The 55,433-nt window shown below is 60.3% G+C and carries 51 protein-coding genes; 22 read left to right on the top strand and 29 right to left on the bottom strand.

Annotated elements, in window-relative coordinates; genetic code table 11:
• Positions 1-80 precede the first annotated feature (80 nt).
• Positions 81-1,001, bottom strand: a complete 921-nt coding sequence (locus tag AC1DIS_RS27180; RefSeq protein WP_086946431.1) for a LysR family transcriptional regulator — start codon at positions 999-1,001, stop codon at positions 81-83.
• 178 nt (positions 1,002-1,179) lie between these two features.
• Between AC1DIS_RS27180 and choX the strand changes: the two genes are divergently transcribed.
• From choX to AC1DIS_RS27165, 3 genes are all read left to right on the top strand, one after another.
• Positions 1,180-2,124: a choline ABC transporter substrate-binding protein gene (gene choX / locus AC1DIS_RS27175; protein ID WP_086946432.1), complete on the top strand. Its 945-nt coding sequence runs from the start codon at positions 1,180-1,182 to the stop codon at positions 2,122-2,124.
• Positions 2,125-2,231: 107 nt separating this feature from the next.
• Positions 2,232-3,359, top strand: a complete 1,128-nt coding sequence (locus AC1DIS_RS27170) for a TauD/TfdA family dioxygenase (RefSeq protein ID WP_245846328.1) — start codon at positions 2,232-2,234, stop codon at positions 3,357-3,359.
• Position 3,360: 1 nt separating this feature from the next.
• A complete protein-coding gene (locus AC1DIS_RS27165; protein WP_086946248.1) occupies positions 3,361-3,945 on the top strand; it encodes an HD domain-containing protein in 585 nt (194 codons plus the stop codon).
• A 195-nt stretch (positions 3,946-4,140) separates the two neighbouring features.
• On the opposite strand, the gene tnpC is transcribed toward AC1DIS_RS27165, so the two are convergent.
• From tnpC to AC1DIS_RS27145, 4 genes are all read right to left on the bottom strand, one after another.
• Positions 4,141-5,676, bottom strand: a complete 1,536-nt coding sequence (gene tnpC, locus AC1DIS_RS27160) for an IS66 family transposase (protein ID WP_086946247.1) — start codon at positions 5,674-5,676, stop codon at positions 4,141-4,143.
• Positions 5,677-5,737: 61 nt separating this feature from the next.
• On the bottom strand, positions 5,738-6,073 hold the full coding sequence (tnpB, locus tag AC1DIS_RS27155; protein ID WP_140393644.1) for an IS66 family insertion sequence element accessory protein TnpB: 336 nt from the start codon (positions 6,071-6,073) through the stop codon (positions 5,738-5,740).
• Positions 6,070-6,402, bottom strand: a complete 333-nt coding sequence (gene tnpA / locus AC1DIS_RS27150) for an IS66-like element accessory protein TnpA (protein WP_086944210.1) — start codon at positions 6,400-6,402, stop codon at positions 6,070-6,072. The genes tnpB and tnpA overlap by 4 nt, the downstream gene beginning before the upstream one ends.
• Positions 6,403-6,711: 309 nt before the next feature.
• The gene (locus AC1DIS_RS27145) at positions 6,712-7,356 is read right to left on the bottom strand and encodes a DUF2268 domain-containing putative Zn-dependent protease (RefSeq protein ID WP_477742968.1); all 645 of its coding nucleotides are present in this window, start codon (positions 7,354-7,356) and stop codon (positions 6,712-6,714) included.
• Between the two features lie 542 nt (positions 7,357-7,898).
• On the opposite strand from AC1DIS_RS27145, the gene AC1DIS_RS27140 reads away from it, so the two are divergent.
• Positions 7,899-9,014 carry a Gfo/Idh/MocA family protein gene (locus tag AC1DIS_RS27140; protein ID WP_477742967.1) on the top strand — a complete coding sequence of 372 codons (1,116 nt, stop codon included), beginning with the start codon at positions 7,899-7,901 and terminating at the stop codon, positions 9,012-9,014.
• A 454-nt stretch (positions 9,015-9,468) separates the two neighbouring features.
• Here AC1DIS_RS27140 and AC1DIS_RS27135 read toward each other — a convergent pair whose 3' ends face one another.
• On the bottom strand, positions 9,469-9,717 hold the full coding sequence (locus AC1DIS_RS27135) for a DUF1652 domain-containing protein (RefSeq protein WP_064618276.1): 249 nt from the start codon (positions 9,715-9,717) through the stop codon (positions 9,469-9,471).
• A gap of 193 nt (positions 9,718-9,910) precedes the next feature.
• A complete protein-coding gene (locus AC1DIS_RS27130; RefSeq protein ID WP_111453506.1) occupies positions 9,911-11,407 on the bottom strand; it encodes a helix-turn-helix transcriptional regulator in 1,497 nt (498 codons plus the stop codon).
• 171 nt (positions 11,408-11,578) lie between these two features.
• Between AC1DIS_RS27130 and AC1DIS_RS27125 the strand changes: the two genes are divergently transcribed.
• Both AC1DIS_RS27125 and AC1DIS_RS27120 read left to right on the top strand, forming a co-directional pair.
• Positions 11,579-12,013 carry a YeeE/YedE family protein gene (locus AC1DIS_RS27125; RefSeq protein WP_477742966.1) on the top strand — a complete coding sequence of 145 codons (435 nt, stop codon included), beginning with the start codon at positions 11,579-11,581 and terminating at the stop codon, positions 12,011-12,013.
• A 2-nt stretch (positions 12,014-12,015) separates the two neighbouring features.
• Complete coding sequence (locus tag AC1DIS_RS27120) at positions 12,016-12,429, top strand: DUF6691 family protein (protein ID WP_018929681.1); 414 nt, start codon at positions 12,016-12,018, stop codon at positions 12,427-12,429.
• Between the two features lie 21 nt (positions 12,430-12,450).
• Here AC1DIS_RS27120 and AC1DIS_RS27115 read toward each other — a convergent pair whose 3' ends face one another.
• Complete coding sequence (locus AC1DIS_RS27115) at positions 12,451-13,734, bottom strand: Zn-dependent hydrolase (protein WP_477781200.1); 1,284 nt, start codon at positions 13,732-13,734, stop codon at positions 12,451-12,453.
• Between the two features lie 147 nt (positions 13,735-13,881).
• The gene (locus AC1DIS_RS27110; protein ID WP_018929683.1) at positions 13,882-15,366 is read right to left on the bottom strand and encodes an NCS1 family nucleobase:cation symporter-1; all 1,485 of its coding nucleotides are present in this window, start codon (positions 15,364-15,366) and stop codon (positions 13,882-13,884) included.
• Positions 15,367-15,988: 622 nt separating this feature from the next.
• Between AC1DIS_RS27110 and hydA the strand changes: the two genes are divergently transcribed.
• From hydA to preA, 3 genes are all read left to right on the top strand, one after another.
• The gene (gene hydA, locus AC1DIS_RS27105) at positions 15,989-17,428 is read left to right on the top strand and encodes a dihydropyrimidinase (RefSeq protein ID WP_018929684.1); all 1,440 of its coding nucleotides are present in this window, start codon (positions 15,989-15,991) and stop codon (positions 17,426-17,428) included.
• Between the two features lie 207 nt (positions 17,429-17,635).
• The gene (locus tag AC1DIS_RS27100) at positions 17,636-19,003 is read left to right on the top strand and encodes an NAD(P)-dependent oxidoreductase (RefSeq protein WP_477781199.1); all 1,368 of its coding nucleotides are present in this window, start codon (positions 17,636-17,638) and stop codon (positions 19,001-19,003) included.
• Positions 19,004-20,278: an NAD-dependent dihydropyrimidine dehydrogenase subunit PreA gene (preA, locus tag AC1DIS_RS27095; RefSeq protein WP_258612237.1), complete on the top strand. Its 1,275-nt coding sequence runs from the start codon at positions 19,004-19,006 to the stop codon at positions 20,276-20,278.
• 139 nt (positions 20,279-20,417) lie between these two features.
• Here the strand turns inward: preA and AC1DIS_RS27090 are convergent, their stop codons facing one another.
• On the bottom strand, positions 20,418-21,038 hold the full coding sequence (locus AC1DIS_RS27090; protein ID WP_007937670.1) for a TetR/AcrR family transcriptional regulator: 621 nt from the start codon (positions 21,036-21,038) through the stop codon (positions 20,418-20,420).
• A gap of 139 nt (positions 21,039-21,177) precedes the next feature.
• On the opposite strand from AC1DIS_RS27090, the gene copC reads away from it, so the two are divergent.
• Complete coding sequence (copC, locus tag AC1DIS_RS27085; protein WP_477742964.1) at positions 21,178-21,543, top strand: copper homeostasis periplasmic binding protein CopC; 366 nt, start codon at positions 21,178-21,180, stop codon at positions 21,541-21,543.
• Between the two features lie 3 nt (positions 21,544-21,546).
• The gene (gene copD, locus AC1DIS_RS27080) at positions 21,547-22,407 is read left to right on the top strand and encodes a copper homeostasis membrane protein CopD (protein ID WP_477742963.1); all 861 of its coding nucleotides are present in this window, start codon (positions 21,547-21,549) and stop codon (positions 22,405-22,407) included.
• 145 nt (positions 22,408-22,552) lie between these two features.
• On the opposite strand, the gene AC1DIS_RS27075 is transcribed toward copD, so the two are convergent.
• Positions 22,553-23,701, bottom strand: coding sequence for an HlyD family secretion protein (locus AC1DIS_RS27075; protein WP_477742962.1), 1,149 nt, complete (start codon positions 23,699-23,701; stop codon positions 22,553-22,555).
• Positions 23,698-25,362 carry an MFS transporter gene (locus AC1DIS_RS27070; RefSeq protein ID WP_477742961.1) on the bottom strand — a complete coding sequence of 555 codons (1,665 nt, stop codon included), beginning with the start codon at positions 25,360-25,362 and terminating at the stop codon, positions 23,698-23,700. Before AC1DIS_RS27070 ends, AC1DIS_RS27075 begins: the two co-directional genes overlap by 4 nt.
• A 202-nt stretch (positions 25,363-25,564) precedes the next feature.
• On the opposite strand from AC1DIS_RS27070, the gene AC1DIS_RS27065 reads away from it, so the two are divergent.
• Positions 25,565-26,515, top strand: coding sequence for a polysaccharide deacetylase family protein (locus tag AC1DIS_RS27065; protein ID WP_477742960.1), 951 nt, complete (start codon positions 25,565-25,567; stop codon positions 26,513-26,515).
• Positions 26,516-26,576: 61 nt separating this feature from the next.
• Here AC1DIS_RS27065 and AC1DIS_RS27060 read toward each other — a convergent pair whose 3' ends face one another.
• The 12 genes from AC1DIS_RS27060 to pedF form a co-directional block, all read right to left on the bottom strand.
• A complete protein-coding gene (locus AC1DIS_RS27060; RefSeq protein ID WP_477781198.1) occupies positions 26,577-28,304 on the bottom strand; it encodes a hybrid sensor histidine kinase/response regulator in 1,728 nt (575 codons plus the stop codon).
• Positions 28,288-29,451 (bottom strand): alcohol dehydrogenase-like regulatory protein ErcA, encoded by a 1,164-nt coding sequence (gene ercA / locus AC1DIS_RS27055; protein WP_477781197.1) that lies wholly within the window; start codon positions 29,449-29,451, stop codon positions 28,288-28,290. The genes AC1DIS_RS27060 and ercA overlap by 17 nt, the downstream gene beginning before the upstream one ends.
• Before the next feature lie 116 nt (positions 29,452-29,567).
• Positions 29,568-30,701 carry a pyrroloquinoline quinone biosynthesis protein PqqE gene (gene pqqE, locus AC1DIS_RS27050; RefSeq protein WP_064618299.1) on the bottom strand — a complete coding sequence of 378 codons (1,134 nt, stop codon included), beginning with the start codon at positions 30,699-30,701 and terminating at the stop codon, positions 29,568-29,570.
• Positions 30,698-31,450 carry a pyrroloquinoline-quinone synthase PqqC gene (gene pqqC / locus AC1DIS_RS27045; protein WP_018929700.1) on the bottom strand — a complete coding sequence of 251 codons (753 nt, stop codon included), beginning with the start codon at positions 31,448-31,450 and terminating at the stop codon, positions 30,698-30,700. Before pqqC ends, pqqE begins: the two co-directional genes overlap by 4 nt.
• Before the next feature lie 48 nt (positions 31,451-31,498).
• Entirely contained in the window at positions 31,499-32,413 is a 915-nt protein-coding gene (pqqB, locus tag AC1DIS_RS27040; protein ID WP_477781196.1) for a pyrroloquinoline quinone biosynthesis protein PqqB, read from the bottom strand.
• Positions 32,414-32,466: 53 nt separating this feature from the next.
• On the bottom strand, positions 32,467-32,538 hold the full coding sequence (gene pqqA, locus AC1DIS_RS27035; RefSeq protein WP_081499480.1) for a pyrroloquinoline quinone precursor peptide PqqA: 72 nt from the start codon (positions 32,536-32,538) through the stop codon (positions 32,467-32,469).
• Between the two features lie 316 nt (positions 32,539-32,854).
• Entirely contained in the window at positions 32,855-34,438 is a 1,584-nt protein-coding gene (gene exaC / locus AC1DIS_RS27030) for an acetaldehyde dehydrogenase ExaC (RefSeq protein ID WP_477781195.1), read from the bottom strand.
• Positions 34,439-34,468: 30 nt separating this feature from the next.
• Entirely contained in the window at positions 34,469-36,244 is a 1,776-nt protein-coding gene (locus AC1DIS_RS27025) for a PQQ-dependent methanol/ethanol family dehydrogenase (protein ID WP_018929703.1), read from the bottom strand.
• Positions 36,245-36,427: 183 nt separating this feature from the next.
• Positions 36,428-37,366 carry a quinoprotein relay system zinc metallohydrolase 1 gene (locus AC1DIS_RS27020; RefSeq protein ID WP_477742957.1) on the bottom strand — a complete coding sequence of 313 codons (939 nt, stop codon included), beginning with the start codon at positions 37,364-37,366 and terminating at the stop codon, positions 36,428-36,430.
• 15 nt (positions 37,367-37,381) lie between these two features.
• A complete protein-coding gene (locus AC1DIS_RS27015; protein ID WP_064618306.1) occupies positions 37,382-38,131 on the bottom strand; it encodes a quinoprotein dehydrogenase-associated SoxYZ-like carrier in 750 nt (249 codons plus the stop codon).
• Positions 38,128-39,006, bottom strand: coding sequence for a substrate-binding periplasmic protein (locus AC1DIS_RS27010; protein WP_204123800.1), 879 nt, complete (start codon positions 39,004-39,006; stop codon positions 38,128-38,130). The genes AC1DIS_RS27015 and AC1DIS_RS27010 overlap by 4 nt, the downstream gene beginning before the upstream one ends.
• Positions 39,007-39,009: 3 nt before the next feature.
• Positions 39,010-39,471, bottom strand: coding sequence for a cytochrome c-550 PedF (gene pedF / locus AC1DIS_RS27005; protein WP_018929707.1), 462 nt, complete (start codon positions 39,469-39,471; stop codon positions 39,010-39,012).
• A gap of 251 nt (positions 39,472-39,722) precedes the next feature.
• Between pedF and AC1DIS_RS27000 the strand changes: the two genes are divergently transcribed.
• From AC1DIS_RS27000 to AC1DIS_RS26975, 6 genes are all read left to right on the top strand, one after another.
• Positions 39,723-40,907 carry an ABC transporter substrate-binding protein gene (locus AC1DIS_RS27000; RefSeq protein ID WP_477781194.1) on the top strand — a complete coding sequence of 395 codons (1,185 nt, stop codon included), beginning with the start codon at positions 39,723-39,725 and terminating at the stop codon, positions 40,905-40,907.
• A gap of 33 nt (positions 40,908-40,940) precedes the next feature.
• Positions 40,941-41,900 (top strand): YVTN family beta-propeller repeat protein, encoded by a 960-nt coding sequence (locus AC1DIS_RS26995; protein ID WP_086946230.1) that lies wholly within the window; start codon positions 40,941-40,943, stop codon positions 41,898-41,900.
• The gene (locus tag AC1DIS_RS26990; RefSeq protein WP_477742955.1) at positions 41,897-42,640 is read left to right on the top strand and encodes an ABC transporter ATP-binding protein; all 744 of its coding nucleotides are present in this window, start codon (positions 41,897-41,899) and stop codon (positions 42,638-42,640) included. The genes AC1DIS_RS26995 and AC1DIS_RS26990 overlap by 4 nt, the downstream gene beginning before the upstream one ends.
• Positions 42,637-43,428, top strand: a complete 792-nt coding sequence (locus tag AC1DIS_RS26985) for an ABC transporter permease (RefSeq protein WP_064618314.1) — start codon at positions 42,637-42,639, stop codon at positions 43,426-43,428. Before AC1DIS_RS26990 ends, AC1DIS_RS26985 begins: the two co-directional genes overlap by 4 nt.
• Before the next feature lie 125 nt (positions 43,429-43,553).
• Positions 43,554-44,111 carry a PQQ-dependent catabolism-associated CXXCW motif protein gene (locus AC1DIS_RS26980; protein ID WP_477742954.1) on the top strand — a complete coding sequence of 186 codons (558 nt, stop codon included), beginning with the start codon at positions 43,554-43,556 and terminating at the stop codon, positions 44,109-44,111.
• A gap of 58 nt (positions 44,112-44,169) precedes the next feature.
• Positions 44,170-44,835 (top strand): response regulator transcription factor, encoded by a 666-nt coding sequence (locus AC1DIS_RS26975; RefSeq protein WP_111453489.1) that lies wholly within the window; start codon positions 44,170-44,172, stop codon positions 44,833-44,835.
• A 144-nt stretch (positions 44,836-44,979) separates the two neighbouring features.
• Here the strand turns inward: AC1DIS_RS26975 and nahK are convergent, their stop codons facing one another.
• The 4 genes from nahK to AC1DIS_RS26955 form a co-directional block, all read right to left on the bottom strand.
• A complete protein-coding gene (gene nahK, locus AC1DIS_RS26970) occupies positions 44,980-47,616 on the bottom strand; it encodes a hybrid sensor histidine kinase/response regulator NahK/ErcS' (protein WP_372240827.1) in 2,637 nt (878 codons plus the stop codon).
• A complete protein-coding gene (gene nosP, locus AC1DIS_RS26965) occupies positions 47,546-48,709 on the bottom strand; it encodes a nitric oxide-sensing protein NosP (protein ID WP_477781193.1) in 1,164 nt (387 codons plus the stop codon). Before nosP ends, nahK begins: the two co-directional genes overlap by 71 nt.
• 264 nt (positions 48,710-48,973) lie before the next feature.
• A complete protein-coding gene (locus AC1DIS_RS26960) occupies positions 48,974-50,158 on the bottom strand; it encodes a porin (protein ID WP_477781192.1) in 1,185 nt (394 codons plus the stop codon).
• Between the two features lie 208 nt (positions 50,159-50,366).
• Positions 50,367-51,173, bottom strand: a complete 807-nt coding sequence (locus tag AC1DIS_RS26955) for a sulfite exporter TauE/SafE family protein (RefSeq protein ID WP_477742952.1) — start codon at positions 51,171-51,173, stop codon at positions 50,367-50,369.
• 163 nt (positions 51,174-51,336) lie between these two features.
• On the opposite strand from AC1DIS_RS26955, the gene AC1DIS_RS26950 reads away from it, so the two are divergent.
• Positions 51,337-52,200 (top strand): MBL fold metallo-hydrolase, encoded by an 864-nt coding sequence (locus AC1DIS_RS26950; RefSeq protein ID WP_477742951.1) that lies wholly within the window; start codon positions 51,337-51,339, stop codon positions 52,198-52,200.
• A gap of 57 nt (positions 52,201-52,257) precedes the next feature.
• Here AC1DIS_RS26950 and bkdR read toward each other — a convergent pair whose 3' ends face one another.
• Positions 52,258-52,746, bottom strand: a complete 489-nt coding sequence (gene bkdR / locus AC1DIS_RS26945) for a Bkd operon transcriptional regulator BkdR (RefSeq protein ID WP_017339472.1) — start codon at positions 52,744-52,746, stop codon at positions 52,258-52,260.
• Positions 52,747-52,931: 185 nt separating this feature from the next.
• On the opposite strand from bkdR, the gene AC1DIS_RS26940 reads away from it, so the two are divergent.
• The 3 genes from AC1DIS_RS26940 to AC1DIS_RS26930 all read left to right on the top strand — a co-directional run.
• Positions 52,932-54,167, top strand: coding sequence for a 3-methyl-2-oxobutanoate dehydrogenase (2-methylpropanoyl-transferring) subunit alpha (locus AC1DIS_RS26940; RefSeq protein ID WP_018929723.1), 1,236 nt, complete (start codon positions 52,932-52,934; stop codon positions 54,165-54,167).
• Between the two features lies 1 nt (position 54,168).
• Positions 54,169-55,227 carry an alpha-ketoacid dehydrogenase subunit beta gene (locus tag AC1DIS_RS26935; RefSeq protein WP_019648882.1) on the top strand — a complete coding sequence of 353 codons (1,059 nt, stop codon included), beginning with the start codon at positions 54,169-54,171 and terminating at the stop codon, positions 55,225-55,227.
• On the top strand, positions 55,228-55,433 hold a 206-nt coding region (locus AC1DIS_RS26930), incomplete at its 3' end, for a biotin/lipoyl-containing protein (protein WP_477781191.1). It abuts the gene before it with no gap.

Below are 55,433 nucleotides of genomic sequence, written 5' to 3'. Positions count from 1 at the left end.
GTAAGCGTCCGGCTAACGCACCTTACGTACGCCTAGCACTGCGCGCGTTTAGGTATCTGTAAGCACGAAACCCATAAAAATCAGGAGTTCGCATGAGCCATAGACGACCTAAACCACTCAATTACAGGGGTGATCAGTGAGTTGTTACGATGCCGAGTGCGCAGTAGGTAACCGTGGTCATCACGAATTACTGTAGGCCCTAACCGCACCAATAGGCCATCCTGGATCGCCTGATCCACAAGTGCACCCCAAGCGAGCGTGAGGCCTTTTCCCTGAATTGCAGCGTTCAAAAGCAATGGATAATTGTTAAAAGTGAAACTGGTTTTTTCATCAATTGAACCAAACCCAGCAAGGGCAGACCATCTCGCCCAATCCAACCACCTTGGATTGCGTTCATCCATATGAAGCAACGCCAGCGACTTCAAGTCGCTCTGTGTTACGTCAGTCCATAAACCGTGCTGCTGCGCAAAAGCCGGGCTGCATACTGGAAAGACCTTCTCCGGCGCGAGCATGATTTCGCTTTCCATTTTTGGATCACGTTGATCGAAGCTGATGGCCAAATCTACGTCATGCAAATTGGATGTGTCGTGCGAGTCCATAGGAAGAATTTGAAATCGTAAGCCAGGAAATTCGAGCTGGAGAAGATGCAGCCTAGGTAATAACCAAAGATGGGAAAAACCAAAATTCGCAGAAATGGTAATCAATGGTAGATGATTAGAAAGGCTTGCTTGGACTCTTTCCAACGCAGAGTCTAAGTTGGAAAGCAGGGGCGATAGGTCTTCGTAGAAGCGCTTTCCACTGGCCGTTGGCCGCAAGTGATTGCCCGAGCGATAGAGCAAGGCCCCTCCTACCGTCTCCTCAAGGCTTCTGATTTGCTGCGAGATAGCAGGCTGAGTGGTGCCTATTTCCCTGGCTGCTGCGGTCATAGACCCGAGTCTGACTGCGGCCTCAAAAGCCACCAGCGCCTTCATAGCAGGGAAAGTTTTTCTCTGGCCTTCCATAAGATTTATGCATGCCCCGTATAAGGTTTAAACGTGTATCTCATCCGCAGGGGACTGAGTAGTCTTGGCCTTGAACCGAAATCTAAAACAAAAAAGCTCGGTCATCCTCACACACAAATTTGTTCTCTGCCAAGACCTACTGACCCTAGTTGACCTAACTGGTACGCGGAGACAGCTCATGCGCAAGGCCTTGTTTTACTTAGCTTTTTCTGGATTGGCATTCACCTCTTTAAGCACCTTCGCAGCAGGTGATTCCGAACAGTGCAAGTCTATTCGATTGGCCGATCTCGGCTGGGCGGACAATGCTGCCAACAATGGAGTGACGATGGCCCTGGCTGAGTCCTTAGGCTACGCCCCAAGCAAAACGCTGGTCGCAGTGCCTATTGCTCTCGGGTCGATCCAAGCGGACAAACTGGACGCGTTTCTCGATTATTGGTCGCCTTCTCTCGATCCCACCGTCATGCCATTGGTCAAAGAAGGCAAGCTGCTCAAGCAACAGCCCCCGAACATGACTGGCGCCAAGTACACATTGGCGGTGCCCACTTATCTAGCGGATCAGGGCCTGCATTCTTTCCAAGATCTTGCAAAATTTAAAGATCAGTTGGGTGGGAAAATCTATGGCATTGAGCCTGGAAGCGGTGGTAATTCATCCCTGAAGAAGATGATCGAAAAGAATCTTTATGGTTTGGGTAACTTCACCTTGGTCGAGTCCAGCGAAGCCGCAATGCGGTTGGAGGTCTCGCGCGCCATAGCACGCAAAAGGCCAATCGTGTTCTTGGGCTGGGCGCCTCATCCGATGAACCTAGAATTCAAAATGACCTACCTTTCAGGTGGAGACGAGGTATTTGGCCCCGATTATGGTGCAGCCACTGTGTACACCGTTACGGCGCCCGATTACGCCGCGCGTTGCCCCAATGCTGCGAAACTGATCAGCAATATGCGCTTCGACACCGATATGGAAAGCGAAATCATGGTAGGTGTCCTAGACAAAAAAGACCCCGTCATGCTCGCGAAAGAATGGATCAAGAGGAATCCCGCATGGCTGGAAAAATGGCTCGGCGGCGTTACGACGTTTGATGGGAAAGATGCCATGAGCGCTTCCCGCGCCTACTTTGGCATCTGACGTTAACCATTAGAAAAATGCATGGCAGAGATGCTGATTTCCCGCGTTTTCATTACGCACACTTCTCTAAAGAATGGGTTCACCTCCACTCTCAGGATCTGCAAAAAATGCAAGTCACCGAATTGAAAATTCAACAGACTCCTCCCGCGCTCAAATTTTCCACCGGCAAGGATGAGTACGAGATTCCTGCGTTATGGCTCCGTGAAAAAACCCAGGATCCAGAGTCGACAGACGCTAATACGCAGCAGCGCCTGTTCGATTCCCACCTCATCGATCCAGACGTTCAATTGACAGAGGTTGAGCCCCTTTCACAAGGGCGGGTTCGAATTGCTTTCAGCGACGGTCATAGTGCCCACTACACAACAGACTATCTGCTGGCTGAAATTGTTGACGCCGATCACAGCCCAGCGCCCATTGCTTGGGATAGCAGTTTAGATCAGCGGTTGATTCGTCATGACTGGCGAGCGCTGGGCGATAGCAAAGCATTCGAAGCAGCGCTTATGGCCTACCTGCAATATGGCTACATCGTCCTTGCGAACGTCCCAAATACTCCTGAGCAGGTACTCGAAGTAGGTCGAAAATTTGGGTACATCAAGGAAACCAATTTTGGCACTTATTTCGAAGTTCGTTCAAAACCGAAGGCGAACGACTTAGCTTATAGCACCGTGGCCTTGGGCCCACATACCGATAATCCCTACCGAGACCCAGTGCCGGGCATTCAGCTCTTGCACTGCTTGGTCAACGAAACCTCCGGTGGGCTCTCGACGATGGTGGATAGCGTTAAGGTGGTGGATGCGCTTATGCAAGAAGACCTTGCAGGCTACATGCTCCTCAAAAACACTCCGGTTCGCTTTCGGTTCGTAGATAAAGGTGTAGAGCTGACCACCCGGCGTCCGATGATCAAGACCGATGAAACTGGGCAGACCCTTGGCGTGCACTACAGTCCACGTCTGGACAGCTTACCGCTGCTGAGGGCCGACGAAGTACGGGCATTCCATAAAGCACGTAAGCGTTTGGCCGAATTGTTCAATCATCCAGACTATGAGGTGAGGTTCCGGTTAGCCGCCGGAGAGCTGATGTTTTTCGACAACAGCCGAGTCCTTCATGGCCGCACAAGCTTCAACCCTTCCGAAGGGGCAAGGCATCTGCAAGGATGCTACATAGACTTAGACGGGCCGCGTGAGCGTTTGAGCGAAATTATCAAAGGATCCAAACAAACCGAAGAGGCCGCGTGATATGGAGCAGGTCGAGTTCATCCGCATGAAAGATGGAACGTCCGAGGAATACCATTTCCTTGAGCATCTGGAGAGTGAGTTCAACAAAGGGTTGGCTGATCGAATTCTGAATGCACTGCAAGGGTTGGCCACTACGCTAAGCGGTTACAAAATCAACCGTCTTGAGCATTCCTTACAAACGGCTGCTCGCGCTGAGGCAGACGGTGCAGATGAGGAGATGATCGTAGGCGCCTTGATCCATGACATCGGTGACGATCTCGCGCCGTATAACCACTCTCAGTACGCGGCATCGATTATACGACCTTATGTACGTGGCGAGGTTGCCTGGGTGCTGCATCATCATGGACTGTTCCAGAACTTCTACTATGCCCATTACTTTGGCGGGGACCGTAACGAGAGAGATCGCTACAGAGACCATCCATGCTTCCAGCTATGCGCAGATTTTTGCGAGCGTTGGGATCAGGCCTCTTTTGACCCAGCGTTCCCTACCCCAGATCTGGAGCACTTCGCACCAATGGTCAGGAAAATATTCTCTCGCAAGCCGTTTGATCCCGAAGTGATAGGTGCTGAGTACCCTCTTGGCTGACCGACTGGATATCGTCTATCCCGAGTCCGAAAGTACCTTAAGCTTTGGGCTCGGGAACTATGCATTTAGTTAATCTTTCGGGATAAGTTTTTTGCCCTTTCCGACAAGAGCGAAAGCGAGCTTGGATGGCTCTGTCGCTTTAACTCCATCCAACGGTCGAGAAAATTCAAGCTACGGCAAGCACGCCTTGCGTAGTTAAACGGACACCCACTTGTGCGGGAGCAACTCAGTAACCCCACTCGCCCGCTGCGTCGGCAGACGAGTTAGCACATCCTTCAAATACATATACGGATCATGCCCGTTCATACGCGCTGACTGAATCAAACTCATGATCGCCGCCGCTCGTTTGCCGCTGCGCAGCGACCCAGCAAACAACCAGTTGGAGCGCCCAAGTGCCCACGGCCTGATCTGGTTTTCGACTTGGTTGTTGTCAATGGGCACAGCCCCGTCGTCTAGGTAGCGCGTGAGCGCCACCCAGCGTTTCAGGCTGTAATCCAGGGCTTTGGCCGTGGCTGATCCGTTGGGCACCAGGTCGCGCTGGGCCAACATCCAGTCATGCAGTGTTTTGATGATCGGTACCGCCTTTTCCTGGCGTATTCGCCAACGATCCTCATCGCACATGTCCCGAGCTTGGCGTTCAACTTCGTACAAGCCGCCAATCGAGTACAGCGCTTGTTCAGCCAGCTGGCTTTTGTTCGCCACGTGCAGATCGAAAAACTTGCGACGGGCGTGGGCCATGCAGCCAATTTCTGTAATGCCTTTCTCGAAACCGGCTTTGTAGCCAGCGAAATCGTCGCATACAAGCTTGCCGTTCCACCGCCCAAGGAAGTTGCGCGCATGCTCGCCTGCGCGACTGGGACTGAAGTCATAAACCACAGCTTTGAGCGCCGAAAACGGCGTGGTGCAGTAGGCCCAGACGTAAGCGCGATGAGTTTTCTTCTCGCTTGGCGCAAGCATCTGAACCGGAGTCTCATCGGCGTGGATCACGCCCTGGGCCAACACTTGTTCACGTAGCGCATCGACCAGAGGCTGAAGTTGCACACCGGTCTGTCCGACCCATTGCGCCAGTGTCGAGCGGGCAATCGCCAGCCCGGCCCGACCAAAAATATTCTCCTGCCGGTACAGCGGCAAATGGTCGGCGAACTTCGCCACCATCACATGGGCCAGCAGGCCTGCGGTCGGGATCCCCTTGTCGATGACTTGGGCCGGTACAGGCGCCTGGATCAGTGTTTCGCACTTGCGGCACGTCCATTTTCCACGCACATGCTGCTCAACGGTGAACACGCCCGGGGTGTAATCGAGCTTCTCGCTGACGTCTTCGCCAATGCGCTGAAGTTGGCAGCCGCAGACGCACTGAGTGTTTTCTGGCTCGTGACGGATCACTGTACGTGGGAACTGCGGCGGCAGCGGCGCACGCTTGGGGGTCTGACGTAGCTCACCCGGTGCAGGTGGCGGATTGACCGCCTTCAGCTCGGCCTCGATGGCCGCGATATCAGTGTCGAGCAGATCGTCGAGCAAGCTACCTTGGTCAGGGCTTAGCTGTTCGCTGCGCTTGGCGAACTTGTGTCGCTTGAGGATGGCGATCTCAAGAGCTAGTTGCTCGTTGACCGTTTCAAGACGGTGGATTTTCTGGCCCATCGAGTCAACCTGAGACAGCAACTGCAAGGCCTGTTCAGCCAAGGCACGTAGCTGTTCCGGTGTCATTTGATCGAGATTGGGCGAGGAAGTCATGCCGCTGATTGTGCCAGAGCCGGAAGTCAGCAGCGATAAACCGATGGGCTAATGGCAGGCGTTATAACACTGTGATCAAGCCGCCAGCACCGACCCGTTGCCATGGCAAGCCCAGTACCAAAGCCTGAAGTTGCTCGTTATCGAGTTCGACCTCCGATCCGTGCCGAATGCCGGGCCAGTGAAACCTGCCTTGATTCAATCGTCGCGCCGCCAGCCAGATACCCACGCCGTCATGCACCAGAACTTTCATCCGATTGGCGCGGCGATTGGCGAACAGATAAGCGCAGTGCGGCTTTGCCGCACCGAACACGGCAATGACCCGGGCTAACGCCGTTTCGGTGCCGGCTCGCATGTCCATCGGTTCGGTGGCGAGCCAGATCGCATCGATTCGAATCACCGCAACAGGTCTCGCAGAAAGGAGGCACAGTCGGCTGCGCTTTCGGTCGGCCAGTTCACTTTGACGGTGCCACGCGCGTGCTGGATTTCAACGCAGATGCTCGATGACGCAGCCTGGGAATGCCCTCCGGCGAACTGCAAAGGTAGCGGAATGAAAGCAGGTTGCAGCTCCGTGACTTCGTTCGTTTGTACCCGAATCCATTTATGGACGAGGTTCGCGTTAAGGCTGTGGTGTTGCGCGACGTGGGCAATCGAGGCGCCGGGCTGAGCGCACTCTTGGACTACCTGGGCCTTGAATGATTTGGAATAGGATCGGCGTTGTGGCTGCATGGAAAGACCCGCTTAAAAGGCTAGAAATGGTGTCCACCTAAAATACGCGGACACCATCGCCCTTAATGCTCAAGTTCGGTAGGTGACTTGGCCGGACGGTTACTCCCCACCGACGAAATCCGGGCGTGAAACTGCTGAGTCTGGTGCGAAAAACTCATCGCGCTGAAGTCCGGGCATACGCTATCAGCCAGCTCTCCACGCATAGGGTCGATTACGGCGTACGCGCCCGGCAATCCCGTCTTGCGTAGTGTCATTGCCTTGGCAAGCAATGACTGGCGGGGCCATCTTGATGACCTAAGCCCGAACGTTTTAGATAACTGCGAGCACTCCACGAAACGCTTGTGCCTCTATCTCCACTAGACTAGAAGATGTACTGCCCTCATGCTCCAACAGGAATCGTTTTACGAGCTGAAATCCAAGGGAATAGCCTAACCATCTTGGAAGGTCAGATGCACCAAAGAACCACGCGTCGTGACCATAATCCTTGCGACTCCAGTAGCTTTCCGCCATTCCGATATGGCGTCGAATGTCAGACACATCGAGGCGCTCCCATGGTTCAGGTAAACCACCACAGATTTCCTGTGCAAAAGCGCCCGCCAGCCCCTCCGAAACAAGCGCTTCACCTAATGATGATCCATAACCTGGCCCATCCCATCGGGCGGCATGGTGAAGTTCATGTGCAAACATTCGTTCGAGCGACGCGTCTTGGTTTGCTCTGAAAATGTCACTTGCAGGATCTACGGTCAAAAAAATAAGACCTGGTTCCGACGCATATCCTAGATGCCCCTTTTCTGGAATGACATGAGTGCCAGCTTTCACTATCACATCAAGTGGGCGCAACGGCATCAACGCAGTTGCTTTTGCGTAGGTTTCTAACAGGCGGGTGTGAAGCCAATCACGGTGATCGATAAGCGCGCCGCGCGCGTCGATGAAATGGAAATTTATGGATGTCATTATTATGCCTCCTTGCATAAAGCCTTGCGTAACGAGATAGGTTGCCAACTATGGCCCGGTACCCGCGCGCATATCCATCGGCTCCGTGGCGAGCCAGATGGAGTCGATGCGAATCATCTCAGCAGGTCTCGGAGAAAGGTTGCGCAGACAGCAGCATTTTCAGTTGGCCAGTTCACTTTGACGCGGCCATGTGGGTGCTGGATTTCAACACAGATAGTCGGTGACGCGGCTTGCAAATTTACCATTCGTTAGCCAAACAATGCCGCCGTGCTGGAATCCTGCAGAATCACGTACAACCATTGCTTCGTGACGATCACCATCAACAAAAACATAGGCCGTTTTTTCGAGATCCTTCGAATTAGCCGACGCACAAGCCAGCAGATTCCGGCGTTGTTGTAGGCAATGACGCAAGGCGGTGTAGCCATTCTCAGCGCTTCCTGACCTCACCAAGAAAAAGAATATTTATTCCACTTTATTGCATGTTACGAATTTTTATTCCATAAATAGCCCTCCTGAAAATAAAAATCCAAAGGACCCCGGCTATGCGCGAACTCGGTATCGGACTCATCGGCACAGGTTTCATGGGCCGCGCCCACGCCCTGGCCTTTCGCAATGTCAGCGCTGTTTTTGAATTGCCGCTGAAGCTCAACCTCGCCGCCCTTGCCGACGCCGACCCGCAGCGCGCCCGCCACTGCGCCGATGCCTGGGGCTTCGATGCTGCTCACAACGACTGGCAACAGTTGATCGATGACCCCAAGGTCAACCTGATCGCCATCACCACCCCCAATCATCTGCACTACCCCATGGCCATGGCTGCCATCGCCGCCGGTAAACCGGTGTACTGCGAAAAGCCGCTGGCGGTGAGCCTCGAGCAGGCCAGTACCATGCGCCTTGCAGCCAAAGCCGCAGGCGTGGTGACGCGGGTGGGTTACAACTATCAGCACAACCCGATCATCGGCCTGGCTCGGGATTTGATTCAAAACGGCGCGCTGGGGCAGATCATCAGTTTCCAGGGCGAGTTCAGCGAAGACTTCATGGCCGATCCCGTTTCACCCTGGTCCTGGCGCTGCGACGCCAATTACGCCGGCGGCGCCCTGGCGGACCTGGGCAGTCATTTACTGGCCATGGCCCGTCATCTGCTGGGCGATGTCGAGGCGGTGTGCGCGGATACCCAGACCGTACATGCGCAACGCCCCGTGACGGCGGGTGGCCAGGAACGACGCGAGGTCGCGGTCGACGATCAGGTCCACGCGTTGCTGCGGTTCGCCAATGGCGCGCGAGGGACTTTCAGCAGCAGCTGGCTCAAACACGGTTACAAGAATCACCTGTGTTTTGAAATCTGCGGCACCCAAGGCACCCTGGCGTTCGATCAGGAACGCTTGAATGAACTGCGGCTGTATCGTGCCGGGCAAAACGGTTTCCAACGGCTGCTGGCGGGGCCGGATTTGCCGGGTTACGCCGCCTTCAGCCCGGCGCCGGGGCACCAGTTGGGTTACAACGAACTCAAGACCCTTGAAGTGCATGAGTTGGTGATGGCGCTGGCCGGTCTCGGCCAGGACGGGACCGATTTCGAGCAGGCGTGGGAAGTCGAACGCCTGGCGACGGCGATTCGTCTGGCGGCACGGGAGTCGCGGTGGGTCAGGATCGAGGAAGTCTGAACCGACGCACAGGTCATACACCGCCAGTTGCACGTGCTACTGGCGGTACACCGGACCCGGTTTACTGAGTGACGCAACGGGTCAGGGTCGTGGTTCGGGTCACCTGCCCTTCAGCCCTCATATCACCCTGTACATCGGTACTTTCGGTGGTCGAACAGGTACGAACCGGTGTCGGTGGCGGTACGGCCGGGGGTGGAGGCGGCGGACTGGCGCAACCACCCAGAATCGCCATGCAGAGTGCGAGCGACAGTGGTGAAAAAGCACATTTCCAAAAATTGTTCATAGGCTGACCCGCGGTAAGTAATCGACATTTTCCGCGACTCGAAAACCATCCCGCGAACCCGCGGCCCTGTCACAGAAAAGAAATACCCTCGCATTCCTTATAGCTTAGCTACCCGCCAATGCCAGAAAGACAGCGACCATTCCATTACCGCAGGCCTGCGGGATATGACGCCTAAAGAGCGGAGGATCGATTCAAGCCACTGCTTTCAAGCTCATAGCGCAGCTCTTCAATCAACGCCGCCACTGCCTCCGGCGTCCGGAGCGTCGCCACGTTCAACCCGCTGACCACCAGATCCACCTGCCCTGTCGCCGGATGGTAAAGCTTCACCGTCAACGAATTATCCCCGGCAAGCGCACACTCACAGGCCAACGGCAAAAAGCTCCGCTCCAACCGCATACGCAATTGCACCAGGTAACTCATCCCGACTCACCTTGGCGACAGCGTAACGTCGACTGCCCGCCTGTTCTTTTCGCACCCATGAGGTTGTTCCTTCAGCTGCATCGAAGAGGACGCGATACCGGGCCCAAGCCACGTCTCGCACCCCGACAGCCTAGAAAAAGCCCCATCTGATCAATACATGAAATTGCACCACCCGCACTAGTGCATTTGCACCTTAACGTTGCCCCTTGGTCCGCTTCACGCCGGAGAACAGACCTCGTTCGCGAGCCCAGACAATCGCCTCGCTACGGCTATGCACATCGAGCTTGGAGTACACCGTCGACACATGATTGCGCACTGTATTGGGCGCGAGTTTCAGGCGCGCGGCGATCTCCTTGTCGGCCAGGCCTTCACAAATCAGGCCGAGCACATCGCGCTCCCGGGTGGTCAGGTCGGTGAACGACACACTGGGCAACTGCGGCGAATTGACGTTTTTCACGTTGGCGAGTTTTTCGATCAGCGTACGGCTGAACCAAGACGCATCTTTCATCACCTCTTCGATCGCCGACACCAACTCCAACTCGGTGCGCTTGCGCTCGGTGATGTCCATCAACACCAGCAGGTAACAAGAGCCATCCTGAATGTTCACGGTGTCCGCCGAGACCGCACAATCAATCAGCCCGGCATCCTTCCGGCGCACCCTGACATCGACACGATCCACGCGCCCGCTTTTCTCCAGGGTCGCAAACAGTCGCGTGCGAGCGCCCGCGTCATCGATGAAGCCGAGTTGCGCCACGGTCTTGCCGAGCACTTCATCATTGGGAAATGCGAGGGACTCGAGGAAGGCTTCGTTGACGTCCATCACCACTTGGTCGGCGGCGCGGCACACCAGGATCGGCACCGGCGTCAGACGAAACGCTTTGGCGAACCGTTCCTCGCTCTGGCGCAGGGCGATTTCGGCCTTGTGCCGAAGCTCCATGTCGACGAAGGAAAACAGCATGCAAGCTTCGTCGTTGAGCTCAAGCGGTTGCCCAGCAACGATCACCTGCTTGCTGCCACCGTCGGCCAATTGCAGCTCGGCCTGCATCTGCGGAATGGTGGCGCCGTCACGCAGACGCTGCTTGGCCAGGTCCTTGTTCTCGGCGCGCTCCAGCACATCCAGCTCATAAGCCGAAGCGCCGATCACCTGATCACGGGCATAGCCGGTCATGTCCACGAAGCCCTGGTTGACCTTGATGTAGCGCAAATCGCTGAGGCGGCAGATCACTGCCGGGGCCGGGTTGGCGTTGAAGGTCCTTTCGAAACGCTGCTCGGCGCTGGCCCAGTCGGTGACATCGTTCATGATCAGCACCAACGATTCCGGCTCACCGGCACGGTCCGCCAGCACCATGCTGCGCACGCTGTGAACCCAGGTGCGCTCTTCATTTTCCAGCTGCGTCACCTCCACCATCACATCGCTGAACGTCTCGCCATGGGCCACGCGGCTGATCGGATAGTTCTCGATCGCTACCGGATGATTGTTGCGATAACGCAAGGCAAAACGCTTGGCGTACTCCCCGGCATTGGCCCCCAACTCGCCAATCTCGCTGACACCGTGCATGGCCAGCGCGGCGTCATTGGCCCAGAGAATGGTCTGGTCGAGCTCCAGCAGAATCACCCCATCGGACAGGCCGGCGATGATCTGCTGCAACTGGCGGCGATTGGTTTCAGTGCTCAGGACGTCCTGGCTCATTGGAACTCCACAATTGCGGCGGCACTTTTGCGCGCTGCCCAGTGAAGATTACGACCGCAGACGTTTGTGATAGTGCAAAAAGCCCGGCACCCGTGGCCCTCCCAAAGTAGCCCTATGCTCAATAGGGAAAGAGTGGTTTAGTGCCGCTTTTTGTCTATACGGAGAGTTGCCATGGTGTTTGATTCTCTTCACTTCACCCCCTGGTCTGCCCTCACGGGAGGAGCGCTGATTGGCCTCGCCGCGAGCGTAATGGTGGTGGCCAACGGGCGAGTTGCCGGGATCAGCGGGCTGTTGGGCAGCCTGCTTGAGCGTAATGATTCAGGACGAGGTGAAAAAGCCCTGTTCCTGCTCGGACTGTTGGCGGCACCGTTGGTGTGGGCGCTGTTTCATGTGTGGCCGGCCATCGAATTCAAAACCGGTACGGTGGGGCTGATCATCGCCGGATTGTGCGTCGGCATCGGCACTCGTTATGGCTCCGGCTGCACCAGTGGCCACGGCGTGTGCGGTATCTCGCGCCTGTCACCACGCTCCATTGCCGCGACATTGAGTTTCATGTTCACAGGTTTCGTGACGGTGTTCGTCCTGCGTCATCTGCTGGGGTATTGAACATGCGCAAACTGACCGCTTTCCTCGCCGGCCTGCTGTTCGGCGTCGGCCTGTTGCTGGCCGGCATGGCGAACCCGGCCAAAGTGCTGGGTTTTCTGGACATTGCCGGCCTGTGGGATCCGTCACTGGCGCTGGTCATGATCGGCGCCATTGCCGTGGCTTGGGGGCCGTTTCACTGGGCCATGAAACAACCGACATCCTTGCTGGGTGCGCCTATGCAATTGCCGGTCAGCCGTGAGCTGGACCGACGCCTGATCGGTGGCAGCCTGCTCTTCGGCATCGGTTGGGGTATTGCCGGCATCTGCCCCGGCCCGGCACTGGTGTTGTTGCCGACGGGGCACTGGCAGGCCTGGGTGTTCGCCATCGCCATGCTGGCGGGGATGCTGATGTTCAAAGCGCTGCAAACCCGCCGTTGAGCATCCCCGCCAAGCCAGTGGTCAAGCCGCCTGCTTACCACTGGCAATCGCCTGCGACGCCGCCAGCATCGCCCGCAACAACACGGCGCACCCGGCGGCCAGATCATCCGGCGCGGCGTTTTCGATTTCGTTGTGGCTGATGCCGCCTTCACAAGGCACGAAAATCATCCCGGCCGGGCCGAGTTCGGCGAGGAAGATTGCGTCGTGCCCTGCTCCACTGACGATGTCCATGTGCGACAGACCGAGCCCTTGAGCCGCACCGCGTACCGCTTCGACGCAGCCCTTGTCGAAGTACAGCGGCGGGAAGTCCGCGGTGGGTGTCAATTCGAAGCTCAGGCCGTGTTGCTCGCAGGTGGTTTCGATGACCTGGCGGACTTCGGCGATCATTGAGTCGAGTCGCGCCGGTTCCAGATGACGGAAGTCCAGGGTCATGCGCACTTCGCCGGGAATCACGTTGCGCGAGCCGGGATAGGCTTGCAGGCAGCCGACGGTGCCGCAGGCATGGGGTTGATGACCGAGCGCGGCGCGATTGACCGCGCCGACGATCACCGCGGCGCCGACCAGCGCGTCCTTGCGCAGGTGCATTGGCGTCGGGCCGGCGTGGGCTTCGACGCCGCGCAGTTTCAGGTCGAACCATTTCTGCCCGAGGGCCCCCATCACCACGCCGATGGTTTTGTGTTCGTCCTCAAGAATCGGGCCTTGCTCGATGTGCGCCTCGAAGTACGCACCCACAGCATGACCGCTGACCTGGCGCGGCCCGGCGTAACCGATGGCGTTCAAGGCTTCGCCGACAGTCACGCCCTCGGCATCGACCTTGGCCAGGGTTTCCTCGAGGGTGAATTTTTCCGCGAACACGCCGGAGCCCATCATGCACGGGGCGAAGCGTGAGCCTTCCTCGTTGGTCCAGACCACCACTTCCAGCGGCGCTTCGGTTTCCACGCCGAGGTCGTTGAGGGTACGTAAGACTTCGACCCCGGCCAGCACGCCGAAGCAACCGTCGAACTTGCCGCCGGTGGGCTGAGTGTCGATGTGGCTGCCGGTCATTACCGGTGGCAGATTCGGATTGCGTCCCGGACGACGGGCGAAGATGTTGCCGACGGCGTMGATGCTGACCGTGCAACCGGCCTCCTCGCACCACTTGACGAAGATATCGCGCGCCTGGCGGTCGAGGTCGGTCAGGGCCAGCCGGCAGACACCGCCCTTGACCGTCGCGCCGAGCTTGGCCAGGTCCATGAGCGACTGCCACAGACGGTCGCGATTGATGTGCTGATGGGTGGATTGCAGAACGTCTACAGCAGCGTTCATGGTGATCTCCTCAGGCAGTTGTTATCGGTTTCTTCGCTAGTTCCCACGCCCCGCATGGGAATTCACCCCTGGACGCTCTGCGTCCGCTCCTGGAACGCGGAGCGTCCCTGGCTGCGTTCCCACGCAGAGCGTAGGAACGATCACTCATCACACCGGAGATTTCACGACAGTCGGACTCGGCCGCATCGAACTCAACCCGTAATAAATCAGCCCTCCCAAGGCCGAGCCGGTGAACCAGCCGTAGCTGTAGAACCAGCTGAAGGCATCGCTGCCCAGCGACAGCAGCGTCAACACCACCGGCACGCCGAACGCGATGAAGCCAAACCCGTTCCACGCCGGGTACACGTCATCACGATAGAGGCCGGCCAGATCCAGTTGCTGTTTCTTGATCAGGAAATAGTCCACCACCATGATCCCGGCGATCGGCCCCAGCAGGCTCGAATAGCCGAGCAACCAGTTGGAATACACCGTCTCCAGGCTCAGATCCGAGACAATCAGCCCGAGCTTTTTCAGCAGTTCATGGGCCATCAGCGCCAACCCGACCAACCCCGTGAGCATCACCGCCGTGGTGCGGTTGATGTACTTGGGCGCGACGTTCTGGAAATCGTTGGTTGGCGACACGATGTTGGCCGCAGTGTTGGTGGACAAGGTGGCGATGATGATCAGCGCCATGGCCAGTGCGACCCAGACCGGGCTCTGGATATGGCCGATCAAGGTGACCGGATCAGAGACGGTGACACCCACCAGTTTGACCGACGCGGCCGTCATCACCACGCCGAGGGAGGCGAACAGGAACATGGTCAGGGGTAAACCGATAATCTGCCCGACGATCTGGTCCTTCTGGCTTTTCGCGTAGCGGCTGAAGTCTGGAATATTCAGCGACAAAGTGGCCCAGAAGCCGACCATGGCGGTCAGCCCGGCGGCAAAATAACTGGCCACGCCGGCCCCTTCCGGACGCTTGGCCGGGATCGCCAGCAACTCGGTCATCGATACATTCGGCATAGCCCACACCAGCAGGCCCACGCCCACCAGTACCAACAACGGCGCCGAGAGGGTTTCCAGCCACTTGATCGAGTCCGCGCCGCGAATCACCACCCACAGGTTCAAGGCCCAGAACAGCATGAAGCCGATCACCTCGCCGGTACCGCCGAGGGCCTTCCAGCCATCGAACACCGAGCCGAGAAACAGGTGAATCGCCAGCCCACCGAACATGGTCTGGATGCCGAACCAGCCACACGCCACCAGGGCGCGGATCAGGCACGGGATGTTGGAACCGAGAATGCCGAAGGACGAGCGCAGCAATACCGGAAACGGAATGCCGTACTTGGTGCCGGGGAAGGCGTTCAGGGTCAGCGGGATCAGCACGATGATATTGGCGAACAGAATCGCCAGCAGCGCTTCGCCCACGGTCAGGCCGAAGTAGGCCGTGAGTACGCCGCCGAGGGTGTAAGTCGGCACGCAGATCGCCATGCCGACCCACAGCGCGGTGATGTGCCATTTGTTCCAGGTTCGTTCGCGCACCTTGGTCGGAGCCATGTCGTGGTTGTATCGGGGACTGTCGAGGACATCGCTGCCGGCTTCGAGCTCAAACAAGCCGTCGCGCTCGGTCACTTGCGATCTGATCTGTTGCATGGCCGCTCCACTGTTCTTTTGATTATTTTTGCTCATCAGAGGCTGGCGCAATGCGCGCGAGCCGGACGATGGCCGGAGAAACTGACAACTTTTACGGACCGGCCACGGTGTCAGCGGCGGCATCAATAAACGTGCCGGGTGCCCCGCTTGCGCCTCGGGCAGTGCCATAAAACTTTGCTAACCAACTGATGTTAATCAGCTTTATTTATCCAACTAGCGAGTCCCCGGTCAGTTGCCCTGTCACTCAGGCCGAATGCCAGGCAAGTTGTCCGAACAGTCAGGACTCAATCTGGTGCGTCGATCTTTTTTTGAAAGGTTGCGCATCAACCATAGACCATCCTCAACCGGCTGATTTCACATAGAAAATCTTGACCATATTTCCAACCTGTCAAGTGCGTCAAAATGGTGAGCGGTCTCACCATTTTGGTGATTTTAATTTTTTATCGTTATTTATCAAACAGTTAAAACAATAATAAGCTTATAAAAAATATTCTTGCTCAATCCACAAACTGCAGCTAGCGTCTATTCTTGACAGCGCTGACAGGAATACACCGATTGGCGTCTGCTTCATATAAAACATCTAGAACCGGCAATAGTCGGTCATGCCTGCGAGGAACTCGGAATGTCTCTGTTGATCCGTGGCGCCACCGTTATTACCCATGATGAAAGTTATCGCGCCGACGTCTATTGCGCCGACGGCGTGATCAAAGCCATCGGTGAAAACCTCGATGTTCCCGCCGATGCTCAAGTGCTCGACGGCAGCGGCCAATACCTGATGCCCGGCGGCATCGATCCGCACACGCACATGCAACTGCCCTTCATGGGCACGGTGGCCAGCGAAGATTTTTTCAGCGGCACCGCGGCGGGATTGGCCGGTGGCACCACGTCGATCATCGACTTCGTGATACCCAACCCACAGCAATCATTGATGGAGGCCTTTCATCAATGGCGTGGCTGGGCCGAGAAGTCGGCGTCTGACTACGGCTTTCACGTCGCCATCACCTGGTGGAGCGAGCAAGTCCGCGAGGAAATGGCCGAGCTGGTCAGCCAGCACGGGGTCAACAGCTTCAAGCATTTCATGGCCTACAAGAACGCGATCATGGCCGCCGACGATACGCTGGTGGCGAGTTTCGAGCGCTGCCTGGAATTGGGCGCGGTGCCGACCGTGCACGCGGAAAACGGCGAGCTGGTCTATCACCTGCAACGCAAGTTGATGGCCCAGGGCATCACCGGGCCGGAAGCGCATCCGCTATCACGACCTTCGCAGGTGGAAGGTGAAGCCGCGAGCCGGGCGATCCGCATTGCCGAAACGTTGGGCACGCCGCTGTACCTGGTCCACGTCTCGACCAAGGAAGCCCTCGACGAAATCACCTACGCCCGCGCCAAGGGCCAACCGGTGTACGGCGAAGTGCTGGCCGGGCATCTGCTGCTGGACGACAGCGTTTACCAACACCCGGACTGGCAGACCGCCGCCGGTTACGTGATGAGCCCACCCTTCCGCCCGCGCGGTCATCAAGAAGCCCTTTGGCACGGCCTGCAAGCGGGCAACCTGCACACCACCGCCACCGACCACTGCTGCTTCTGCGCCGAGCAAAAAGCCGCCGGCCGTGACGACTTCAGCAAGATCCCCAACGGCACCGCCGGTATCGAAGACCGCATGGCAGTGCTTTGGGATGAAGGGGTGAACACCGGGCGTTTGTCGATGCAGCACTTCGTTGCCCTTACCTCCACCAACACCGCGAAGATCTTCAACCTCTACCCGCGCAAAGGTGCGATCCGTGTCGGTGCCGATGCCGATCTGGTGCTGTGGGACCCGGAAGGCACGCGGACGATTTCAGCCAAGACTCACCACCAGCAGGTCGACTTCAACATCTTCGAAGGCAAGACCGTGCGTGGCGTACCGAGTCACACCGTCAGCCAGGGCCGTGTGGTGTGGGCCGATGGTGATTTGCGCGCCGAGCGTGGCGCGGGCCGGTATATCGAACGGCCGGCGTATCCGGCGGTGTTTGATTTGCTGAGCAAGCGGGCCGAGTTGCACAAGCCGACCGCAGTGAAACGCTGATCTGCCCTCTGTGGCGAGGGAGCTTGCTCCCGCTGGACTGCGCAGCAGGCCCAAAGCCAGTCGACTCGGGGGGGGCAGGACAACCGATTTGGCAGGATGTGGGGCGGCTTCGCCACCCAGCGGGAGCAAGCTCCCTCGCCACAGGATGATGCGAAAAAACCAATGCCCACCAGAGGCAGTACCTCAATTAACCGTGAGGCCAACACCGTGATCAAGACTTTGAACCACCTCCCGCATCCCCATGAGGACGCGGCCGCCCTCGCCGGCCATTTCACCGACCTGGCGCCGCCGCTCAACGAGCGTCAGGCGCATCTGGAAGCCTCGCGCTGCCTGTATTGCTACGACGCGCCGTGCGTGAACGCGTGCCCAAGCGACATCGACATTCCATCGTTCATCCGCAATATCCATCAGGAAAACGTGCAGGGTGCGGCGCAGAAAATCCTCTCGGCCAACATCCTCGGTGGCAGTTGTGCCCGGGTCTGTCCGACGGAAATCCTCTGCGAGCAAGCCTGCGTGCGCAACAACGCCCAGGAATGCGCGCCGGTACTGATCGGCCTGTTGCAACGCTATGCCGTGGACAACGCACACTTCAGCGAATACCCGTTCCAGCGCGCCGCCGCAACCGGCAAGCGCATTGCCGTGGTGGGGGCAGGCCCGGCCGGTTTGTCCTGCGCGCACCGCAGCGCCATGCACGGCCATGACGTAGTGATTTTCGAGGCCAGGGAAAAGGCCGGTGGCCTCAACGAATACGGGATCGCCAAGTACAAGCTGGTGGATGACTACGCGCAGAAGGAGCTTGAGTTCCTGATGGGGATTGGCGGGATCGAGATTCGTCACGGGCAGAAACTCGGCGACAACCTGACCCTCAGCGAACTGCATCAGCAATTCGATGCGGTGTTCCTCGGCCTCGGCCTGGCCGCCAGCAAACAACTGGGCCTGCCCAACGAGGATGCCMCCGGCCTGCTCCCCGCCACCGACTACATCCGCGAACTGCGCCAGGCCGATGACCTGACGCAACTGCCGCTGGCCGAACGCTGCATCGTCCTCGGTGCCGGCAACACCGCCATCGACATGGCCGTGCAAATGGCCCGTCTCGGTGCCCGGGACGTGAACCTGGTGTACCGCCGTGGTGTCGCGGACATGGGCGCTACCGCTCACGAACAGGACATCGCCAAGGCCAATCAGGTGCGGCTGTTGACCTGGGCGCAACCCGAAGAGGTGCTGCTCGACGATCAGGGCAACGTGCGCGGCATGCGCTTCGCCCGTACCCACCTGGTGGAAGGTCGCCTGCAAACCACCGGCGAAACCTTTGAACTGGCCGCCGATGCGATCTTCAAAGCCATCGGCCAGGCCTTCGACGCCGACGCCCTCGCCGATCCGCTGGCCCGTGAGCTCAAGCGTCAGGGCGATCGAATCCTCGTCGACGAGCAGCTGCGCACCAGCATTCCCGGCGTGTATGCCGGTGGCGACTGCACCAGCCTCGATCAGGACCTCACCGTGCAAGCCGTGCAGCACGGCAAGCTGGCCGCCGAGGCGATCAACGCTCAACTCATGCTCAACGTGGAGGCTGCGTAAATGGCCGATCTCTCGATTGTCTTCGCCGGCATCAAGGCCCCCAATCCGTTCTGGCTCGCTTCCGCGCCGCCGACCGACAAAGCCTACAACGTGGTCCGTGCGTTCGAGGCCGGCTGGGGTGGCGTAGTCTGGAAAACCCTGGGGGAAGACCCGGCGGCGGTCAACGTGTCGTCACGCTACTCGGCGCACTTCGGGGCTAACCGTGAAGTGATGGGCTTCAACAACATCGAGTTGATCACCGACCGTTCGCTGGAGATCAACCTGCGGGAAATCACCCAGGTCAAAAAGGACTGGCCGGACCGCGCACTGATCGTGTCGCTGATGGTGCCCTGCGTCGAGGAGTCGTGGAAAAACATCCTGCCGCTGGTGGAAGCCACCGGCGCCGATGGCATCGAGCTGAATTTCGGTTGCCCCCACGGCATGCCGGAACGGGGCATGGGCGCGGCGGTCGGCCAGGTGCCGGAATACGTCGAACAAGTCACTCGCTGGTGCAAGACCTATTGCTCGTTGCCGGTGATCGTCAAGCTCACGCCGAACATCACCGACATCCGCGTCGCCGCCCGTGCCGCCCACCGTGGTGGCGCCGATGCGGTGTCGTTGATCAACACCATCAATTCGATCACCAGCGTCAATCTGGAGCGCATGGTCGCCAATCCCGCCGTCGGCAGCCAAAGCACCCACGGCGGTTATTGCGGCTCGGCGGTGAAGCCGATTGCGTTGAACATGGTCGCCGAGATCGCCCGCGACCCGCAGACCCAGGGCTTGCCGATCAGCGGCATTGGCGGCATCGGCAGTTGGCGCGACGCGGCGGAATTCATTGCCCTGGGCAGCGGTTCGGTGCAGGTGTGCACGGCGGCGATGCTGCATGGCTTCCGGATTGTCGAGGAGATGAAGGACGGTTTGTCACGCTGGATGGACAGTCAGGGCTACGCCAGCGTGTCGGACTTTTCCGGGCGTGCGGTGAGCAATACCACGGACTGGAAGTACCTGGACATCAACTATCAGGTGATTGCGAAAATCGATCAGGAGGCGTGCATCGGTTGCGGTCGCTGCCACATCGCTTGCGAAGACACCTCGCACCAGGCGATTGCCAGCCTCAAACAGGCCGATGGCACGCATAAATATCAAGTGATCGATGAGGAGTGCGTGGGCTGCAACCTGTGCCAGATCACCTGCCCGGTGCAGGATTGCATCGAGATGGTCCCGGTGGATACGGGCAAGCCGTTTCTGGATTGGAACCATGATCCCCGCAATCCCTACCATGTCACGGTCTGAACGCAGCGTTGCCTGAACTGACGCCTTCGCGGGCAAGCCTCGCTCCTACAGTTTAATGTCGAGCCACATCAAATGATCGACGCTAAATCTGTAGGAGCGAGGCTTGCCCGCGAAGAGGTCGGCAGCCGCACCACCAACCTCAAGGCTCCAACCCGATCCCACGCAAGATCACACTGGTCACCGTCTGCACCGCCCGTTCGAACTGCATGTCCGACAACGGCTGATGATCATTGAGGATGTTCACCTGATGATCGAAGTCGGCGTAGTGCTGGGTCGAGGCCCAGATCATGTACAACAGGCTGGAAGGCTCCACCGGCAGGATGCGTTTGTCTTCCACCCACTGGCGAATTTTCGCTTCCTTCATCTTGGCCCAGTCGTACAGGCTCGCGTCCAGCTTCTCACCGAGGGTCGGCGCGCCGTGGATGATTTCGTTGGCCCAGACTTTCGAACCGTACGGCCGGCTGCGGGAATGGTTCATCTTGGCGCGGATGTAGCTACTGAGCACCACGCGCGGGTCGTCGAACATCTCGAAGCACAGGGCGTCTTGCTTCCAGACCTCCAGCAAACCCAGGAGCACCGCGCTGTACAGCTCGCTCTTGGTGCTGAAGTAGTAATGCAGGTTGGAGCGCGGCAGTTGCACTTCAGCGGCGATGTCGGCCATGGCGGTGCTGCCGAAACCTTTTTCGGCGAAGACCTTTTCGGCCGCCAACAGGATTTTTTCGACGTTACTGCGACGAATCTCGATCTTGTGATTGCCCATKAGGGCTCCCTGACAACAGCGTTGCTCAAGACTAGCATCCGCTCTACGTCGCGGCGACAGGGGAAAACGAAACTTCGTACAGCGGCCCTGCGGCAGGTAAACTGCCCGCCACTTTGAACCTGCCGCTGAGGTCTTCACGATGCTGCTCAAGAACGCCCTGACCACCGCTGCCCTGCTCGGCTCGCTGCTCGCCGCCTCATCGGTGTTTGCCCACGCCCATCTGAAAAGCCAGACCCCGGCGGCCGACAGCTCGGTGAGCGCGCCAACGGAACTGCGCCTGGTGTTTTCCGAAGGGGTTGAAGCAACGTTCACCAAAGTGAAAATCAGCAAGGACGGTGCCGACGTACCGGTAAAAAGCCTCGCCACCGAAGGCAGCGACAACAAAACCCTGGTCGTCACCCCGGCAGCGCCGTTGGCCGCTGGCGATTACAAGGTCGAATGGCACGCCGTGTCGGTCGACACCCATAAAAGTGAAGGCGCCTACCGCTTCAAGGTGGGTCAGTAATTCATGACCGAGGCGCTGGTGCTGTGCCGCTTCCTGCATTTCACCGTGGTGCTGATGTTGTTCGGGGCCTGGGTGTTCAGGCCTTTGCTGTTGGGCCGCGAAACGAAATGGCTGGATCCGGCACTGGCGCGAGTGACCCGCTGGCTCAGCGTGGTGGCGTTGCTCAGCGGCGTCGGCTGGTTGCTGCTGATCACCGCCAGCATGGCCAGTTCCCCGGAGGCGGCATTCGACCCGGCGATGCTGAACCTGGTGCTGAGCAATACCTTTTTCGGTCAGTTATGGCGCTGGCATCTGCTGCTCAATCTGTTGCTCGTGGCATTGTTGTTGACGCCCTGGCGTTCCAACATGGCCTGGCGCATCGGCCTTTCCAGCCTGCTGCTGGCGACCCTGGCCCCGGTCGGTCATGGCGCCATGCTCGATGGCCTGCAAGGCCAACTGTTAATCCTCAACCAGATTGTTCACCTGACGTGCGTCGGCGCCTGGCTCGGTGGGTTGATGTTGCTGGTGATGATCCTGCGCCAACCGGACGATCATCCCTTGAGCGCGATACTGCAACGCTTCAGCGGGATCGGTTACGCGTTGGTGGCGGGGTTGGTGATGACCGGCCTGATCAACGTGCGCGTACTGACCGGCGTGTTCTGGCCGACGCCGTTGCTGTCCGGGTTTGCGCTGATTCTGTTGATCAAGGTTGTGCTGGTGATCGCGATGCTGGGGTTGGCGCTGTTCAATCGGCTGCGGGTCAAGGATTGCCAGCAGCGTCCGGGGCTGTTGCGCACCAGCGTCATGCTGGAATGGATACTGGGGATCGGCGCGGTAGCGGCGGTTTCACTGCTGGGCACCCTGCCCCCAATGATCGCCAACTGAAACACACCCCATCTGTAGGAGCGACCTGTCGTTGGGTTGCGAAGCAGCCCCAAAGTTTCTGATGTACCAAAAATCCTGTGAGTGGTACGCACTCAAACGGGGGCAAGCCCCCTCGCCACAGGTCACCCCCCACAAGAGGTATGCGTTAGTCAGGGGTATTGGGATCCCCTTGCGCAGCGGTATCAATACTCACCACCACCGACATCCCCGGCCGCAGCCGTTCGCTCTGTTCCTGATCGGCATCGACGCTGATCCGCACCGGCACTCGCTGGGCAATCTTGACGAAGTTGCCAGTGGCATTGTCAGCCTGCAACAAGCTGAACTCGGAGCCTGTGGCCGGTGAAATCCGTTGCACCCGCCCGTGGAATTTCTGGTGGTTCAGCGCATCGACGGTGAAGCTCACCGGCTGGCCGACCCGCACGTTGTCCATCTGGGTTTCCTTCATGTTGGCGATCACCCACAACTGGTTCGGCACCAACGCCATCAGCTGCGCCCCGGAGTTGACGTAGGCGCCGAGGCGCACGCCAATCTGTCCGAGTTGACCGTCGCGCGGCGCCACCACGCGGGTGTTCGACAGGTCGATCCGCGCCAGTTGCACCGCCGCCTCAGCACTGGCCACCGCCGCTTCCAGCGAGCCGCGATTGACGATCACCGTTTGCAGATCCTGGCGGGCAATGTCCAGATTGGCCTGGGCTTGCGCCACGGCGGCAACGGTCTGGGCGTTGGCGGCCAGGGTCACGTCCAGCTCGCGTTTCGACACCGAGCCATCACCGACCAGCTCTTTGTTGCGGCGCAAATCCGCTTCACTTTTGCGCAACTGTGCCTGGGCGTCGGCGACGGCGGCCTGACGCAACTTGATGGTCGCCTCGGCGCTGTTGCGTTGCTGCACCACGTTGGCCAGCGCGGCTTTCTGCACCGCCAGTTGCGCCAGGGACTGATCGAGACGCTGCTTGTAGATGCGGTCGTCAAGGCGCACCAGTAAATCGCCGGCCTTCACGAACTGGAAATCCTGCACCGGCACTTCGTACACGTAACCGCTGAGTTGCGGGCCGATGATCGTCACCTGCCCGCGCACCAGGGCATTTTCCGTGGTCTCGACCGCGCTGCTGAACGGTGGCAGTTGCCAGGCGTACAACACGATCAGTACACCGACGAGAGCAATCGCCGCAAAGCCCAGGGACGAGATGATCCGCACCCCCAGCGAGCGCGGTTCAGAGCCCGGCGAGGATGGCGGCGTCACGCCTTCGGGGGTGGCGGCAATAGTGTTGGTGGTCGTGGTGGTCGGTTCGGTCATGAAGAAGTGGCACCGCTGGATTGTTTGGTTGGAGTGGCAGGCGCCGGGGCAACGGCTTGGGTAGTGCTCATCAGCCACAGGGCGCGAATGGAAATCCAGATCATGGTCAGCACCGCGATCACGGCAATCAGCATGAACACATCGTTATAGGCCAGGACATTAGCCTCGCGGGTGGCGGCGGCGGCCAGGCTACGGATGCCCTGCAGGTTGCGCAGGCTCGGGTCGGCAATTATCGAGCCGACCGCGTTGCCGCCGCTCTGGACCCGCGCCGCCACACGCGGGTCGAGCAACGTCAGCTGCTCGACGATGTGACTGGAATGAAACTTCTCCCGCGCGATCTGGAACGTCCCCAGCAGTGCCGCGCCGATCAAGCCGCCGAGGTTCTGGCAGATACCGAACAACACCGAGAAACTCACCAGGTTGCGCGGGCTGGACAGCACGTTACGCATGCCATAGACCATGGTCGGCCCGAGGAAAAACGTCCCACCAAAAGCCAGCAGAAACTGGCTGAAATACAGGTTTTCCGGGCGGGTCAGGTTGTTCGAATAACTGTCCATCACCGAACCGACCGCCATCAGCGCCAGGGAAATGTTCAGCGGCATGATCAGGTGCTTGGGGTCGATGGTCAGGGCGCTGGTGACCAGGCCGGCGACACTGCCGATCAACATCACCACATACAGGCTGTGCAGCTGTTGACTGCTCATGTTCAGCGTCTGCATGAACCCCACCGCGCCGGTGGACTGTTCCGACGTCACCATGCGAATCAGGATCACCGCCAGGGCCAGGCGAATCATCGCCCCGCTACCGAGCCAGCGGGTCATCAGCATCGGGTTGCTGCGATTGTGCTCGATGGCCAGGCCCGTGAGGATCAACACGATCGAAGCCGCCGACGCCACGCCGATCCACTGCGCTTCCAGCCACCAGTCGATCCGCCCCAAAGACAACACCGCGCAGAGCAAGGCCACGCCGGTGGCGAGGATGGCGAAGGTCAGGAAGTCGAGTTTTTCGAAGGTCTTGAAGCGGTCACCCGGCGGCAGTTTCAGCAGAAACACGCAGCCCAGGGACAACAGCGCCATGCCCAGTTCGAACAGGTACAGCCCGCGCCATTCGGCGATCTGCAGCAGGTCTTCGGAAAACAACCGTGCCATGGGCAAAGCCAGTTGCGAGGTGCCGAGGCCCAATACCAGCGCCTTCATCCGCCATTTCGCCGGGAAGGCCTGGATCATGTAATACAGGCCCAACGAACTCAGCGCTGCGCCGACCATGCCGTGGGCCGCGCGCACGGCGATCGCCGAACTCAGGTCGTTGACGAACAAATGGCCGAAGGTCACCAGCGCATAAAGCATCAGGAACACTTCGGTGAACGCCCGCAGGCCGAACTGCTGACGAAACTTCACCAGCAGCAGGTTCATCGACACGTTGGTCATGACGTAAGCCGCCGGCAGCCAGGCCATCTCGGCCGTGGTCGCGCCCAGCGCGCCTTGCAGATACGGCAGGTTGGCGACCACCAGCGAGTTGCCGAGACCACCGGTCAATGCCACCAACACCCCCACCAGCGCGTAGGCCAGCCGCCTGGGGTTGGAGTGCAACGGCGTCGAGGGCGATCCGGGCAGGCTGGGCCGCTCGTGGGGCTGCCAGTCGCGCGGGGTGTAGTGATCCATTCGATGGCCTTGGTTCAAGGAGTGTGGTCAGTTTGCCACAGCTGAAACACAAATCCCTCGCCACAGGCTTACTCCCGCACTGGACGGTGTGTTCGGCGGGATTCGTAAATTCTGTTTAAAAGTCTTCTCGCCCGTAGCGGATTTTTCCGGGGCAATCCAAATGACACCCTCACGGCACTGTTCAACTCAAAAGGTGCCCCTTATGACCACTGCCCATTGGCAACGCTCCCCCCGCTGGCTGAAAAATCTGCTGGCCGCCGCCCTGCTGCTGCCGTCCCTCGCGTTCGCCCAGGAACGCCCGTGGCCGGATGGCTCGCAACTGGTGATTTCGTTCTCCATGCAATTCGAAACCGGCGGCCAGCCCGACGGTGCCGAAAGTCCGTTCTCCGGCACTCCATTGCCCAAGGGTTACCCGGACATGCCGGCACAGACCTGGTTCGACTACGGCTACAAGGAAGGCCTGTGGCGGATGCTCGACTTGTGGGACCGCAACGGCATCAAGGTCACCTCCCATGTAGTGGGYGAAGCGGCGTTGAAACACCCCGAACTGGTGCGGGCGATCGCCGACCGTGGCCATGAAGTCGCCGCCCATGGCATGCGCTGGGCCGACTCTTACAACATGAGCTACGAGCAAGAGAAGGCCTTCATCGGCGACGGCGTCGAGGCGGTGCAGAAACTCACCGGTCAGCGCTCGGTGGGCTACAACGCCAATTGGCTGCGGCGCAGCCCCAATACCCTGAAAGTGCTGCAAGACCTGAACTTCACCTACCACATCGACGACGTCAGCCGTGATGAGCCGTTTGTGACGCTGGTCCGTGGCAAGAAATTCGCCGTGGTGCCTTACACCCTGCGCAACAACGACATTGTGCTGATCGAAGGCCGGCACTTCTCGGCGCAACAGTTCTACCGGCAATTGGTGCTGGAATTCGACCGCCTGTACGCCGAAGGCGCCAACCGGCGGAGGATGATGTCGGTGAGCCTGCATGACCGCATCGGCGGCACCCCGGCGATGGTCGAGGCGGTGGAGCGCTTTATCCGCTACGCCAAGTCCCATCCGAAGGTCAGCTTCATGCGCAAGGATCAGATTGCCCAGATCGTGCTGACCGAAAAGAACCCGCTGATCGATAACACCGAGGCGGCGTACAACCACTGAGCCAAATCACCGCCAAAACCGGAATGAAAAGATCGCAGACTGCGATCTTTTCATCGGCTCGCTACGCCAACAACTGACTCAACACCGCACGCAACTTGCCGGGTTTCACCRGTTTGTTCAGCAATGGCGCGTCGAGCCGCTGCAACGAGCGTCGACACTGATCGGTGCGGTCGGCGGTGATGATCACCGCCGGTATCGTCCGGCTGAAATGCTCGCGCAGATGCCGGACCACTTCACAGCCCACCACCCCGTGATCGAGGTGGTAATCCGCCAGAATCAGTTCCGGCGCCTGCCCCTGCAAAGCCACCAGCGCGGTGGCCTCATCGGTGGCGGTGACCACCTCGCAGCCCCACTGCCCGAGCAGTGCGCTCATGCTTTCAAGGATGCTGACTTCGTTGTCCAGCACCAGCAGGCGCCGCCCCGGCAGCGGGTTGCCGGTGCTCGGCTGCGGCACGGCCTGGCTGATCGGCAGTGGAATCTCACGGGAAATCGGCACCTCGATGCTGAACATCGAACCGCGCCCTGGCCGCGAATGCACCTGAATCCGGTAATCGAGGATCTTGGCGATGCGTTCGACAATCGCCAGTCCCAGGCCCACGCCCTTGCGGTCGGCGGCACGGCCAACGTCCAGTTGGTTGAATTCGAGGAAGATCGAGTCGAGACGGTCCGCCGGGATCCCGCGCCCGGTGTCCCAGACTTCGATTCGCAGCGCGTTGCCCCGGCGCCGGGCACCCAGCAGGATGCTGCCGTCGTCGGTGTAGCGGCAGGCATTGCTGAGGAAGTTGCGCAGAATCCGCGTCATCAGGCGCAAGTCGGTATGAATGGCGTAATCGCCCATGTGCACCCGCAGGTTCAACCCGGTCGCCGCGGCCACCGACTGAAACTCCGAAACCAGTGGCGCGAACAATTCATCGAGGCGGTACAGGGCGATGTCCGGCTTTACCGCGGCCTGATCGAGCCGGGAAATATCCAGCAGGTCGGTGAGCAAGTCTTCGGCCCCTTCCAGTGCCTGATGGGTGCGCTCCACCAGTACCTGTTCGACGTCGGGCAAATGCCGTTCGCGCAAGGTCGAGATCAACAAACGCGCGGCATTGAGCGGTTGCAGCAGGTCGTGACTGGCGGCGGCGAGGTATTTGTCCTTGCTGCGATTGGCCGCTTCGGCGGCATCACGGGCGTCGCGCAAGGCTTCGGCGATCTGTTTACGCTCGGTGATCTGTTGTTGCAGATTGCGGTTGGCGTCCAGCAACTCATTGGTGCGCGCGGTGACCCGTTGCTCCAGTTGATCATTGAGCTGTTGCAAGCGCTCCTGGGCCTGTTTTCGTTCGGTGATGTCGGCGACGAACCCCTCCACCAGGCCTTCCTGATCCGGTTTGAGCAGCAGGTTCATCAACACGTCGAGGACAGTGCCGTCCTTGCGCCGCAGCTGGGTTTCATAGCCCAGCAGGCTGCGCTCACGCTGGAGGACTTCGCCGATGCCTTCCAGCTCTTGCGCGCCGCCGACGAACAGCGTGCCCGCCAGGTCCGTCAGGGAAAACAGCACCTCCTGCGGGTCCTGATAGCCAAGCATCCGCGCCAGCGCCGGGTTGGCGGCGCGCATGCCTTCCTGCAGGCTGGCCTGGAAGATTCCGTGCACGGCGTTTTCGAACAGCCATTTGTAGCGGTTGCGCTCGGCCTCCAGTTCATCCAGGCGCGCGGCCAGTTCCGGGTAATGACTCTTGCGCGCCGAGTGATTGCCCAGGCCGAGTAACCCGGTCAGCGCCCGTTGCTGTTCGTCAGAGGGCTTCGCCATAGACGACCTCGACGTCGCGCTGGCTGGACTCGCGCGGGTTGGTAAGGATGCACGGGTCATCCATGGCATGTTGCGACAGGAACGGAATGTCCGACGTACTCACCCCGTGCAGGCCCAGGGTTTCGTGGAAGCCGATGGCGTGTTTGAGGGCGATCAAGTGGTCGACCAGACGTCCGCAGATCTGCCGGTGGTTCAGGCCGCGACAATCGATGCCGAAGGTCTCGGCAATCACCTTGAAGCGCTCCGGCGCCGAGCTGTAGTTGAACGCCACCACGTGCTCCACCAGCACCGCGTTGCACAAGCCGTGAGGCAGATCGAGGAATCCACCGAGGCTGTGGGACATGGCGTGCACCGCGCCGAGGATCGCGTTGGAGAACGCCAGCCCGGCCTGCATGCTGCCGAGCATGATCTTTTCCCGCAGGGCGATGTCGTTCGGGTTGGCGATCATCTGCACCAGATTGCCGTTGATCAGCCGCATCGCCTCCAGCGCGTGGGGATCGGTGAGCGGCCCGTGGCCGGTGGAAACGAAGGCCTCGATGGCGTGGACCAACGCGTCGATGCCGGTACAGGCCGACAGGAACGGGTCCATGCTCAGGGTGGTTTCCGGGTCGATCAGCGACACGTCCGGCACCGCAGCCTTGCTGACGATGGAGAATTTCATGCGTTCTTGCTGATTGGAGATGATCACGAACTGCGACACATCGGCCGACGTGCCGGCGGTGGTCGGGATCAGGATCAGCGGCGGGCTGGGCATGCGCAGGGTATCCACGCCCTCGAATTCAAGGATGTTGCGCCCGTGGGCGACGACGATGCCGATGCCCTTGCCGCAGTCCATCGGGCTGCCGYCGCCGACCGCGACGATCACATCGCAGTGATTCTCCCGGTACAGCTCGGCGCCGAGCATCACTTCCTCGATCCGCGGGTTGGGCGAAACGTCACTGTACACAAAGTAATCGATGCCCTGGGCTTGCAGGCTGGCCTCGACATCGGCGACCCAACCGGCGGCGATCACACCGGGGTCGCTGACCACCAGCACCTTGCGGGCGCCGAAGGTCTTGGCGTAATTGCCGACGTTATGCCGACAGCCGGCACCGAAGATGATTTCAGGTGAAACGAATTTACGCAGTTGACTGAGATTCTGGCTCATTGGAAAGCCTGTTTTTATTGTTTTGAAAGGTAAAGCCAACACTAAAGCATCCGGCTGCGAATGCAATCAGACCAATGGGTAGCAACTACCGGGGGTGGGGGCTTCGCGTTCGCAATTTATCCGCGATAGATCAGCCGCGAAGCCTTTTCATTGCGCAATGTCAGGTGTTCCATGCCCTGCCCCGGCGCGTCGGCTTCGTCCCGGGCCTTGAGGATGACGCTGTGGTGCGGCGACTTGCTGCACACCGGGTCGGCGTTGCTCGCGTCCCCCGTGAGCATGAACGCCTGGCAGCGGCAGCCGCCCAGGTCCTTATGTTTTTCATCGCAGGAACGGCACGGCTCTTTCATCCAGTCATCGCCACGAAACCGGTTGAAACCGAAGGAGTCGTTCCAGATGTGTTCGACGCTGTGCTCGCGCACATTGGGGAACTGCACCGGCAGCTGACGCGCGCTATGACAAGGCAACGCCGTACCGTCCGGGGTGATGTCGAGAAACAGGTTGGCCCAGCCATTCATGCAGGTCTTGGGGCGCTCTTCGTAGTAGTCCGGGGTGACGAAAATCAGCTTGCACGGGTGGCCCTCGGCCTCAAGCCGCTGGCGATACTCGTTGGTGATGCGCTCGGCGCGCTGTAATTGTTCGCGGGTCGGCAACAGGCCGACGCGGTTGAGTTCGGCCCAGCCGTAGAACTGGCAGGTCGCCAACTCGACGAAATCCGCCTCCAGCTCCAGGCACAGTTCGATGATCTGCGCGATCTGGTCGATGTTGTGCCGATGGGTGACGAAGTTCAGCACCATCGGGTAGCCCTGGGCTTTCACCGCCCGGGCCATGGCCAGTTTCTGGGCGAAGGCCTTGCGTGATCCAGCGAGCATGTTGTTGACCGCTTCGTCGGCGGCCTGAAAGCTGATCTGGATGTGGTCCAGCCCGGCGACCTTGAAGTCGCGGACCTTCTGCTCGGTCAGGCCGATACCCGAGGTGATCAGGTTGGTGTAGTAACCCATGTCCCGCGCGGCCTTGATCAGCTCGGCCAGGTCCTGGCGCACCAACGGCTCGCCACCGGAAAACCCCAGTTGCGCGGCGCCCATCTCCCGGGCCTCGCGGAACACCCGGATCCACTCTTCCGTGCTCAACTCCTCACCCTGTTGGGCGAAATCCAAGGGATTGGAGCAATACGGGCATTGCAGCGGGCAGCGATAGGTCAGCTCCGCCAACAGCCACAACGGTGGGCCGGGTTGCTGCTCGATCGCGTTCACAGGGCGATCCCCCGGTGCCAGACCCGCTCGGCGGTGACCGTGTGATACGGCGGGCGGTCCAGCTCATAGGCCATGCTCATCGCGTCGAGCATGCTCCACAGCACATCAAGCTTGAACTGCAGAATCTCCAGCATGCGCTGCTGGCCCTCGACCGTGACGTAATGCGCCAGGGTGATGCGCAAGCCATGCTCGACATCGCGCCGGGCCTGGCTCAGGCGCGTACGGAAATAGTCGTAACCGGCCGGGTCGATCCATGGGTAATGGCTGGGCCAGGCGTCGAGCCGAGACTGATGGATCTGCGGCGCGAACAGCTCGGTCAGCGAACTGCTGGCCGCTTCCTGCCAGCAAGCACGGCGGGCGAAATTGACGTAGGCGTCCACGGCAAATCGCACACCCGGCAGCACCAACTCTTGCGAGAGAATTTGTTCGCGATCCAGCCCCACCGCTTCGCCCAGACGCAACCAGGCTTCGATGCCGCCTTCGCTGCCGGGGACACCGTCATGGTCGAGAATCCGTTGCAGCCATTCCCGCCGCACGTCGCGGTCCGGACAGTTGGCGAGAATGGCCGCGTCCTTCAGGGGAATGTTCACCTGATAGTAGAAGCGATTGGCGACCCAGCCCTGGATCTGCTCGCGGGTGGCGCGCCCGGCGTACATCGCTTGGTGGAATGGATGATGGATGTGGTAATAGGCGCCTTTGGCGCGCAGGGCCGCTTCGAATTCGGTGGGGGTCATGGGGGTGTCAGTCATTGCGGTTCTCCGGGGAATAACCGTTGGGTTCTGCGATGAGGCCATCCGCTACAGCTCAATACTCATGCCGTCATAAGCCACTTCAATCCCCCGCCGTTCCAGCAACGCCCGCTCGGCCGAGTCTTCGTCGAGGATCGGGTTGGTGTTGTTGATGTGGATCAGCACCTTGCGCTGGCGATTGAAGCCCTCCAGCACTTCGAGCATCCCGCCGGGACCGCTTTGCGGCAGGTGGCCCATTTCGCGGCCCAGGCTCTGGCCGACTTCACATACGCGCATTTCATCGTCGCGCCACAGCGTGCCGTCCAGCAGCAGGCAATCGGCGCGCTGCATCCAGCTCAATACCTCGGCGTCGACCTGCCCCAGACCCGGCGCATAGAACACCGATGCTCCGTTGCGCAGGTCTTCGATGAACAGGCCGATGGTGTCCCCCGGCTGCGGGTTGCCACGGTTGGGGGAATACGGCGGTGCGTTGCTGACCAATGGAATGGCGCGAAATTGCAGGTGTTGGCAGGCTGCGATGCTGAACGGCTCACGGTCCAGTTCGATCGGTTGCCACTGCAAACCACCGTTCCAGTGTTTGAGCATGGTGAACAACGGGAAGCCGCTGCTCAGGTCTTCATGCACCCGCTCGGTGCACCAGACCGAATGCGGGCAGCCTTCGCGCAGGCTCAACAGGCCGGTGCAATGGTCGATCTGACTGTCCAGCAGGACCACGCCGRCAATCGCCGTGTCACGCACGCGGCGGGCCGGTTGCAGCGTCGGGAAGCTTTCGAGTTGGGCGCGGATGTCTGGTGACGCATTGCAGAGTATCCATTCCACACCGTCGTCGCTCAGGGCAATGGACGACTGCGTGCGGCGTTGCGCGTGCAGGGTGCCGCGGCGCATCGCCGCGCATTGACGGCAGTTGCAGTTCCATTGCGGAAAACCGCCGCCGGCGGCGGAACCGAGAACGCGGATGTGCATGGCAGGCTCCAGAAAGCAGGCCCGGCCAACGCGACGGCTGACCGGGCGATCAATCAACGGTTGGCGAAATACATCGTCACTTCGAAGCCAATGCGCAGATCGGTAAACGCGGGTTTATGCCACATGGGTCATTCCTCTTCTTGTGCCGGACGATTCCGGTAGAGCCATTAATGCACGGGGCGCCAACTGCCCGAATGCTACTTTCGAAGGAGGTGGCGGCGTGCGTTGGTAGGGGGGCGCGCAGATCTTAAGCACCACACAAAATCCTGTGGGAGCGGGTTTGCCCGCGATAGCGGAATGTCAGTCAACGAATGTGTTGAATGTGACGACGCCTTCGCGGGCAAGCCTCGCTCCTACAGGGATGCGCGGACCTCACGGCCAACACATAACCTGTAGGAGCGAGGCTTGCCCGCGAAGGCCATCACCCGGTTTCAGGTCGTATCAGAAGAACCCCAGCGGATTGATGTCGTAGCTCACCAGCAGGTTTTTGGTCTGTTGGTAATGGTCGAGCATCATCTTGTGGTTCTCACGGCCGACACCGGACTTCTTGTAGCCACCGAACGCGGCGTGGGCCGGGTACAGGTGGTAGCAGTTGGTCCAGACGCGCCCGGCCTTGATCGCCCGGCCCATGCGGTAGGCGCGGTTGATGTCGCGGGTCCACAGGCCCGCACCGAGGCCGAACTCGCTGTCGTTGGCGATCGCCAGGGCTTCGGCTTCGTCCTTGAAGGTGGTGACACCCACCACCGGGCCGAAGATTTCTTCCTGGAACACGCGCATTTTGTTGTGGCCCTTGAGCAGCGTCGGCTGGATGTAATAGCCGCTGGACAAGTCGCCTTCCAGCCGCTCGGCCGCGCCGCCAGTGAGCAGCTCGGCGCCCTCCTCCTGGGCGATTTTCAGGTACGAGAGGATCTTGTCGTATTGCTGCTCGGACGCCTGGGCGCCGACCATGGTCTCGGTGTCCAGCGGGTTGCCGCGCTTGATCTTGACGATCTTCTTCATCACCTCGGCCATGAACGGCTCGTAGATCGATTCCTGCACCAGTGCCCGCGACGGACAAGTGCAGACTTCGCCCTGGTTGAAGAACGCCAGCACCAGGCCTTCGGCGGCTTTTTCGATGAACTGCGGTTCGGCGTTCATGATGTCTTCGAAGAAGATGTTCGGCGACTTGCCGCCCAGCTCAACGGTGCTTGGAATGATGTTCTCGGCTGCGCAATGCATGATGTGCGCGCCCACCGGGGTGGAACCGGTGAAGGCGATCTTGGCGATGCGCTTGCTGGTGGCCAGCGCTTCACCGGCTTCGCGACCGAAGCCCTGGACGATGTTCAGCACGCCGGCCGGCAGCAAATCGGCGATCAGCTCGGCGAACACCATGATCGACAGCGGTGTTTGCTCGGCGGGTTTGAGCACGATGCAGTTGCCGGCCGCCAGCGCCGGGGCGAGTTTCCAGGCGGCCATCAGCAGCGGGAAGTTCCACGGAATGATCTGCCCGACCACGCCCAGTGGTTCGTGGAAATGATAGGCGGTAGTCAGTTCGTTGATTTCAGCGGCACCGCCCTCTTGAGCGCGGATGCAACCGGCGAAGTAACGGAAGTGGTCGGCGGCCAGCGGCACGTCAGCGTTGAGGGTTTCGCGCACGGCCTTGCCGTTGTCCCAGGTTTCGGTGACGGCGAGGATTTCCAGGTTCTGTTCGATGCGGTCAGCGATTTTCAGCAGCACCAGCGAGCGGTCCTGCGCCGAGGTTTTGCCCCAGGCATCAGCGGCGGCATGGGCGGCGTCGAGAGCCTTTTCGATGTCGGCGGCGCTGGAGCGCGGGAATTCGGCGATCACTTCACCGGTGACCGGTGAGGTATTGGTGAAGTACTCGCCATTGACCGGGGCGACGAACTCGCCGCCGATGAAATTGCCGTAGCGCGGTTTGAAGGAAACGATGGCGCCAGGTGTTCCGGGTTGTGCGTCGGTTGGGGCCGGGAACGTTGGGGGCGGCTTCGCAGCCCAGCGGGAGCAAGCTCCCTCGCCACAGGTCATTCATCGCCACTCAGGTTGTGGTTGCCAGGGTTAGTGCTTGGCAACCAGGTCCTTCGGCAGCTTGAAGGTCCACAGCATGCCGCCCTGGTTGAAGTCCTTGATGCGCTTGGCCACTTCGCCGCCCCACAGCGGTACCGCGCCGCCCCAGCCGGAGAGCACCGAAACGTATTGTTCGCCGTCCATTTCCCAGGTGATGGGCGAGCCGAGCACGCCGGAGCCGGTCTGGAATTCCCAGACTTTCTCGCCGGTCTTGGCGTTGAACGCTTGTAGGAAACCTTCCGGCGTACCGGTGAACACCAGGTTGCCCTTGGTGGTCAGCACCCCGCCCCACAACGGCGCGAAGTTCTTGTGGCGCCAGACTTCCTTGCCGGTTTTCGGGTCGATGGCGCGCAGCACGCCGATGTAGTCTTCATTCAATGGTTTGATGGTGAAACCGGCGCCGAGGAACGCCGCGCCTTTTTTATAGGCGATGCCTTCGTTCCAGATGTCCATGCCCCACTCGTTGGACGGCACATAGAACAGGCCGGTGTCGCGGTTGTAGGCCATCGGCATCCAGTTTTTCGCCCCCAGGAACGCCGGCGCTACAAACACCGAACTGCCTTTGGCCTCGGAGCCCGGTGCACCCGGACGGCTGTCTTCGTTGTAGATCGGCCGACCGTTTTTATCCAGGCCACTGGCCCAGGTGATCTTGTCCACGAACGGGAAGCCGCGGATGAATTTGCCGTTGGTGCGATCCAGCACATAGAAGAAACCGTTACGGTCCGCGGTGGCCGCGGCTTTGATTTCCTTGCCGCCTTCGTTGTAGTTGAACGACACCAGTTCGTTCACGCCGTCATAGTCCCAGCCGTCGTGAGGGGTGCTCTGGAAGTGCCATTTGATCGTGCCGTCGTCCGGGTTCAGCGCCAGGCGCGAGGACGAGTAAAGGTTGTCGCCAGGGCGCAGGTGCGAGTTCCAGGGTGCCGGGTTGCCGGTGCCGAACAGCAGCAGATTGGTTTCCGGGTCGTAGTAGCCGCCCAGCCACGGCGCCGCGCCGCCGGTTTTCCACAAATCGCCCGGCCAGGTCTTGCCCGCTTCGCCGCCGGAGATGCCGTTCTCTACGGCCTTGCCGTCTTTGTAGACGTAACCCATGTGGCCTTCGACCGTTGGCCGGGTCCACAGCAGATCACCGTTTTTCGGGTCGTAGGCTTCGATCTTGCCCACCACCCCGAACTCGCCACCCGCCACGCCAGTGATCAGTTTGCCGTTGATCACCAGTGGCGCGGCGCTGATGGAGTAGCCTTCCTTGTGGTCGGCGACTTTCTTGCTCCATACCACTTTGCCGGTGTCTTTATTCAGGGCCACGAGCTTGGCGTCGAGAGTGCCGAAGATCACCAGGTCGCCATACAGCGCCACGCCACGGTTGATCACGTCACAGCACGGACGGATGTCATCCGGCAGGCGCGCGTCGTATTGCCAGAGCTTGCGGCCGGTGCGCGCATCCACGGCGAACACCCGTGAGTAGGAACCGGTCATGTACATCACGCCGTCCTTGATCATCGGCTGCGCTTGCTGACCGCGCTGTTTTTCACCGCCGAACGAAAAGGCCCAGACCGGGCGCAAGTCTTTCACGTTGTCGACATTGAGGGTGTCCAGCGGGCTGTAGCGCTGACCCTGGACGCCCAGGCCATTGGTGACGACCTGTTCCGGATTCTTCGGATCCTGGAGGATGTCTTGATCGGAGACTGCGGCCATTGCCTGGCCGGACAACAGCATGGCACTGAGCAGCACGCTCAAGACGAAGGGTTGGCGACGTGCGGGTTGGGTCATGACGGCTACCTCTGCGGTTTTTGTTATACCCGGGAAATTTTCCCGGTCTGGTGCAGATTCTTGGGCGCCRCCGCCCTTGCAACAATTGCCCGCAATGCGGAGATTTCTAGTTCCTTGGTAGCGGGTCGGATGATGCCAATCAACGAAGGCTCACCACAAAGGATGCGTCGTATCTGAGATGGACTACTGATCCTTGCCGGAATCCACCCGCGTCATCTGCGCGCGCTCATAGCGCGGGTACAAATGGCTGACGCTGCGGATCAGCTCATAACGGCTCAGGTTGATCCCGGCGAAACGTTCAGGAATGGGGCTGCGGATCATCTCGGCCATGTCGCTGCCGTTCGCCGCACCGTCGTGCATGAGTTGATCGAGCCAGGAGAGGTAATCGCGCATCTGCTCGAACGGTTTGCTGTCCGTTGCCACGGGCCCATGCCCGGGCACAATCAGCGTCCACGGCAATCCCTGAAGCGTGGCGATATCCGCCAGCCACACCGACAACCCCGGGCTGTTCGGCGTGGTCAGGGCCCGCTGATAAAACACCAGATCCCCGGCAAACAGCACGCCGGTTTTCTGGTCGAGAATAGCCAGATCCGCGCCGGTGTGCCCACCCAGACTCAGCAGCCGCAAATCGTGGTTCCCAAAACTTTGCACGCCTGGCGTCAGCGTCTGCGTCGGCAACACCACTTCGGTGCCGCGCATCCAGTCACCCACCAGTCGATACATGTTCTCGGCCATCGCATCACCCTGTTGATGCAACAGCTCGGTGGTGCCGGCCAGTGCAGCAATCGGCACGTCGGTGAAGGCCTGATTGCCCAGCACATGGTCGGGATGGTGATGGGTCAGCAACACCTGGATCACCGGTTTATCGGTGGTTGCGGCAATCGCTTTGCGCAGGGCCTCGCCGTAGCGCTTCGATGGCCCGGTGTCGATCACCACCACCCCTTGCCCGGTGACGATGAACGCGGTGTTGACGATGTTGCCGCCGTTGTTCTTGGCGAAGTTATCGGTGCTGCCCTCAAGCAGCCAGGTGTCTTCGGCAATCTGTCGGGGCTTGAGTGCGTAATCGGGATCGGCCAGGGTCGGCAGGCTCACACAGATGAACAACAACAGCATCCAGCGCATCACACGCTCCTTGGGTCAGGGTATGGCCGCATCGAATTGATTGCCGCTGTTGTCGCGCAGTATCAGGCGCGTCTGCCCCGCACCTTCGATGTCGAAAGCCAGGTTGGGGTTCTCGCTGACCGCCGGGAACAGCTCCAGACGCGCCAGTACCCGGTTGTCTGAGTCCCGCAGCTCGGCCTGGTTGAGGAAAAATTCCGGGATGCCGCTGACCATGCCGTTGTCCATCGGATGCGCCACCTGCAAACGCACGCGACTGAACTCACCACGGGGATAACGACCGCCAAGCACTTCGCCGATGTGTTCTTCCCAGCCCGGCTGGGTGCGCACCACGCTCGGCGCCGTGCAACCGCCGCCGGCCGCGTCGATCAGGGTCGAGCCGACATGCCACAGCCCGTCGCGAGTCAACACCGCCGCGCGCAATGGCGTGGCCTGTTCAACGCGGATGCGGATCGACAGCCAGGGCAGCACACCGGTCAAAGGCTCGAAGTCGACGATTTTCGGCAGCGGGTTGAGTTCGGCCCAGGCAAGGATTCGCACCACTTCGCCCTTGAACGCCCGAGCGTCGATTTCCAACGGCACTTGCCGGGCGTCTTCGGCGAACGGCGGTGCCAGCAGCTTGACCCGCTCGTCGAACACGAACGGTGCGTCGCCAAGCATCTGCTTGTGATAGAACGCCCACATCACCGACGGCACCGGATCGACCTCAACCGCCTGCGCGGCCAAGGGCAACCAGCAGGCCAACAGCCAACGCGCGCGCCAGTTCATTGTTGATACATCTCGGGCACGTCATAGCGCAGGCCGTAATGGGCATAAATGCTTTTGACCGTGCCCTCGCGAATCAACGCTTCCAGCGCCTCTTCCACGGCATAGGCCAGTTGCCGGTTGCTTTCATGCACCGCCATGCCGATCTCCCAGCGTTGCTTGCCCATGTTCGGATAGGCGTTTTCCGCCAGCGCCACTTGCGGGTCGGCGGCCTGATGCACCTGCCAGTCGATCTCGCCGCGCATCGCCATCACCGCGTCGACTTCACCGGCCTTCATCGCGGCAAACGCCTGGGGCACACCGGGGTAATGGTGGGTCTTGGCGGCGAGCATGCCGTTGAACACCGAGGTCAGGTAAAACGAGGGCACACTGTCGACTTCGACGCCAATCGGGTGCTGCTGGAACACCGCGACGCTGGCCACCGAGTCCAGTCGACGACGGTCATACGCCACCTGCCATTGTTCGGTCTGGTACGGCCCGAACATCACCACATGGCCGTTCTCCAGTTCGCCCAGCTCATTGCGTTTCTGTGAGTAATCGCGGTCGTAGGGGACGCGCATCATCAGGTCGGCCAGTTGCTGATTGTGCAGCTGACTGGCCCGCCAGATGTAATCGCGCAGGTCGTCGTCGAGCTTCTCCCCGGCGGGCGCCCAGATCAGTTTCAGGCGTACCCCCATGGCCTTGGCCAAGGCCTGGGCGAGTTCGACATCGACTCCGCGAGGCTGGCCGGCGTCTTCGAAACTGTAGGGCGCGAAGTCCTTGTAGACCGCGACTTTCAGCTCGGCGGCGGCGATCATTTCGTCATAGGTCCGGACCTGTGCCTGCGCTGCCTGGCAGCACAACCACACAGCGCTGATCAACACCGCGAGCAGGCGCATGGGTCACTCCTCGACGTGCACGCTGTCCAGGTAGGTGCGTACCGCCCACAAGGCTTCCTGACTCAAATAGTCAGCCATCTTCGGCATGTACACTCGGCCATCACGCACGGCGCCATGGCGCACCCGTTCGACGAACCACTCGTCACCGGCTTCGGCGACGTCGAGCTTGCGCAAGTCAGGGGCGATGCCGCCGGACTTGGCTTCCAGGCCATGACAGGCCGCGCAGTTCTGGTTGTAGGCCGAAGAGCCGATTTCCAACGCTTTATCGTGCTCCGGAGAGGAACGATACGGGTTCACCGCCGCCCAACCATCGGCATCGACCTGCACACCGGCATCCTTGATCGGGGTCAGTCCCTTGGTTTCGACGGCCTGGGGTACCACGTTGCCGTGGGCCCAGACGGAACCTGCGCTGATGAAGCCGGCCAGCAGTCCGGCAACGAGCAAGGCGTTGCGTTTTGTTGTCATTGTTATGCCCTCAAGATTGCACGCAAAACCTCTTTGCAGAGGCTATGGCAGCCATCTTAGGAACGGCTTCGCGCCAACCCCATGCTGCTTTGGTGGTCGCGGCCTACTCCCTTGGTAGTAGGGCTTGCGGCGAACAGTCCGGGGGCGTTCTGGCGCCGTTACTACCTTGGTACTGGCCCATCGATACTTTCTGCATATTTCCCCGACCGACCGGGGTTCCTATGCTGGCGCTACCTGTGATGGAGTGCCTTATGCGCCAGCTCGCCCCTTATGCCTTGATCTACCTGCTGGCGATTGCCTGCGCCGCCGGGCTGGCGACCCAGAGTCAGGCGGCGGATGCGCCGTTGCAGGTGCGGATCGGCTACCTGGGGTATCGCCCCGATCCTGGGCCATTGCTGTCGAACGTTATTCCTGAACCGACCGATGCCGGCCTGCGGGGCGCGGAGCTGGCGATCATCGACAGCAACAGTACCGGGCGTTTCCTCAATCACAGCTACAGCCTGGTCAGCGCCAACGTCGACAACCCCGACGCCTTGCTCGAAGCCGCCAAAGCCCAACACGAACAAGGCCTGCGCCTGTTTGTGGTGAATGCTCCGGCGGAAAACCTGCGCCGACTCAGCGCTGTGCTACCCGACAGCCTGCTGTTCAATGCCGGCAGCCCCGATGACAGCCTGCGCACTACCGATTGCCTGCCGAACGTGCTGCACAGCCTGCCGAGCCGGGCGATGCTGGCCGATGCGTTGGCGCAGTTTCTGGTGCTGCGCAAATGGCAACGGGCGCTGCTGATCGTCGGCCCGACCGCCGACGATCAAGCCTACGCCGCCGCCCTGCGCCGGGCGGCAAAACGCTTCGGCCTGCAACTGGTGGCGGAGAAAGCCTGGAGCTTCGATAACGATCAACGGCGCAGCGCCCAGGCCGACATGCCGCTGTTCACCCAAACCGCCGAGTACGACGTGGTGCTGGTGGYCGATGAACGCGGCGATTTCGGCGAGTACGTGCCCTACCAGACCTGGTACCCACGGCCGGTCGCCGGCACCCAGGGCCTGACCCCGGTGGGCTGGCACAAGACCGTGGAAACCTACGGTGCCGCCCAGTTGCAAAAACGCTTCGAAGCCCTGGCCGGGCGCTGGATGAACGATCGGGATTTCGCCGCGTGGATGGCGGTGCGCAGCATCGCCAGCGCGGTGGGCAAATTGCGCCAGGTCGATGCCATGGCGATTCGGACGCTTGAAATCAGCGAGCAATTGCCGCTGGACGGCTTCAAGGGCCGCAAGCTCAGTTACCGGCCGTGGAACGGTCAGTTGCGCCAGCCGATCCCCATCGTGCAACCCCGGGCGCTGGTCAGCACGTCGCCGCAAGACGGTTTCCTGCACCCCTTCAACGAAATGGACAGCCTGGGTTACGACAAAGCCGAGGTCAGCTGCCGCTTTCCCTGAAAGCCCTACCCCCATAACAACAAGGAATCTGCCATGCGCCGCACCCTGCTTTCATGCGCTCTACTGCTCGCCGCCGGGCATGCGGCGGCCAGCACCGCCTGGGTCTCCAACGAAAAGGACAACAGCCTGAGCCTGATCGACATGCAGACCCTGCAAGTCACCGACACCCTGCCCGTCGGCCAGCGCCCGCGCGGCCTGTTGCTGTCCCACGACAACAAGCTGCTGTACATCTGCGCCAGCGATTCGGACCGGGTCCAGGTGATGGACGTCGCCACGCGCAAGATCATCAAGGAACTGCCTTCGGGCAAAGACCCCGAACAATTCGCCCTGCACCCCAACAATCGCTGGTTGTATGTCTCCAACGAAGACGATGCGCTGGTGACGGTGATCGACACCGAAACCTCCAAGGTGCTCGGGCAGATCAACGTCGGCGTCGAGCCCGAAGGCATGGCCGTCAGCCCCGATGGCAAATGGGCGGTGAACACCAGCGAAACCACCAACATGCTGCACTGGATCGACACCAGCACCCAGACCCTGGCCGACAATACGCTGGTGGATCAGCGGCCGCGTTTCGTCGAGTTCAATCCCGATGGCTCGCAGCTTTGGGCCTCGGCGGAAATCGGTGGCACGGTGACGATTCTCGATGTCGCCAGCCGCAAGATCCTCAAGACCCTGAGTTTCCAGATCAAAGGCGTGCACCCGGACAAAGTCCAGCCTGTCGGCATCAAGCTCAGCGCCGACGGCAAGTACGGCTTCGTAGCCCTCGGCCCGGCCAACCATGTGGCGGTGATCGACGCCAAGACCTTCGAGATTGTTGATTACCTGCTGGTGGGCCGACGGGTCTGGCAGATGGCGTTCACCCCGGATCAACGGCAATTGCTGGCCACCAATGGCGTCAGTGGCGATGTGTCGGTGATCGATGTCGACACCCTCAAAGTCAGCAAATCGGTGAAGGTCGGGCGCTATCCGTGGGGCGTGGTGGTGACACCATGAACGCCCTTGAGGTCAGCGACCTGAGTTTCGCCTACGGCCCGCGCGAGGCCTTGCGCCAAGTGAGTTTCAGCTTGGCACCGGGGCGTTTTGCGGCGCTGCTTGGGCCCAATGGCGCGGGCAAATCCACCCTGATCGCCCTGCTCACCCGCCTCTATGATCTGCAACGCGGTGATATCCGCGTCGGCGGATGCTCGTTGCGCGACGCGGCACGCCCGGCGCTCAAGCAATTGGGAGTGGTGTTTCAGCAAAGCACGCTGGATCTGGACCTCAGCGTCGAGCAGAACCTGCGTTATCACGCCGCGCTGCATGGTCTGTCCCGACGCCAGACCGGGCTGCGGGTCGACGCGGAGCTGGCGCGTCAGGCCCTGACCGAGCGCCGTCGCGAGCGAGTACGCGAACTCAATGGCGGCCACCGCCGGCGGGTGGAAATCGCCCGCGCGTTGCTGCACGAACCACGCCTGTTGTTGCTTGACGAGGCCAGCGTCGGCCTCGACCCGGCCAGTCGCCTGGCGCTCAATCAGCACATCCGCAGCCTGTGCCGCGAGCAAACCATCAGCGTGCTCTGGACCACTCATTTGCTGGATGAAGTGCAACCCAGCGACGACTTGCTGATCCTGCATCAAGGCCGTTTGGTCGCCAGCGGACAAGCTGATGCGCTGAGCCTGGAACATGGCGGCGACCTCGATTCGGCTTTCGCTCGCCTGACCAACTCGGCCCCTTCAGGAGCAGTCAGCAGATGAACGCTTACTGGCAATGTTTCAGCGGCATCGTGCTGCGCGAATGGCTGCGCTTCGTGTTGCAGCGCACGCGGTTTCTCAGTGCGCTGGTGCGGCCGCTGCTGTGGCTGCTGGTGTTCGCTGCCGGGTTCCGCGCGGCACTGGGCATCGCCATCATCGAACCCTACGACACCTACATTCCCTATGAGGTTTACATCATCCCCGGCCTTGCCTGCATGATCCTGCTGTTCAACGGCATGCAAGGTTCGTTGTCGATGGTGTATGACCGGGAGATGGGCAGCATGCGCGTGCTGTTGACCAGCCCCCTGCCCCGGACCTTTCTGCTGTGTAGCAAATTACTGGCGACGTCGCTGATTTCGCTGTTGCAGGTGTACGCCTTCCTCGCGATTGCCTGGCTGTACGGCGTGCAACCGCCGGCCATGGGCCTGTTGCTGGCGTTGCCGGCGTTGCTGCTGGTGGCGTTGATGCTCAGTGCGCTGGGCCTGTTGCTGTCCAATGCGATTCGCCAACTGGAGAACTTTGCCGGGGTGATGAATTTCGTGATCTTCCCGCTGTTTTTCCTGTCGTCGGCGCTGTATCCGCTGTGGAAAATGCGCGATTCCAGCGAGTGGCTGTATTGGCTGTGCGCCTTGAACCCGTTCACCCATGCGGTGGAGCTGGTGCGCTTCGCGCTGTACGAACGCTTCAACCTCTTGGCGCTGGCGGTGTGCGCGGGGCTGACGCTGGTGTTCGCCCTGCTCGCCGTGCTCACCTTCAACCCGCAACATGCGGCCTTGCGTAAATCCGGCTGACTACTCCGAACGATAAAAAACAGGACAAAATTACTACTTTGGTACTGGTTTACCTGTCTATCGTCGCATTCACAACGCATCGCTACTGGCATGTAATGGGTTCATAACTATAAGGACTGACCCCTATGCCGCGTGCCCGACGTGTTCTGTTGCGCCCTGCTCTCGCTGCGCTGTCGCTGAGCCTGTTGCTGGGCACCGCACAGGCCGAAACAGCGCTGTTCTCCGCCGACGGTTATCGCATCGGCCTGTACCGCAGCCCGACTCCGACTCAGCTCCAGGGCGCGAGCATCATCGACACGCCCGCCCTGCAAGACCTGCTCAAGCAGACACCCCCGCCGGTGCTGATCGACGTCTACCGCCGACAATGGCTGCAAGGCCGCTTCATTGAAGACCAGCCCCACGAAAACCTGCCCGGCAGCCATTGGTTGGCCAATACCGGTGACGGCGATCTGACGCCCGACTGGCAAGACTATTTTGCGCGTAACCTGAACACATTGACCGCTGGCGATCACACGCAACCGTTGGTCTTTTACTGCCGCTCCGATTGCTGGTTGAGCTGGAACGCGGTAAAACGCGCTGCTTCCATGGGCTATAAAACACTGTATTGGTACCGCGACGGACTGGATGCCTGGCAAGCGGCGAATCTGCCCGTGACACAGGCGAAGCCCGAGCCTTTTCCCTGACTTGAGCATTTGCGTGTTGTTGCCACACCCTGAAAAAAAAATAATGAGGTGAAAGGCCATGTACAAAATTCTGATTGCCGACGATCACCCGCTGTTTCGCGAAGCCATTCATAACGTCATCAGCGACGGTTTCCCCGGCAGCGAGGTCATGGAAACCGCCGACCTCGACAGCGCCCTGGCCCTGACCCAGGAGCACGACGACCTGGACCTGATCCTGCTCGACCTGAACATGCCCGGCATGCACGGCCTCAATGGCCTGATCAACCTGCGCAACGAGGCGCCGACCATTCCGGTGGTGATCGTCTCGGCCGAACAGGACAAGCAGATCGTGCTGCAAGCCATCACCTATGGCGCGGTGGGGTTCATCACCAAGTCCTCGCCACGGGCGCAGATGACCGAAGCCATCCAGCAGATTCTCAATGGCAATGTGTACCTGCCGCCGGACATCATCCGCACGCAAAAGAGCGGTGCCAGCCGGCGCATGAGCGAGACCCCGAGCTTCCCGCCGGAGCTGCTCCAGGCGCTGACCCGCAAACAGCTGCTGGTGCTTGAACGCATGACCAAGGGCGAGTCGAACAAACAGATCGCCTACACCCTGGAAATCGCCGAAACCACGGTCAAGGCCCACGTCTCGGCGATCTTGCGCAAACTCAATGTGCACAACCGGGTGCAGGCGATATTGAGTGCCGGGGATATTGATTTCGGGTCGTATTTGCGGCGGTAACTGCCCGGTTTGAAAGCTGACCTGTGGCGAGGGAGCTTGCTCCCGCTCGGCTGCGAAGCAGTCGTCAATCCAGGCGATTCGGTGGTTTGTAAAGGGCCGCTTCGCGCCCCAGCGGGAGCAAGCTCCCTCGCCACAGGTTCGGTGTTATCTGGATGGGCCGAGCAAATGACTCATCGCCGTCTTGAGCTTCATCGGCCGCACCGGTTTGTGCATCAGGGTGTGGCCCAGTTCGCGGATCTGTTGTTTGAGCTCATTGCTGTAGTTGGCGGTGATCATCATCGCCGGGATCGCCGAAGCGCGACGGGCGTTGATGCGGGCCACGGCGTCGACACCGTTCTGCTCGTCATCCAGGTGATAGTCGGCGATCAACAGGTCGGCTTCGGCGTGATAATTATCCACTTGCCGCGCCAGGTCCTCCTCCGAGAGTGCCGTGACCACCCGGCAGCCCCAACCTTCGAGCAAGGTGCGCATCCCGGCACAAATTGCCGCGTCGTTGTCCAGCACCCACACCCGTGCACCGCGCAGGCGCTCGAGCATCGGTTCACTCATCAACAAACTCGGCAATGCCTTCGGCGCCGTGGCGCTCAAAGGCACTTCGACGGAAAACATCGAGCCCTTGCCCGGCCATGAACGCACGTGAATCCGGTGGCCAAGAATACGCGCGATTTTCTCGACGATCGCCAGGCCCAGCCCCAAGCCGCGATCTTGATCGGGGCGCTGTACGTCACCGCGTTTGAACTCCTGAAAAATCTCCTCCAGACGGTTCTCGGCAATGCCCATGCCGCTGTCCCAGACTTCAATCGTCAGCCGCTGGTGATGACGCCGACAACCGAGCACCACCCGCCCGCTGTAGGTATAGCGAATGGCGTTGCTCAGCAGGTTGCGCAGGATCCGCGCGAGCAATTGAATGTCACTGCGCACCAGCGCCGAACACGGGATGAAATGCAGCTCGAGGCCTTCACTGCGGGCCACTTGGGTGTATTCGGCGGCCAGGTTTTCCAGCAATTCGCTGAGAGCGAACGGCGCAATGTCGGCCTTGATCACCCCGGCATCCAGTTTGGAAATGTCCACCAGTGTGCCCAACAGGTTTTCCACGTCTTCCAGGGAATTGCTGACATTGCGCACCAGATTCTCGTTGGCCACCGGTTCCCGGCGCTCCAGCAACGCGCTGGTAAACAGCCGCGCGGCGTTGAGCGGTTGCAGCAGGTCATGGCTGACGGCAGCGAGAAATTTGGTCTTCGACAGGTTGGCCTGCTCGGCCTCGAGCTTGGCCTCGCGCAAGCGTGATTCCACGCGGCGGCGCTCGTCGATTTCGCGCAGCAATTGGTCATTGAGGGTGGTCAGTTCGGTGGTGCGTTCACGCACCCGCAACTCAAGGTTCTGATAGGCCTGATGCAACGCCTCGGCGGTGCGTCGGCGTTCGGTGATGTCGCGGATCAGTACGAAAATCCCCACCACTTCCCCGCTGGCCAGGCGGTTGGGTACGTAGGAGCGCAGCATGTAGCGCTCCTGATTGTTGATGTTGGTTTCGGCGAACTCGAACGTCACGCTCTCGCCGGCCAGGGCCCGGGCCACATAGGCCTCGAGGCGCTGATAGTGCTGCTCGCTGTGCACTTCGCGCAGGCTCTGCCCGAGCATCACGCCCCGGGGCCAGCAGTACCATTCTTCATAGACTTTGTTGGTGAACTCATAGACCAGATCGGCATTCAGGTAGGCGATCAGCGCCGGCACATGGTCGGTGATCAAGCGAATCCAGCGCTCGCTTTCGCTGAGGGCTTCGGCATGCTGATAGCGTTCGGTGATGTCGGTGAAGGTGTTGACGAAGCCGCCGGTGGGCAACGGATGGGTGCGGATTTCCAGGACCCGGCCATCGTAGAGGCGCTGCTCGCATTCCTGCACGTACCGCCCGTTGGCATCGCGACTGGCCGGGGTCAGCAGGTTCAGCTCGCTGTCGGCGATCACTTCGGCGAACGGCCGATGAGCCGCCACCGGGGCCAGGCCACTGAGTTCCAGGAAGCGCCGGTTCCACAACTCCAGAATGCCCTCGGCGTTGACCATCGCCACCCCTTGGGACAGGTTGTCGACCGCCCGTTGCAATAGGTGCGATTTCTGCGCCACCGCCTGCTCGCGGCGCAGGGTTTCGCTGAGTTTGACGTCGGTAATGTCGGTGAACAGGATCACCCGCCCGCCTTCCTGGGTCGGCCGCTCGCTGACTTGCAGCCAACGGCCATTGTGCAGGCGATAGAGCAGGCTTTCGTCGACAGGCGACCGGGGTTCTTCACTAAACAACCCGGTCGAAGTCATCAACCGTTTGACCTCACTCAGGCGCATGCCCGCGTTGATCCGTACCCGGCTGTTACCCCAAAACGCCTTGAAACGGCTGTTGAACAGCACGATCCGCTGCTCGGCATCGAACAGCACAAAAGCGTCGGAGATGCTTTCAATGGCGTCGATCAAGTGTTGATGGGCGGTTTCGGCCCGTAGCCGCGCTTCGCTGAGCAAATGGTTGCCAGCCTTGAGTTCGGCCATGGCCTGGTTCAGGGCGTCGGTGCGCTCACGCACCTGTTCGGCCAGCACCACCGAATGCTGGAACGCCGCATACGGGTCGTTGCCCCGGGTGATACCGGACTCGATGCGTTCGATCAACGCGTCATTGATGCGCTGCAATTTTTGGTTCTCGTGCCGCAGGCTGGCGATTTGCGCCTGAAGGTCAGCGCTGTCCAGGGGCGCGTCCTCGGGCAATGGCAACCCCGGTGAAGGTCTGGTTGATGTGCATGCCATTGAACTGTTCTCCGTAGGTGTTGAAACCCATCACCCGCTGGTCCCGCAAAAACGCGCCGATCTGCTCGAGACTGCCGGCGTCCTCCAGTTCCAGGCGCCGGAGAAAACAGTCACAGCCGATGGTCAGCAACAAGTCCCCGAGACGCTCGCGCAAGCCCTCGAACAAGCCTTGCAGATTCGGCAGCATGGGGCCGGGTTTCATGACGGTGAGGACGATGCCGTTTTCCACCGCACAGTAGAAACTCAGGCTCAGGTCTGGATGAACCTGCTGGATCGCCCGCACGTAATACTGATCGTTGATCCGCACCGCCAACGGGTGTGCGGCAAAGGTCCGGTAATCGAGGTCGGCCACCGGCACGCCGATATGCCGGGCGTACTCCTCGGCGGCCGGTTCGGCGTTGAGTTCGAATACCCGGCGCGAAGTGCTGTCGGCAGCGGTGACCACCAGTTTTTCGGCCCTGGGCAGGATGTGGTGGGTGGTGAAGACTTCGAAGTCCAGCCAGGTATTGACCAGCACCACCACCGCCGCGCCGCTGTGAARCTCGCCGCCGAAATACACATGGGTGTGGGTCAGGTAATTGTCGTCGCCGGCCGAACCGCCGAAATGCGGAATATCGCCCAACGCCGCGCTCAAGGCAGCGAGCACCATTTCTTCACGACTGGACAAGCCATCGAGCAGGGTCAGGGCGAAGCTGTTGCCCTTGATCGGCGCCAGGGTATTGCTGCGACAACCGCTGACCAGGCGCTCGACCATTTGCTGGGCATCGATCAGGCTGAAATGCTCCATCTCATCGATCAGTTCGGTAGAGATGGAAAAGTGCCGATGATCGAAGCCCACCGCGGTCACGCAGCTGCGGCCATAACCTTGGGGGGTGATTTCGCCGGCACTGGTGCAGCCCACCAGCCGAATGCCGCCGAAGCTCTGCTGCAACGCCTGCCCCAGCGCCTGCAAGTCGTACTCGGCGGAACAGAAGAACAGCACGAAGCCCAAATGCGGGTGCAAGAGTTGTCGCGCCAGATCCTGCGCCGCTTGCTGGGCATCGATGGCCTGGGACATGGCACTGACCACACCGTCGCTCTGAACCTGCTGCATCGTCGCCCCTCGCCTGTATGAGGCTCGAGTGTACGAAGCCTGCGGGCGGCGACGAATGCTACTTGGGTAGCGGGTGGGTGGTTCGATGGGATGAGAATGGTGGTCTGATCAATGGGTGACTAGCGCAATTGTGGCGAGGGAGCTTGCTCCCGCTGGACTGCGAAGCAGTCCCCCGAATACTGGCCGATGCGCGACCAGGATCGGGGCCGCTGCGCGACCCAACGGGAGCAAGCTCCCTCGCCACAAGGAGTGGTTAGTCAGCCCCTACCAGGTCAACACCGCCCCCACCGCAAACGTATCGGTGTTTTCATTCTGGGCGCTGGTGTCGTGGCCGTTGATTTCGAACTGGTTGTACTCGGCCACCAGCTTGAGGTTGTCGTTGACGTCATGGAACAGCGCAACGCCGCGAGTCTCATAATCGGCGCCGCTGCCGACCACGCCGTTACCGTCGTCCTTGGTCTTGCCATAAGACAAGGCCAGACGGTTCTTGCCCAGTTTGTAGGAGCCCTGCAACAGGTAACCGTTGCTGTCGACATTGCGCAGGGTCGGTTCACCGGCATTGTTGGTGAAGAACGGGTYAATGCCTTTGGCCTGGAAACCGGAGCCGGTCAGCGACAGCCCGCCCATCTTCGCCTGCAAGCCATAGCCGACGCCTTTGGAGGTGACGGACCCGACGCTGGAATCGGTGTTGTCCGAGGTCTGGTAGCTGCCGTTGAGCCAGCTGTAAATCTTCGCCCCGCCGAGGTCGAACTGATAGGTGATCTCGCTCTCGGTGCGCGGGTTCTTCTGGTACGCCTTGCCGGTTGCGCTGCTGTCGTTGGTGTCGACCGGGTCCATGATCCCCACCGCCACCCGCAAGCCGTCCATCATCGGGGTGCGATAGGTAATCTGCGAGGTCGGGAACGGGTACGGATAACCGCTGCCGATGTTGCCGAACGACACCCCGCCGCCGTCCACCAGGCCCAACGTATCGCTGACCTGACCGTAACCAGAGAGCAGTTCGTCGAGCAGGATGTTGGAACGGGCAAACAGGCCGAAGTCTTTGCCGATCAGCACCTCGCCCCATTCCGGGTTGGCCACCGTGCCGTAGAACTGCCGCACGTCAATGGCGGTGTTGGTGCCGTTGGTTTCGCTGTCGTTGATGGTCACCCAGAACGAGGCCCGGGCGCCGAGCTTGAGGTCATCGACCTGTTTGCCCATGTTGAAACCCAGATAGTTAGGCAAAAAACCCATCTTCACCCGCGCCTGGCGCCGGTCGTACTGATCACCGGCCCGGTCCACGTTGCTATTGACGTAGAAGGCGTTGATGTAGCCATCGGTGGAGAAAGTGGTCTGGTCCTTGTCGTACAGCATGATCTCGGCCTGGACCATTGAGCTCAGGCCCAGGGATGACAGACTAACGATGAAAGCCGGCAAGAAACGATGCTTGAAATTCTTATTGTTGTGCATGACGCGCTCCGCTACGGGGACTTGATGTCGGAGGCGATTATCGAAAGCGGACAGGCGGCGTCATACGCTGCCTTGGGGGCGGTTGTCAGGTGCTTTGGGCTGGCCGGTAGCGCGCGGCAAATTCGGCGTAAGACCGCCCGTCGGCCTGGCCCGGAACTTAGGGTGTAAGCCTGCGGGCCACACAGGCGCCCACAGGAACCGGTGCGCGCTAGACGAGCGCTCTAAACAGCATGTAAACGGCTACCACCACGCAGACGCTGGCAAAGCCGATCTGCAACCCTCGGGCCGGCACCCGCGCGCAGAGCTTTCGGCCGATGATCATCCCGACGATGCTGGCGACAATGAACGACATGCCCAAACCATCGATCCGCACCCCGGCGTGAAACGCGCCAATCACCCCGATGATCGAGATCAGGCTGATCACCATCAACGACGTGGCGACGATCCCGCGCATCTGCACATCGGTCAGTTGCTTGAACGCCGGCACTATCAGAAAACCGCCACCGACCCCGAGCAACCCCGAGACCACACCAGTGACCGCGCCGAGTGCGGCGAGGGTCGCGGTGCATTTGGCGGTCCAGGAAAAACGCCCGGTCTGCTGATCGAGCATGCAGTTCTTCTGGCCCCAGTTGGCGTGGCCGTGGTCGCTCGGACCGGCGTCGAGCTTTTCCGGGCGCAGCATCCGCCAGGCCACCATGACCATCAGCAGACTGAACAGGATTTTCAGGATCTTTTCCGGCAACTGATGAGCGAAGTAGATACCCACCGGCGAAAACACCGCGCCAAGCAAAGCAATCAACAGCGCCGCGCGATAGCGCACCAGGCCATGGCGCAGACCGTCGACCGCACCGATCGCCGCCGCACTGCCCACCGCGAACAAGGCGACGGGCGCCGCCTGGGTCATGGTCAAACCCAGCCCGAGCACCAGGGCCGGCACCGCAAGAATACCGCCACCGGCGCCAGTCAAACCGAGCACCAGGCCCATGACCAGGCCAAAAAAACTTGCCAACAACATAAAACACTCATGATCCGCGAAAAAAGGCCGGGGACGCCCGGTATCGATTGAGTGACAGGATAGAGCCCGCACAGTTTTTTTCATTAATTGAATTGATGCGGGGCTGGTCAACGCAGGGAAAATGAAACTACCCTCAAGGCTTGTCCAAACAGAAACAGCCACCATGCCCGCCTTGATTGAAGCCTTCCTCGACCCCGCATCCAAGACCTACAGCTACGTAATCTACGAGCACGATGGCGGGCACTGCGCGATTGTCGACCCGGTGCTCGATTACAACGCCGCCGCCGGGCGCACTTCGACCGTCCAGGCCGACAGGATCATCGCCTTCGTTCGCCAACACCAGTTGCAGGTGCAATGGTTGCTTGAAACCCATGCCCACGCCGACCACCTGTCGGCCGCGCCTTATCTGCGCCGGGAACTGGGGGGCAAGATTGCGATCGGTCAGTCGATCAGCAAGGTTCAGGGGGTGTTCAAGACACTGTTCAATCTTGAACCAGGATTCAGGACCGACGGTTCGCAGTTCGATCACCTGTTCGCGCCAGACGAGTCATTCCGCATCGGCAACCTCAAGGCCACGGCCCTGCATGTGCCAGGGCATACTCCGGCAGATATGGCTTATTTGATCGACGGCGATGTGATTATGGTGGGCGACACGTTGTTCATGCCGGACGTCGGCACCGCGCGTTGCGACTTCCCCGGCGGCAACGCCAACCAGATGTTCACCTCGATCCGCAAACTGCTGGCCTTCCCCGCCAGTGTGCGTCTCTTCGTTTGCCACGATTACCCGCCCGACAGTCGCGCTCCACAGTGCCAGACCACGGTTGGCGAGCAGCGTAAAAGCAACATTCATATCCACGATGGTATTGATGAGGCCGCCTTCGTCGCCATGCGTACCCAGCGTGACGCCGGTTTGTGCATGCCGACGCTGTTGCTGCCGGCGATTCAGGTGAATGTGCGGGCGGGGAATTTGCCGCCCGCGGAAGACAATGGCGTCACTTACCTGAAGATCCCCCTGAACCAACTCTAGCCCCGAACGCTGCCTCGCGGTGCTCGACAGCTGCTACAGCCGCTACAACTGCGATCGTCAATTGGCCAGGGTCAGGCCGTTGGCTGGCAACGGCAACGCCGTCTTGTAGCGCACTTGCTTGAGCGCAAAGCTCGAACGTATGTTCGCCACCCCCGGCACCTTGGTCAGGAAGTCCATCATGAAGCGCTCCAGAGACTGGATGGTCGGCACCAGCACGCGGATCAAATAGTCCGGGTCACCGGCCATCAAATAGCACTCCATCACTTCCGGGCGATCCGAAATCGCCTCTTCGAAATGCTGCAGCGCCTCTTCCACCTGCTTCTCCAGGCTGACGTGAATGAACACATTCACATGCAGCCCCARCAAGTCGGCATCCAGCAACGTCACCTGCTCGCGAATCAGCCCTAATTCTTCCATCGCCTTGACCCGATTGAAGCACGGCGTGGGCGACAGGTTCACCGAGCGCGCGAGGTCGGCGTTGGTGATGCGCGCGTTCTCCTGAAGGCTGTTGAGAATGCCGATGTCGGTACGGTCCAGTTTGCGCATGAGACAAAAACACCTGTTTTTTATGTTTATGCAGATTTTTTATCCTCAAATGACCTCCAGCGCAACGAAACACAGAGAAATATTCTTCTTGGCCCGGCCTATGATTGTTGTAGGACAAGAATTCTTTTACCGAAGAATGACTGCCAGCTCACTACAAGAAATTCACAAGATCGAGCGTAGAAGCCATGAACCAAGCGTACGAACCGCTGCGCCTGCACGTTCCCGAACCTTCGGGCCGTCCCGGCTGCAAAACCGACTTCTCCTACCTGCATCTGACCGATGCCGGCACGGTGCGCAAACCCCCAATCGACGTAGAACCGGCCGATACCGCTGATCTGGCCAAAGGCCTGATTCGCGTGCTCGACGACCAGGGCAATGCCCTCGGCCCATGGGCTGAAGGCGTACCCGTCGAGATCCTGCGTAAAGGCATGCGCGCCATGCTCAAGACGCGGATCTACGACAACCGCATGGTGGTCGCCCAGCGCCAGAAAAAAATGTCGTTCTACATGCAGAGCCTCGGCGAAGAAGCCATCGGCAGCGCCCAGGCCCTGGCCCTGAACATCGACGACATGTGCTTCCCCACCTACCGTCAGCAAAGCATCCTGATGGCCCGCGAAGTGCCGCTGGTGGACCTGATCTGCCAACTGCTGTCCAACGAGCGCGATCCGCTCAAGGGCCGTCAGTTGCCAATCATGTACTCGGTCAAGGAAGCCGGTTTCTTCACCATCTCCGGCAACCTCGCCACCCAATTCGTCCAGGCGGTGGGCTGGGGCATGGCCTCGGCGATCAAGGGCGACACCAAAATCGCCTCGGCGTGGATCGGCGACGGTGCCACTGCTGAATCGGACTTCCACACCGCCCTCACCTTCGCCCATGTGTACCGTGCGCCGGTGATCCTCAACGTGGTCAACAACCAGTGGGCGATCTCCACGTTCCAGGCGATTGCCGGCGGTGAAGCCACCACCTTTGCCGGACGCGGCGTCGGTTGCGGCATCGCCTCCCTGCGGGTCGATGGCAACGATTTCTACGCGGTCTACGCTGCATCCGCCTGGGCTGCCGAACGCGCGCGGCGCAACCTCGGCCCGACCATGATCGAATGGGTCACCTACCGTGCCGGCCCGCACTCGACCTCCGATGATCCTTCCAAATACCGTCCTGCCGACGACTGGAGTCACTTCCCGTTGGGTGACCCGATTGCTCGCCTCAAGCAGCACCTGATCAAAATCGGTCAGTGGTCCGAGGAGGAACACGCCGCTGTCAGCGCCGAACTGGAAGCCGAAGTGATCGCCGCGCAGAAAGAAGCCGAGCAGTACGGCACCCTCGCCGGCGGTCAGATTCCGAGCGCCGCGACCATGTTCGAAGACGTCTACAAAGAGATGCCGGAGCACTTGAAGCGCCAGCGTCAGGAGTTGGGGATCTGACATGAACGATCACAACAATAATATTCAGTTGGAAACCGCCATGACCACGACCACCATGACCATGATCCAGGCCCTGCGCTCGGCCATGGATGTGATGCTTGAGCGTGACGACAACGTCGTGGTGTTCGGTCAGGACGTCGGCTACTTCGGTGGTGTGTTCCGTTGCACCGAAGGCCTGCAGACCAAGTACGGCACCTCCCGCGTATTCGATGCACCGATCTCCGAAAGCGGCATCGTCGGCGTCGCCGTGGGCATGGGTGCTTACGGTTTGCGGCCGGTGGCCGAGATCCAGTTCGCCGACTACGTGTACCCGGCGTCGGACCAGATCATTTCCGAAGCGGCGCGCTTGCGTTATCGCTCGGCCGGCGAGTTCACCGCGCCGATGACCCTGCGCATGCCCTGCGGCGGCGGCATCTATGGCGGCCAGACTCACAGCCAGAGCATCGAGGCGATGTTCACCCAAGTCTGCGGCTTGCGCACCGTCATGCCATCCAACCCTTATGACGCTAAAGGCCTGCTGATCGCCTCCATCGAAAACGATGACCCGGTGATCTTCCTCGAGCCAAAACGCCTGTACAACGGCCCGTTCGACGGTCACCACGAGCGCCCGGTGACCCCATGGTCGAAGCACCCGGCCGCGCAAGTGCCGGACGGTTACTACACCGTGCCGCTGGATGTTGCCGCCATCACCCGTCCGGGCAAGGACGTGACCATCCTGACCTACGGCACCACGGTTTATGTGTCGCAAGTCGCCGCTGAAGAAACCGGCATCGACGCCGAAGTCATCGACCTGCGCAGCCTATGGCCGCTGGACCTGGAAACCATCGTCAAGTCGGTGAAGAAAACCGGACGCTGCGTAGTTGTTCACGAAGCGACCCGTACCTGCGGATTCGGCGCCGAGCTGGTCGCGCTGGTGCAAGAGCATTGCTTCCACTACCTGGAAGCGCCAATCGAGCGTGTGACCGGTTGGGACACCCCCTACCCGCACGCGCAAGAGTGGGCGTATTTCCCTGGTCCGTCCCGTGTGGGCGCGGCTTTGCATCGGGTTATGGAGGTCTGAATGGGCACGCACGTTATTAAAATGCCGGACATTGGCGAAGGCATTGCAGAAGTTGAATTGTCTCAGTGGCACGTCAAGGTCGGCGACATGGTCGTCGAAGATCAGGTGCTGGCCGATGTCATGACCGACAAGGCGATGGTCGACATCCCCTCGCCGGTGAACGGCAAGGTGATTGCACTGGGCGGACAGCCAGGCGAAGTCATGGC

The sequence above is a fragment of the Pseudomonas sp. 05N433 genome (assembly GCF_056396925.1).
This window is presented reverse-complemented; position numbering and strand designations above follow the sequence as displayed.

What these genes read in the sequence shown, in the direction of transcription:
- AC1DIS_RS27180 (WP_086946431.1), bottom strand. Translation starts at nt 1,001, where the DNA reads ATGGAAGGCCAGAGAAAAACTTTCCCTGCTATGAAGGCGCTGGTGGCT.
- choX (WP_086946432.1), top strand. Translation starts at nt 1,180, where the DNA reads ATGCGCAAGGCCTTGTTTTACTTAGCTTTTTCTGGATTGGCATTCACC.
- AC1DIS_RS27170 (WP_245846328.1), top strand. Translation starts at nt 2,232, where the DNA reads ATGCAAGTCACCGAATTGAAAATTCAACAGACTCCTCCCGCGCTCAAA.
- AC1DIS_RS27165 (WP_086946248.1), top strand. Translation starts at nt 3,361, where the DNA reads ATGGAGCAGGTCGAGTTCATCCGCATGAAAGATGGAACGTCCGAGGAA.
- tnpC (WP_086946247.1), bottom strand. Translation starts at nt 5,676, where the DNA reads ATGACTTCCTCGCCCAATCTCGATCAAATGACACCGGAACAGCTACGT.
- tnpA (WP_086944210.1), bottom strand. Translation starts at nt 6,402, where the DNA reads ATGCAGCCACAACGCCGATCCTATTCCAAATCATTCAAGGCCCAGGTA.
- AC1DIS_RS27145 (WP_477742968.1), bottom strand. Translation starts at nt 7,356, where the DNA reads ATGACATCCATAAATTTCCATTTCATCGACGCGCGCGGCGCGCTTATC.
- AC1DIS_RS27140 (WP_477742967.1), top strand. Translation starts at nt 7,899, where the DNA reads ATGCGCGAACTCGGTATCGGACTCATCGGCACAGGTTTCATGGGCCGC.
- AC1DIS_RS27135 (WP_064618276.1), bottom strand. Translation starts at nt 9,717, where the DNA reads ATGAGTTACCTGGTGCAATTGCGTATGCGGTTGGAGCGGAGCTTTTTG.
- AC1DIS_RS27130 (WP_111453506.1), bottom strand. Translation starts at nt 11,407, where the DNA reads ATGAGCCAGGACGTCCTGAGCACTGAAACCAATCGCCGCCAGTTGCAG.
- AC1DIS_RS27125 (WP_477742966.1), top strand. Translation starts at nt 11,579, where the DNA reads ATGGTGTTTGATTCTCTTCACTTCACCCCCTGGTCTGCCCTCACGGGA.
- AC1DIS_RS27120 (WP_018929681.1), top strand. Translation starts at nt 12,016, where the DNA reads ATGCGCAAACTGACCGCTTTCCTCGCCGGCCTGCTGTTCGGCGTCGGC.
- AC1DIS_RS27110 (WP_018929683.1), bottom strand. Translation starts at nt 15,366, where the DNA reads ATGCAACAGATCAGATCGCAAGTGACCGAGCGCGACGGCTTGTTTGAG.
- hydA (WP_018929684.1), top strand. Translation starts at nt 15,989, where the DNA reads ATGTCTCTGTTGATCCGTGGCGCCACCGTTATTACCCATGATGAAAGT.
- preA (WP_258612237.1), top strand. Translation starts at nt 19,004, where the DNA reads ATGGCCGATCTCTCGATTGTCTTCGCCGGCATCAAGGCCCCCAATCCG.
- AC1DIS_RS27090 (WP_007937670.1), bottom strand. Translation starts at nt 21,038, where the DNA reads ATGGGCAATCACAAGATCGAGATTCGTCGCAGTAACGTCGAAAAAATC.
- copC (WP_477742964.1), top strand. Translation starts at nt 21,178, where the DNA reads ATGCTGCTCAAGAACGCCCTGACCACCGCTGCCCTGCTCGGCTCGCTG.
- copD (WP_477742963.1), top strand. Translation starts at nt 21,547, where the DNA reads ATGACCGAGGCGCTGGTGCTGTGCCGCTTCCTGCATTTCACCGTGGTG.
- AC1DIS_RS27075 (WP_477742962.1), bottom strand. Translation starts at nt 23,701, where the DNA reads ATGACCGAACCGACCACCACGACCACCAACACTATTGCCGCCACCCCC.
- AC1DIS_RS27070 (WP_477742961.1), bottom strand. Translation starts at nt 25,362, where the DNA reads ATGGATCACTACACCCCGCGCGACTGGCAGCCCCACGAGCGGCCCAGC.
- pqqC (WP_018929700.1), bottom strand. Translation starts at nt 31,450, where the DNA reads ATGACTGACACCCCCATGACCCCCACCGAATTCGAAGCGGCCCTGCGC.
- exaC (WP_477781195.1), bottom strand. Translation starts at nt 34,438, where the DNA reads ATGACCTGTGGCGAGGGAGCTTGCTCCCGCTGGGCTGCGAAGCCGCCC.
- AC1DIS_RS27025 (WP_018929703.1), bottom strand. Translation starts at nt 36,244, where the DNA reads ATGACCCAACCCGCACGTCGCCAACCCTTCGTCTTGAGCGTGCTGCTC.
- AC1DIS_RS27020 (WP_477742957.1), bottom strand. Translation starts at nt 37,366, where the DNA reads ATGCGCTGGATGCTGTTGTTGTTCATCTGTGTGAGCCTGCCGACCCTG.
- AC1DIS_RS27015 (WP_064618306.1), bottom strand. Translation starts at nt 38,131, where the DNA reads ATGAACTGGCGCGCGCGTTGGCTGTTGGCCTGCTGGTTGCCCTTGGCC.
- AC1DIS_RS27010 (WP_204123800.1), bottom strand. Translation starts at nt 39,006, where the DNA reads ATGCGCCTGCTCGCGGTGTTGATCAGCGCTGTGTGGTTGTGCTGCCAG.
- pedF (WP_018929707.1), bottom strand. Translation starts at nt 39,471, where the DNA reads ATGACAACAAAACGCAACGCCTTGCTCGTTGCCGGACTGCTGGCCGGC.
- AC1DIS_RS26995 (WP_086946230.1), top strand. Translation starts at nt 40,941, where the DNA reads ATGCGCCGCACCCTGCTTTCATGCGCTCTACTGCTCGCCGCCGGGCAT.
- AC1DIS_RS26990 (WP_477742955.1), top strand. Translation starts at nt 41,897, where the DNA reads ATGAACGCCCTTGAGGTCAGCGACCTGAGTTTCGCCTACGGCCCGCGC.
- AC1DIS_RS26985 (WP_064618314.1), top strand. Translation starts at nt 42,637, where the DNA reads ATGAACGCTTACTGGCAATGTTTCAGCGGCATCGTGCTGCGCGAATGG.
- AC1DIS_RS26980 (WP_477742954.1), top strand. Translation starts at nt 43,554, where the DNA reads ATGCCGCGTGCCCGACGTGTTCTGTTGCGCCCTGCTCTCGCTGCGCTG.
- AC1DIS_RS26975 (WP_111453489.1), top strand. Translation starts at nt 44,170, where the DNA reads ATGTACAAAATTCTGATTGCCGACGATCACCCGCTGTTTCGCGAAGCC.
- nahK (WP_372240827.1), bottom strand. Translation starts at nt 47,616, where the DNA reads ATGGCATGCACATCAACCAGACCTTCACCGGGGTTGCCATTGCCCGAG.
- AC1DIS_RS26955 (WP_477742952.1), bottom strand. Translation starts at nt 51,173, where the DNA reads ATGTTGTTGGCAAGTTTTTTTGGCCTGGTCATGGGCCTGGTGCTCGGT.
- AC1DIS_RS26950 (WP_477742951.1), top strand. Translation starts at nt 51,337, where the DNA reads ATGCCCGCCTTGATTGAAGCCTTCCTCGACCCCGCATCCAAGACCTAC.
- AC1DIS_RS26940 (WP_018929723.1), top strand. Translation starts at nt 52,932, where the DNA reads ATGAACCAAGCGTACGAACCGCTGCGCCTGCACGTTCCCGAACCTTCG.
- AC1DIS_RS26935 (WP_019648882.1), top strand. Translation starts at nt 54,169, where the DNA reads ATGAACGATCACAACAATAATATTCAGTTGGAAACCGCCATGACCACG.